At 42.8% G+C, this 57,671-nt stretch carries 50 protein-coding genes and 10 tRNA genes; 20 read left to right on the forward strand and 40 right to left on the reverse strand.

Going from position 1 to position 57,671, the window contains the following annotated elements; genetic code table 11:
• Positions 1 to 614 precede the first annotated feature (614 nt).
• The 9 genes from Q4519_RS08790 to Q4519_RS08830 all read right to left on the reverse strand — a co-directional run bounded on the left by Q4519_RS08790 (position 615) and on the right by Q4519_RS08830 (position 7,901).
• Positions 615 to 1,778 carry an HNH endonuclease gene (locus Q4519_RS08790; RefSeq protein ID WP_303511654.1) on the reverse strand — a complete coding sequence of 388 codons (1,164 nt, stop codon included), beginning with the start codon at positions 1,776 to 1,778 and terminating at the stop codon, positions 615 to 617.
• 302 nt (positions 1,779 to 2,080) lie between these two features.
• Positions 2,081 to 2,317 carry a hypothetical protein gene (locus Q4519_RS08795; protein WP_303511656.1) on the reverse strand — a complete coding sequence of 79 codons (237 nt, stop codon included), beginning with the start codon at positions 2,315 to 2,317 and terminating at the stop codon, positions 2,081 to 2,083.
• 2 nt (positions 2,318 to 2,319) lie between these two features.
• Complete coding sequence (locus Q4519_RS08800; RefSeq protein WP_233051741.1) at positions 2,320 to 3,429, reverse strand: ExeA family protein; 1,110 nt, start codon at positions 3,427 to 3,429, stop codon at positions 2,320 to 2,322.
• Entirely contained in the window at positions 3,401 to 5,161 is a 1,761-nt protein-coding gene (locus Q4519_RS08805; protein WP_303511659.1) for a hypothetical protein, read from the reverse strand. Before Q4519_RS08805 ends, Q4519_RS08800 begins: the two co-directional genes overlap by 29 nt.
• A gap of 2 nt (positions 5,162 to 5,163) precedes the next feature.
• On the reverse strand, positions 5,164 to 6,120 hold the full coding sequence (locus Q4519_RS08810) for a hypothetical protein (RefSeq protein WP_303511661.1): 957 nt from the start codon (positions 6,118 to 6,120) through the stop codon (positions 5,164 to 5,166).
• Positions 6,117 to 6,770: a helix-turn-helix domain-containing protein gene (locus Q4519_RS08815; protein WP_303511663.1), complete on the reverse strand. Its 654-nt coding sequence runs from the start codon at positions 6,768 to 6,770 to the stop codon at positions 6,117 to 6,119. Before Q4519_RS08815 ends, Q4519_RS08810 begins: the two co-directional genes overlap by 4 nt.
• Positions 6,767 to 7,105, reverse strand: coding sequence for a hypothetical protein (locus Q4519_RS08820; RefSeq protein WP_303511665.1), 339 nt, complete (start codon positions 7,103 to 7,105; stop codon positions 6,767 to 6,769). The genes Q4519_RS08815 and Q4519_RS08820 overlap by 4 nt, the downstream gene beginning before the upstream one ends.
• A complete protein-coding gene (locus Q4519_RS08825) occupies positions 7,098 to 7,583 on the reverse strand; it encodes a hypothetical protein (protein ID WP_303511666.1) in 486 nt (161 codons plus the stop codon). The genes Q4519_RS08820 and Q4519_RS08825 overlap by 8 nt, the downstream gene beginning before the upstream one ends.
• An 84-nt stretch (positions 7,584 to 7,667) precedes the next feature.
• Complete coding sequence (locus tag Q4519_RS08830; RefSeq protein ID WP_303511668.1) at positions 7,668 to 7,901, reverse strand: hypothetical protein; 234 nt, start codon at positions 7,899 to 7,901, stop codon at positions 7,668 to 7,670.
• Positions 7,902 to 8,052: 151 nt separating this feature from the next.
• Here Q4519_RS08830 and Q4519_RS08835 point away from each other — a divergent pair, with 151 nt between their 5' ends.
• The 3 genes from Q4519_RS08835 to Q4519_RS08845 all read left to right on the forward strand — a co-directional run bounded on the left by Q4519_RS08835 (position 8,053) and on the right by Q4519_RS08845 (position 9,935).
• Positions 8,053 to 8,673: a helix-turn-helix transcriptional regulator gene (locus Q4519_RS08835; protein WP_303511670.1), complete on the forward strand. Its 621-nt coding sequence runs from the start codon at positions 8,053 to 8,055 to the stop codon at positions 8,671 to 8,673.
• 10 nt (positions 8,674 to 8,683) lie between these two features.
• On the forward strand, positions 8,684 to 9,136 hold the full coding sequence (locus Q4519_RS08840; protein WP_303511672.1) for a hypothetical protein: 453 nt from the start codon (positions 8,684 to 8,686) through the stop codon (positions 9,134 to 9,136).
• A 328-nt stretch (positions 9,137 to 9,464) separates the two neighbouring features.
• On the forward strand, positions 9,465 to 9,935 hold the full coding sequence (locus Q4519_RS08845) for a SulA-like leucine-rich domain-containing protein (RefSeq protein WP_232803786.1): 471 nt from the start codon (positions 9,465 to 9,467) through the stop codon (positions 9,933 to 9,935).
• 88 nt (positions 9,936 to 10,023) lie between these two features.
• Here the strand turns inward: Q4519_RS08845 and adk are convergent, their stop codons facing one another.
• From adk to Q4519_RS08935, 18 genes are all read right to left on the reverse strand, one after another.
• A complete protein-coding gene (gene adk / locus Q4519_RS08850; protein WP_232803787.1) occupies positions 10,024 to 10,668 on the reverse strand; it encodes an adenylate kinase in 645 nt (214 codons plus the stop codon).
• Between the two features lie 116 nt (positions 10,669 to 10,784).
• On the reverse strand, positions 10,785 to 12,851 hold the full coding sequence (locus Q4519_RS08855) for a diguanylate cyclase (RefSeq protein ID WP_232803788.1): 2,067 nt from the start codon (positions 12,849 to 12,851) through the stop codon (positions 10,785 to 10,787).
• 261 nt (positions 12,852 to 13,112) lie between these two features.
• Positions 13,113 to 15,023: a molecular chaperone HtpG gene (gene htpG, locus Q4519_RS08860; RefSeq protein WP_303511675.1), complete on the reverse strand. Its 1,911-nt coding sequence runs from the start codon at positions 15,021 to 15,023 to the stop codon at positions 13,113 to 13,115.
• A gap of 129 nt (positions 15,024 to 15,152) precedes the next feature.
• A complete protein-coding gene (recR, locus tag Q4519_RS08865) occupies positions 15,153 to 15,755 on the reverse strand; it encodes a recombination mediator RecR (RefSeq protein WP_232803790.1) in 603 nt (200 codons plus the stop codon).
• Positions 15,756 to 15,772: 17 nt separating this feature from the next.
• Positions 15,773 to 16,717: an autotransporter domain-containing protein gene (locus tag Q4519_RS08870; protein WP_303511677.1), complete on the reverse strand. Its 945-nt coding sequence runs from the start codon at positions 16,715 to 16,717 to the stop codon at positions 15,773 to 15,775.
• Positions 16,718 to 16,802: 85 nt separating this feature from the next.
• A tRNA-Gly gene (locus Q4519_RS08875) sits at positions 16,803 to 16,878 on the reverse strand.
• 273 nt (positions 16,879 to 17,151) lie between these two features.
• Positions 17,152 to 17,238, reverse strand: a tRNA-Leu gene (locus Q4519_RS08880).
• Between the two features lie 19 nt (positions 17,239 to 17,257).
• Positions 17,258 to 17,331: transfer RNA gene (locus Q4519_RS08885), tRNA-Cys, on the reverse strand.
• 14 nt (positions 17,332 to 17,345) lie between these two features.
• Positions 17,346 to 17,421 (reverse strand) — tRNA-Gly (locus Q4519_RS08890).
• A 121-nt stretch (positions 17,422 to 17,542) separates the two neighbouring features.
• Positions 17,543 to 17,629, reverse strand: a tRNA-Leu gene (locus Q4519_RS08895).
• Positions 17,630 to 17,648: 19 nt separating this feature from the next.
• Positions 17,649 to 17,722, reverse strand: a tRNA-Cys gene (locus Q4519_RS08900).
• Positions 17,723 to 17,736: 14 nt separating this feature from the next.
• Positions 17,737 to 17,812, reverse strand: a tRNA-Gly gene (locus tag Q4519_RS08905).
• 197 nt (positions 17,813 to 18,009) lie between these two features.
• Positions 18,010 to 18,096: transfer RNA gene (locus Q4519_RS08910), tRNA-Leu, on the reverse strand.
• Between the two features lie 21 nt (positions 18,097 to 18,117).
• A tRNA-Gly gene (locus tag Q4519_RS08915) sits at positions 18,118 to 18,193 on the reverse strand.
• A 217-nt stretch (positions 18,194 to 18,410) separates the two neighbouring features.
• Entirely contained in the window at positions 18,411 to 18,956 is a 546-nt protein-coding gene (pgsA, locus tag Q4519_RS08920; protein ID WP_232800578.1) for a CDP-diacylglycerol--glycerol-3-phosphate 3-phosphatidyltransferase, read from the reverse strand.
• 37 nt (positions 18,957 to 18,993) lie between these two features.
• On the reverse strand, positions 18,994 to 20,826 hold the full coding sequence (gene uvrC / locus Q4519_RS08925; protein ID WP_303511679.1) for an excinuclease ABC subunit UvrC: 1,833 nt from the start codon (positions 20,824 to 20,826) through the stop codon (positions 18,994 to 18,996).
• A gap of 81 nt (positions 20,827 to 20,907) precedes the next feature.
• Positions 20,908 to 21,552 (reverse strand): UvrY/SirA/GacA family response regulator transcription factor, encoded by a 645-nt coding sequence (gene uvrY, locus Q4519_RS08930; RefSeq protein ID WP_232800576.1) that lies wholly within the window; start codon positions 21,550 to 21,552, stop codon positions 20,908 to 20,910.
• A 234-nt stretch (positions 21,553 to 21,786) separates the two neighbouring features.
• Positions 21,787 to 21,877, reverse strand: a tRNA-Ser gene (locus Q4519_RS08935).
• 361 nt (positions 21,878 to 22,238) lie between these two features.
• Here Q4519_RS08935 and Q4519_RS08940 point away from each other — a divergent pair.
• The 4 genes from Q4519_RS08940 to Q4519_RS08955 all read left to right on the forward strand — a co-directional run bounded on the left by Q4519_RS08940 (position 22,239) and on the right by Q4519_RS08955 (position 27,210).
• Complete coding sequence (locus tag Q4519_RS08940) at positions 22,239 to 22,895, forward strand: Bax inhibitor-1/YccA family protein (protein ID WP_232800575.1); 657 nt, start codon at positions 22,239 to 22,241, stop codon at positions 22,893 to 22,895.
• 216 nt (positions 22,896 to 23,111) lie between these two features.
• Positions 23,112 to 25,178 carry a YccS family putative transporter gene (gene yccS / locus Q4519_RS08945; protein WP_303511682.1) on the forward strand — a complete coding sequence of 689 codons (2,067 nt, stop codon included), beginning with the start codon at positions 23,112 to 23,114 and terminating at the stop codon, positions 25,176 to 25,178.
• A 34-nt stretch (positions 25,179 to 25,212) separates the two neighbouring features.
• Complete coding sequence (locus tag Q4519_RS08950; RefSeq protein ID WP_303511684.1) at positions 25,213 to 25,542, forward strand: TusE/DsrC/DsvC family sulfur relay protein; 330 nt, start codon at positions 25,213 to 25,215, stop codon at positions 25,540 to 25,542.
• Positions 25,543 to 25,572: 30 nt separating this feature from the next.
• The gene (locus tag Q4519_RS08955; RefSeq protein WP_232800572.1) at positions 25,573 to 27,210 is read left to right on the forward strand and encodes a mechanosensitive ion channel family protein; all 1,638 of its coding nucleotides are present in this window, start codon (positions 25,573 to 25,575) and stop codon (positions 27,208 to 27,210) included.
• Positions 27,211 to 27,288: 78 nt separating this feature from the next.
• Here the strand turns inward: Q4519_RS08955 and serS are convergent, their stop codons facing one another.
• The 6 genes from serS to lrp form a co-directional block, all read right to left on the reverse strand.
• Positions 27,289 to 28,575, reverse strand: coding sequence for a serine--tRNA ligase (serS, locus tag Q4519_RS08960; protein WP_303511687.1), 1,287 nt, complete (start codon positions 28,573 to 28,575; stop codon positions 27,289 to 27,291).
• Positions 28,576 to 28,584: 9 nt separating this feature from the next.
• The gene (gene crcB, locus Q4519_RS08965) at positions 28,585 to 28,968 is read right to left on the reverse strand and encodes a fluoride efflux transporter CrcB (protein WP_232800570.1); all 384 of its coding nucleotides are present in this window, start codon (positions 28,966 to 28,968) and stop codon (positions 28,585 to 28,587) included.
• On the reverse strand, positions 28,961 to 30,289 hold the full coding sequence (locus Q4519_RS08970; RefSeq protein WP_232800569.1) for a replication-associated recombination protein A: 1,329 nt from the start codon (positions 30,287 to 30,289) through the stop codon (positions 28,961 to 28,963). The genes crcB and Q4519_RS08970 overlap by 8 nt, the downstream gene beginning before the upstream one ends.
• Positions 30,289 to 30,909 carry an outer membrane lipoprotein chaperone LolA gene (gene lolA, locus Q4519_RS08975; protein WP_303511690.1) on the reverse strand — a complete coding sequence of 207 codons (621 nt, stop codon included), beginning with the start codon at positions 30,907 to 30,909 and terminating at the stop codon, positions 30,289 to 30,291. Before lolA ends, Q4519_RS08970 begins: the two co-directional genes overlap by 1 nt.
• 1 nt (position 30,910) lies before the next feature.
• Positions 30,911 to 33,484, reverse strand: a complete 2,574-nt coding sequence (locus tag Q4519_RS08980; RefSeq protein ID WP_303511692.1) for a DNA translocase FtsK — start codon at positions 33,482 to 33,484, stop codon at positions 30,911 to 30,913.
• Between the two features lie 78 nt (positions 33,485 to 33,562).
• A complete protein-coding gene (gene lrp / locus Q4519_RS08985; protein WP_232800566.1) occupies positions 33,563 to 34,057 on the reverse strand; it encodes a leucine-responsive transcriptional regulator Lrp in 495 nt (164 codons plus the stop codon).
• A gap of 148 nt (positions 34,058 to 34,205) precedes the next feature.
• On the opposite strand from lrp, the gene ald reads away from it, so the two are divergent.
• The 3 genes from ald (at position 34,206) to Q4519_RS09000 (ending at position 37,749) form a co-directional block, all read left to right on the forward strand.
• A complete protein-coding gene (gene ald / locus Q4519_RS08990; protein ID WP_232800565.1) occupies positions 34,206 to 35,324 on the forward strand; it encodes an alanine dehydrogenase in 1,119 nt (372 codons plus the stop codon).
• A 191-nt stretch (positions 35,325 to 35,515) separates the two neighbouring features.
• Entirely contained in the window at positions 35,516 to 36,472 is a 957-nt protein-coding gene (gene trxB, locus Q4519_RS08995) for a thioredoxin-disulfide reductase (protein WP_232800564.1), read from the forward strand.
• 14 nt (positions 36,473 to 36,486) lie between these two features.
• Complete coding sequence (locus Q4519_RS09000; protein WP_303511695.1) at positions 36,487 to 37,749, forward strand: diguanylate cyclase; 1,263 nt, start codon at positions 36,487 to 36,489, stop codon at positions 37,747 to 37,749.
• Between the two features lie 28 nt (positions 37,750 to 37,777).
• Here the strand turns inward: Q4519_RS09000 and Q4519_RS09005 are convergent, their stop codons facing one another.
• A complete protein-coding gene (locus Q4519_RS09005; protein ID WP_232800562.1) occupies positions 37,778 to 38,281 on the reverse strand; it encodes a glycine zipper 2TM domain-containing protein in 504 nt (167 codons plus the stop codon).
• Between the two features lie 29 nt (positions 38,282 to 38,310).
• Here Q4519_RS09005 and aat point away from each other — a divergent pair, with 29 nt between their 5' ends.
• From aat to infA, 3 genes are all read left to right on the forward strand, one after another.
• Entirely contained in the window at positions 38,311 to 39,024 is a 714-nt protein-coding gene (gene aat, locus Q4519_RS09010) for a leucyl/phenylalanyl-tRNA--protein transferase (protein WP_303511698.1), read from the forward strand.
• Positions 38,985 to 39,710 (forward strand): arginyltransferase, encoded by a 726-nt coding sequence (locus Q4519_RS09015; protein ID WP_232800560.1) that lies wholly within the window; start codon positions 38,985 to 38,987, stop codon positions 39,708 to 39,710. Before aat ends, Q4519_RS09015 begins: the two co-directional genes overlap by 40 nt.
• Before the next feature lie 84 nt (positions 39,711 to 39,794).
• Complete coding sequence (gene infA / locus Q4519_RS09020; RefSeq protein WP_119910160.1) at positions 39,795 to 40,013, forward strand: translation initiation factor IF-1; 219 nt, start codon at positions 39,795 to 39,797, stop codon at positions 40,011 to 40,013.
• Between the two features lie 62 nt (positions 40,014 to 40,075).
• On the opposite strand, the gene clpA is transcribed toward infA, so the two are convergent.
• Positions 40,076 to 42,337, reverse strand: a complete 2,262-nt coding sequence (gene clpA / locus Q4519_RS09025) for an ATP-dependent Clp protease ATP-binding subunit ClpA (RefSeq protein WP_232800559.1) — start codon at positions 42,335 to 42,337, stop codon at positions 40,076 to 40,078.
• Positions 42,338 to 42,380: 43 nt separating this feature from the next.
• Positions 42,381 to 42,698, reverse strand: a complete 318-nt coding sequence (clpS, locus tag Q4519_RS09030) for an ATP-dependent Clp protease adapter ClpS (protein ID WP_232800558.1) — start codon at positions 42,696 to 42,698, stop codon at positions 42,381 to 42,383.
• Positions 42,699 to 42,916: 218 nt separating this feature from the next.
• Between clpS and cspD the strand changes: the two genes are divergently transcribed.
• The 7 genes from cspD to Q4519_RS09065 all read left to right on the forward strand — a co-directional run bounded on the left by cspD (position 42,917) and on the right by Q4519_RS09065 (position 48,986).
• A complete protein-coding gene (gene cspD, locus Q4519_RS09035; RefSeq protein ID WP_232800557.1) occupies positions 42,917 to 43,129 on the forward strand; it encodes a cold shock domain-containing protein CspD in 213 nt (70 codons plus the stop codon).
• A 182-nt stretch (positions 43,130 to 43,311) separates the two neighbouring features.
• Positions 43,312 to 43,986, forward strand: a complete 675-nt coding sequence (locus tag Q4519_RS09040) for a pseudouridine synthase (RefSeq protein ID WP_232800556.1) — start codon at positions 43,312 to 43,314, stop codon at positions 43,984 to 43,986.
• Complete coding sequence (locus Q4519_RS09045; RefSeq protein ID WP_232800555.1) at positions 43,979 to 44,437, forward strand: NUDIX hydrolase; 459 nt, start codon at positions 43,979 to 43,981, stop codon at positions 44,435 to 44,437. Before Q4519_RS09040 ends, Q4519_RS09045 begins: the two co-directional genes overlap by 8 nt.
• A gap of 143 nt (positions 44,438 to 44,580) precedes the next feature.
• Positions 44,581 to 45,702 (forward strand): tRNA 2-thiouridine(34) synthase MnmA, encoded by a 1,122-nt coding sequence (gene mnmA / locus Q4519_RS09050; RefSeq protein WP_303511702.1) that lies wholly within the window; start codon positions 44,581 to 44,583, stop codon positions 45,700 to 45,702.
• Entirely contained in the window at positions 45,695 to 46,318 is a 624-nt protein-coding gene (hflD, locus tag Q4519_RS09055) for a high frequency lysogenization protein HflD (RefSeq protein ID WP_303511704.1), read from the forward strand. The genes mnmA and hflD overlap by 8 nt, the downstream gene beginning before the upstream one ends.
• A gap of 79 nt (positions 46,319 to 46,397) precedes the next feature.
• The gene (purB, locus tag Q4519_RS09060) at positions 46,398 to 47,765 is read left to right on the forward strand and encodes an adenylosuccinate lyase (protein WP_303511706.1); all 1,368 of its coding nucleotides are present in this window, start codon (positions 46,398 to 46,400) and stop codon (positions 47,763 to 47,765) included.
• A gap of 54 nt (positions 47,766 to 47,819) precedes the next feature.
• On the forward strand, positions 47,820 to 48,986 hold the full coding sequence (locus Q4519_RS09065) for a cupin domain-containing protein (RefSeq protein WP_303511708.1): 1,167 nt from the start codon (positions 47,820 to 47,822) through the stop codon (positions 48,984 to 48,986).
• Between the two features lie 180 nt (positions 48,987 to 49,166).
• On the opposite strand, the gene Q4519_RS09070 is transcribed toward Q4519_RS09065, so the two are convergent.
• The 4 genes from Q4519_RS09070 to Q4519_RS09085 all read right to left on the reverse strand — a co-directional run bounded on the left by Q4519_RS09070 (position 49,167) and on the right by Q4519_RS09085 (position 57,369).
• Positions 49,167 to 50,483, reverse strand: coding sequence for a DUF6271 family protein (locus tag Q4519_RS09070; protein WP_303511710.1), 1,317 nt, complete (start codon positions 50,481 to 50,483; stop codon positions 49,167 to 49,169).
• Positions 50,480 to 51,550 (reverse strand): phytanoyl-CoA dioxygenase family protein, encoded by a 1,071-nt coding sequence (locus tag Q4519_RS09075; protein ID WP_303511712.1) that lies wholly within the window; start codon positions 51,548 to 51,550, stop codon positions 50,480 to 50,482. The genes Q4519_RS09070 and Q4519_RS09075 overlap by 4 nt, the downstream gene beginning before the upstream one ends.
• Before the next feature lie 181 nt (positions 51,551 to 51,731).
• On the reverse strand, positions 51,732 to 53,129 hold the full coding sequence (locus tag Q4519_RS09080; protein ID WP_303511714.1) for an MATE family efflux transporter: 1,398 nt from the start codon (positions 53,127 to 53,129) through the stop codon (positions 51,732 to 51,734).
• The gene (locus tag Q4519_RS09085; RefSeq protein ID WP_303511716.1) at positions 53,122 to 57,369 is read right to left on the reverse strand and encodes an amino acid adenylation domain-containing protein; all 4,248 of its coding nucleotides are present in this window, start codon (positions 57,367 to 57,369) and stop codon (positions 53,122 to 53,124) included. Before Q4519_RS09085 ends, Q4519_RS09080 begins: the two co-directional genes overlap by 8 nt.
• Between the last annotated feature and the right edge of the window lie 302 nt (positions 57,370 to 57,671).

Consider the following 57,671-nt stretch of genomic DNA (forward strand, 5'->3'; position numbering starts at 1 on the left):
GGCTCATATCATTTCCTTAATCTATTGACGTTATTGTCTCAAAATTAAGTGTCCGATGGGATTAGACCAGAACACCCTTGCATCACAAAGAATTAACGAGGTGAGCAGGAAATCTTGCTTTAGCGCAGGCGTAGGCCTGTGACATTAGGATTCATTGTTTCTCGATATCTACCTTAAGACTTTTTTTGAACAGTGGATTCAGATAGTAATGCTTTTTTGTTGCCGGTTGGGTGAATTTAACGACTAGAAGTATAGACTTAGAATGAAAAATGGTACTAAGTGTGACAAAGAAGACCTTTCCTTGCGCTTATGCACTTCGCATCAAAATCAAACCATGTTTAATACCTGTTTAAATCGCGTCAGATTTGTTCAACTATTTTCAAATGCGCCATAGATGAAACCGCTTACAATGGCGCTCAGGCGTTTTTCTATATTGCCGTGTGTGCCGTCATTTGGTCGGGGCCAACATGTAACATCATTTAGCACCAACCCGTAACACTGTTGATAATTGGAAGGCATTAAATACAGGCTTCACGAAAATTGGAGGTCGCAGTTGCGACCGAGGGAGAATGGTCGTATCGAGCCTTTGTAAAAAGTAGTAATTAAAAAGAGAACTATTTCCCTAACCGCTTGAGTTGTTCCAGAGTTAACACTTCAGTAGAAGGCTGTTTAATCACTTGGTTTTGGATGTCTGTGAGTACTGCTTTTGCGAAATTATCTAAAGTTTCATTTGAAAGTTCTTGGCGAGCAAGTTGAGCTTCGGCAGCTCTATCAATTGTGCTATTCAATGCTACCTTTTGATTTAATTCTAAAATATCTTCTTTTAGGGCTAACTTTGCCTTTTCAAGGCTAGCTTCGTTGTAACCTATATTCTCAATAATGCTACGGATTGATTTACTATTAAAGTCGATATCAATATCTATTCCTTCACCACAAATTGGATCTATTTGATAACATTTTTTTATTTCACCACCATTCCACATGCTGCTTAATTTTGCACTAAATTGCATATGGCCGAACAGCCTTAAACCACAAAACACTAATTTTGACTCAGGGTCGGCCCAAATAAAAATAAGATGTGAAACTTTACAAGTCAGTTGATTTGAAGGAAATTCCGAGTTGTAGTCATAAGACAAAATAATTGAATCTCTAGCGCTAGTATCACCCTTTATATAGTTTATTATCTCATCAGTAGCCCCATCCCTTAGTCTTGCAGGGGCACAAACAGTTGCGAGATAAGTTAGCATCATCTTAGCTATGGAGCGAAAGAATAGTTCTCCTCCCATTTCAAAATTTATAGTAGTTGGTTCGCGAAGGTAATCAGTTACAACTTCAATTTTTATATCTGACATACTATCTAGTGGTCGACCATATTTTTTCTCTAAATTTTTCACTAGGTAGTTAGCTTCATTTAAATCCCTTGCTCTGATATCAACTTGAACGGTATTGTCGTCCTTTTCTTGACATAAAAAAATAGGTTTAGAAAAAGAAGGTAGGCCCCCAGGTTTTAAATAAAATTGATGCCCATTCATCACCCCTGCATTTTTTATCGTGCTTGCAGATTTATTCCGGCCTGTTTTTATGCCAACTATGTTGGAAATATATTCAAACGATTTTGAAAAATATTTGTCTATTTCGTCACCGAAATGATTATTACATTTTTGGCAACAAATATTTTTGGATATTTTTTTACCTCCTAAAGAAGATAATATGGCGTGTTCTTCCGAACCTTTGCCTAAGTCAAACTCCTCATCGGAGCAATAAACACATTTTATCATATCGTACCTATAAATTTATCTAAGTTGTTCAAACGCTGCATGGAGACACTTAAATCATGTTTTGAGTTTGATTATAATGCTCACCTCATTTTTTTGCATACGGTAAAGCGTCTCAACTAGTTCATTGATCTGGTTTACGTTAGTTTGTGACAAAACAGAACGAATTACGCTTCAGGTAGGGCATCAAAATCAAACCATGTTTAATACCTGTTTAAATCGCGTCAGATTTGTTCAACTATTTTTAAATGCGCCATCGTAAGCAGAAGATATAAAACCGCTTACAATGGCGCTCAGGTGTTTTTCTATATTGCCGAGTGTGCCGTCATTTGGTCGAGACCAACATGCAACATCATTTGCACATTTGTCAGCATATGCGCTAACGCAACGGGTGATATCACATGTAAGTCATCTGAGGATTCGATGAACTGGGTTATCAGCTCTAGTGACTCTAATCCAGCTTCTATGTTACTCAGGCCGTTCCCACCATGAAAGACCATACCACAATGCTTGCTCAGCGCTTGTTGTAATACACTATCCATGATTAGCATTCCTTTACGATATCAGCGGTGACAAGTGGCTCATCAAGCTCTTGTGCTAAATTCATTGCGTTTGATACAAGATTATTAACAATTTGCGGGTACATCATGCTTAGGTTCCCTTGTTTACGCGTTAGTCGTTGTTTAATGGCTTCAAAGCTGTCGGTGGTCATTATTTTTTCCCACTGACCACCCGAGCGTTTAAATTTATGAGCTAGATAAGGTTGTATATCAATGCTTAGGTCGTCCATGTGCTCAACCATGCAACGGCGGATAAATTCACGAAGCGAATAAAACTTACCTTCATTAAGCTTGATTCCAAGCTCTGTTTGCCCAATCAAAATGATACCTAACAGCTTTGAGAAGCCATCTTCTAGTTCCCAAAAACGTTTTAAATACTTCAATACGGGAACCGACAAGTCATGCGCTTCTTCAATGATCATCACATGACGCTGGCCCCCTTGAGAGGCCGTGCGCAGCAAGCTTTCAACTTGTCTCGCTTTGGCTTCCATCGACCGCTTAGGAGAATCACTACTGATGTCCGCAATGATGGCATCACATAGCCCGCCAGCAGTCGCACTAGTTTTATCAATAATCCGAGGCTGAATGATGGATACATCACCATCATGGTTTAGATCTTCAATTAGTTGTTTTCGGAGTACGCTTTTTCCCGCGCCCGATTCACCAATCAAGGCTAAGATTCCTTGGTTTCTTGCAGCATCACGCATTGCTGCAAGTACATAGCTATTGCCGTCGCTTAAATACACGTCCTTAGCTTCTCTAATATCGTTAATAAAAGGGTTTCTAAACAGCTTAAAGTGCTTAAGGCTGGCTTGTGTTAACATAGTGGTCTCCGAATCAAAATCATACATAGGTTGTTGTTTTTGGAGGCTCGTCTGGTCAGGGTTGGCGGACTCTGACCAGACACTTCCTGTTTCTAATTTATGCCGAGATAAAAAGGCATCCACTTCTTCAATAAATTGCATTCGTTTTTTAACTGGCAAAATACCGTGATGCAGTGCTTTATGAACAATGGGGTAATGAAAGCTCATCTCCGCAGCAAGATCACTAATTGTTAACCCTGCATCAAAGAGCTGTTGCTTGAGCGGTAACATTTTTCACCTCCATTTCTTCGACAAATTGATCCAATTGAGCGCTAGTTACGCCATTGGGATATTGTTGTTTAAGTATCTTCTTATACGCTGTTAACGCAGCGCCTTTCACGCTTAACTCTGAAGCTAAGTGCTTCCATGCCTGAATATCACTGAGAACAACCTCATTAACGTGTACTGCTTCTAGCCGATGTGGTGTGCCTGGACGTTGCATAAAATGTGGTGAGCACTGCTGTTCTACATCTGCCATAGGGTTAATGTCGCCACTAAATGCAATAGCTCCTCGCTTGCCTTTGCGGGCTTTTTTTATCTCAAGGGGATCGCTTGTTCCCCAAGCAGCTGTATCCATCTGCTTTCTATTTTTTTGAGGTCGTGTTTCTGCGATAGCTTTGCGCATTTCCCCGTAGACAGGAGCGTTAACTGGGAAGCCTGCTTCATCTTTTTCGGTAGGCTCAACCACATAACTATGTAATTCACCATGTTCGTCCGCGACTTCAACATCGATTGCAGGGCAGCGATACAAGTTCACACTAACAAAGACTTTTCCGCCAGCATGAACATTGCTTAAATGATGTAAAGAATAGGTCATTGACCCTAGGCCTTTTTTTGGTACAAACGTAATGCTCAGGTCATTAGCCTTCACAGTTCGTTCAACTCTTCGGGTTTGAGCAAAACTTTGGATGACCGACATGTCTGGGGCTATCCTTAACTGCTCAGGGCTAATTGTCTGCCATAAGCCGTAGCGCGTTTTTTTATGGCGAGTATGGATGGCATTACTTTGGAAGCCTACTGACCATTGAGTCGCCATTTTGTTCAGCTCATCCACATTGTTAACAGCCATGAACGCCAACCGAGACTCAAATTTTTTCTCAATGACATTGTGCATGCTTTCGACTTGACCTTTAGCCCAAGGCTTGCCCGGCGTGTGCGCTTCATGCTGAATATCCAGCTTATCCAATATACTTTTCGTTACCGTTGCTTGGTTAGCTGATCCTGCATCCCAAATCAACATATACGGGATACCATGTAACAATTCTGCGTCTGAGCGTTTGGTGAACGCTTCGATTAAAAATTGGGTGATGGCTTCTACCGTTTCACCTGGCGACATGATGTAGCTCAAGTGAAAGGCCCCACTATAGTGGTCTGTTACCAAATACCTTAGCACCCGATCATTCTTAATATTTTCAATATTTTGAGGTTTATTTTTATAAAATTCGCTTTCCTCCATTACCTGTAAACCGTCATTTTTTTTCAAGTAATAGAGCACGCACAGCGACACATCAAATTGCCAAACATGGTTTGGGTGACGACTGCTCATGGTACGGGTAACTGGGCGAGCCTTAATTTGCTTAGGATGAACGCCAAAATCTTCCATCTTTCTCAGCATGGTTTTAGCCGAACATTTTTCACTAAGCTTGCCGTTTGCAAAAGCAATATCAATAGCGTCTTCAACAGACATTAACGACTTATTATTTTGACGCTCTGACTGTAGGATAAGGTTTGAGACCCAAGCAGCTGATGCTTCATCAATTTTCGAGACCCCCTTATCCGAGCGAGGCTTACGGCTAGATTGCCATCCTATTTGACCAAGCTTTTCGTAAATAGAGCTTGTCGCTAAGTTAAGATGTTTACTAGCCCGTTCAATAATACTGCCTTGCTTGCCATGTGTTGCCGCATCTAACTCTTTGGCTATATGCCCAAGATACCGCACTTGATACAGTTGTGACTCGGTCATCATTACTCATTTACCCCTTGATATAACGCAAGCTCGCTATTCAGTGCATCAATAACAGTTTGATCAAGGCCTAGGCTGGCGCTCCCTTCCATTAAACGAGAGACTATTTGTTGCATTGTTGATTCATACTCTGTGTCTAAATCGCAAGGGTGAGATGAGTCTTGTACCGCTCTTACAGCATCTTCAAACGCAGCAAGTCCTGAGAAAACGGCAAATTTAGCATCAAGTAAAGCTTGGCTAAGGGATTGATTCTTTTGTTCTTCAAGCTGTTTTAACCTTGCTGGAGTGCCTTTTCCTTTTGCTTCTTCAAGTTCCAACTCAAGCTTAAGAAATTTTTTATTTTTGCTCTCAAGCAGTTGATCTGCTGCTTTTGACTTTTGCTCCAGAGATTTTATTTTGTCGTTGAGCGCATTAGCTTCAGCGCGGTGCTTCACGGCCATTTCTTCAATGATATCCAACGCCTCTTCTTTGTCAGAAACCTTCAGACTGTCGCCATCTACTAAGGCCTTGAGCTCTTCTTCCGGTAGTTTGCGCAGTTTTCTAAAGTCTCTCACTCCCATACCGATAGCTGTCAGAGACTCGAAAACTTGTTCTCCAAAATAGTCAGCATTTTTTAACCTTTCATCTAAAGATGACTTTGATGCACCAATCAAAGAGCAAAACTCCTCCCAAGTGCCTGTTAAAATTCCTCCGTCGGGACTTTTTAAACCTTTTAATGATTTGTAACCCTTTGATTCTTTTACTTTACGCAATGTGACAATATTGACGACGGAGGAAAAACCAGCGATAGCCTGTGCCATTTGAGCTCGACCAGCGAGCATACCTATTGATGCGATAGCGCTGTCTCGACTGCCTGATGCTAGATTTTGGACAATGGCATCTAAGTGCTCTTGCTCACCTTCTTGATTCTGCTCAAGCTGCTTTTGCTGAACAGCTTGTATTAATTCATTGCTATTCATATCAATACCTCTCCGGTCATTTGTTGATAATCCGTTTCAATTTTTTTTACTTGAGCGAGGGTTTCTCGCCTATGCTGATGTGCTAGCTCCAGTAACTTGCTTGAGATAAACCATTTTTCTGTTCTGCCATCGACAGCGATACTTTTAAGCCAACCCAATCGCTCCCAAGTACACAGCAATCGATAAGTTGTTGAGCGTGAATAGCCTGAAAGGTATTGCAGCTCATCCAGCGTTTTACCTGCTAGATCCTTAGTTGCAACAAGGTGAAAAAGATTAACCGCTTTAACTGCCACATCTGAGCGCTGCTTTTTTTGAAAATTAAATTCCATATGTTCATCCTCCGTCATCGGAAAATAATGGCTTTGGGTGGTTTGGCTAAGAGCATTGCGTCTATGCTGATGTGCAAATTTCAATAATTTATCCGACACCCGCCAGCACTCAGAACGTCCGTTAATAGTGCTTGTCTCAAGCCACTCCAAGTACTGCCATGCTGATAGCACTCGATAAACAGTTGAACGCGGCAACCCTGAGTGCTTCTGCAACTCTGCCAGCGCAATCCCACGTTGACCGCATTCAGCAACCAGCTGGAATAAAGCTTCTGCTTTGACTAACGTTTCAGCATTTTTAGCTTTAGGGATTTGTAAGCTCATTTAGCCCCCCTTAAACCTTTCAGATAGCGATTGAGCCCTGATTTGCTGGGAGCCCTATAAACGCCAAATTTTGCCTTTAATAGCTTCAACATCTCGGTTTGGGTCATGTAATGTTGATTTAAGATGAAAGCCTCGACATCAGCATCCTGCTGGATCTTGCTCGGCTTGGGTTTTCGATAAGCATTTTCGCAATAAGGCTTTGTTTGCTTTACCTGTGAGCGATTAAGCCCTATCTCATAATCTTGCTGTGCTTGATTAAGTAAATGCTTGGCTTCGTTTAACGTCAGCCCTTCAAGAAGCTTCTGAATTGCTAAGCTTAAATATTCGTTATTCATTGTCGTCTCCACATAAATCAAGTTGTGGTTGGCTATGTTGCTCTACGTTCTTGTGATGCCAAGCAACGCCCTCCATTAATTGATTTAACGCTGCGATTGTCTCCGCTTGGTTTGCTACTCCCTCATAGAATGACAGCAGTAGTGTGATGCCCTGTGAAAATGAAGCGTGCAATACATTAATATCAACAGGTTTAACACTTCGGCCCGTAGGTATATCAATGAGTAGTTTGTGAGCTGCATGGCCGAGATAGCGGGTGACAAAATCAGCACCGCAAGTCTGCTCTAAAGGGCGAATCATTAAAGCTGGCAAGCGACCTGACTCCATCCATTTGTAAATGATCCATTTATTAGCAAGGCCCATCCCATCGGCCACGCGATCAACGCTGAAGTTTTTCTTTTTTCTAGCCACTTCTAAACACAGCTCAATAGCATGAGGAATAGAAACCGCTTGGTGTTTTTGTAGACTAGTTCTAGTCATTGGAAATCCCTCTGAAATTGTGATTAAGCACATTCCAAATACAGTTATTAATTGCGCTTTTCTGTTTCAATTAAATCACTATGATTAAACTGCTTGCTTCAATTCAGGGAGTTCAGATATGCCAGATGCCATGATTAGTTTTTCGCGTAGTGCTTTGCCTTTAGGTCCATTCCAAGTACCAACTAAACATGACATAGCATTTTGCTGCTTGATGTCATTACTGCCGCACCATGATGACAGCGATGACCCTTTGAGAATGAAAGCCGCTCGAACTTGGTTATATAGCTCACGACTTGGTTGCAATGTATTGACGTTCATTGTGATACACCTCATTATGTGTTTGATATATGAATTATTAAGATGATAAGCACCTAATAATGTGCAATATAAAAACCTTATAAGGTTCTGTCAATACCTTTTTATGCGCGAATGGCGCAATATTTTTCACACAAACACCCAAAGAGGTCTTATGAGCTTAGTAAGTGAGCGTTTAAGAGACGTTATTGATGACCAAAAATTATCCCTCAAGGAGGCATCAATACACACAAAAATTCCATACCGTTCATTGCAGAACTATGTTTCTGGAAAGCAGTTACCTGGTGCAGAGGCTCTAATTAGACTTCACGATACATTTGGGGTTGATCTCAACTGGCTTCTCACTGGTAAATCTCAGCGCACGATGTCGCAGGGTTCTGATTTAACTACTGAAGAGATCAATCCCCAGCTCGTTAGTGATATCACTATGCAGTTGAAAAAAAGTCATAAAATGTACCAACAACCAATCGTAAAAGTGGCAATTGATACTTTTTCAAAGGTTTACAATCATGTATGCCATATTTCAGATTCTAGTGAACGGTGGACGAGCATTGATAAGGCAATAGGGCTGCTAAAGCTTACTGCTAATAATTCTATGCAGGAAAACGCAACAGGAGACCTTAGAGAAAGTCTAGAAAGAGGTAAAAGTAAGATCATTGAACAACATGGTTTGCAGCACGAAAACCATGAACAATCAGAGCAGAACTCTGTAAATCAAAATTTCAATTCTTCAGTTGGGCAAGTATCTGGTAGAGATATTATCAACAAGAAATAAGGAATAATCTGTGGAACAGGTATTTAATCGTGAAGTAAATCAAGTAGCAGGACGGGACATTGTAAACTATTACAACGATGGCCATACTATTCAAGATATGACTGAGTCAACACTGAAACGCTTACTTGAACAAGAATCCCGACTAAAACGATTTACCTGGTTAAAGCTGACGTTTGATAAGTTCAGATTACTATCACTTGCGTCCTTAGCTATATCTGTCGTTTGCATTTTCACTGCTATTTCGGAGCCTATCGAACTCAACTCTTCATTGATCATAGCCGGAGTACTTTCACTTTGTTGCATGTCGCTATTTCATGTTTGCTATATGAAAACTGCCGTAAAAAGTTATCAGTGTCTTTACCTTGAAGCCATAAACAATGTGCTAAAGATTCGGCGGGAATTAGTAGCAAGAGCAACTAGACAAAAAATTGCCCAAAGGATCGCCAAAGAGAAAGCTAATTAATTGGTGAAAACTTGGGATTACCGTCCCAAGTTGGTTTTAGATAATTTTCGATTTTCCGACCAAATTCCACATTTATCGTGTCTTTTCCTAATATTTATCGTGTCTTAGATCAACAAATAACTGGCCAATAAGGCACACAGATGAATGCAGTTCCGATGATGACGAGCAATAAAACATAGCTATTTACCCTCTCACAAAAGTGCAAAGATCCGAACCATTCAATTAGATCACATTTTTTGTGTTTTTTTTGCACAGCTGACTTGACCAACAATTTATCTCGATATACTGTATACACATACAGCATGTATATTTAAACAAGAGGCGAACTATGCAGCTCATATCTCATTCATTATCTCAGCCAAATCTTAAGTCAATGACAATCGATTTTTCCAGTATGATCAATAAATTGGATGAGAAAAGAGCCTTTTCCGAGCAGCCTATCTATCAGCGTGCACGCCATGACTCTCTGCTCAATAAATTAATACACTATGGTCAGCAGCCGGGTTGGCTTGTCTTTATTGATCCCCCAGCTAAATTAAATTTACCGCTGTTGGCTAGCTTAGGTTTGGACTGCCAAAAAATATTATGCATCAAATCACATCAGCAACTTAGTAAGGTACGGTGCTTAGAGTTAGCATTGCAATCTACACACACGCGTTTAGTAGTTTGCAGTATTGACGGCTTAGAAAGTGCAAGCTTGTCAAAGTTAAAAGCGGCTGCTCGCATAGGCATGGGCTCGGCTATTTTTCTGGATGGAAACGATATTGCTCAAGCGCAGCAAACAACTAGATTACATTAGAGACCTAAGTAGTCTAATTCCCCCATACATTTCTATAGGCATAAAAAAACCTCCACTAGGGAGGTTTTTTATTAGGTATTATAAATAATTAACCAAGGATATTTGCCAGCTCTTGGCTAACGGCATCAACACTTTGTGTACCGTCTAATTTGTAATACTTGCTTAAACCCGCTGCTGCATCTTTAGTGTAAAAGTCTACCAGTGGCTTAGTTTGTTCGTGGTAAATAGCTAAGCGCTTACGTACTGTTTCTTCCACATCATCAGGACGGATCGCAAGGTCTTCACCTGTTACGTCATCTTTACCTTCCACTTTTGGTGGGTTATAAACAAGATGGTAAACACGACCTGAGCCAGGGTGAACACGACGGCCACTCATGCGTTTAACAATCTCTTCATCAGGCACGTCAAATTCAAGAGTGTAATCAACGTCAATGCCATTTTCTTTCATTGCATTGGCTTGTGGGATCGTACGTGGGAAACCATCAAGTAAGAAACCCGCTTTGCAATCTTCTTGTGCAACACGCTCTTTAACCAGGCCGATGATTAAGTCATCTGATACGAGTTGGCCAGCATCCATTACTTCTTTTGCTTTTAAGCCTAATTCGGTACCGGCCTTAATGGCTGCGCGTAACATGTCACCAGTAGAGATTTGTGGCACATTGTACTTTTCCATTATGAATTGAGCTTGTGTACCCTTGCCTGCCCCTGGCGCGCCTAAAAGAATAATGCGCATAAAAACTCCCCTAATATTATTTTGTGCTTATAGTTTAAAAATTTAGAAGCAGCAATTTACACTGCTGCTTAGAATTACTCAAGTCTATGGCCAAGTTAAGCCTGTTAAACCTTAGTCTAACGTTGTCGTACATGGCGGTAATGATCTTGCTTAACACTATACATATTTTGATCCGCTACATTGTATAGCATTGAAAATGCGGTATTTTCTGTCGATGCGTAACCGATACTGCAACTAAACTGATCAAAACCACCAAGCACATCAAAAGCAAAATCAACACGAGGTTGCTCTTCTAACAACCGTTTATACAGTAACTGGTTTTTCTCTAATTGTTCATTCGTCAGAATAATCGCGTATTCGTCTCCACCCAAACGGTAGCACTTGTCTGTTATCCCAGCTGCACAATATCGCAGTAATTCGGCCACTTTAATCAGTAACTGATCTCCGACTTGGTGACCTTTATTATCATTTACCTGTTTTAAGCCATTCACATCGATGATAAATAAGCCAACTTCAGCATCTAACTGGGTCGCATAAGCTTCTAAATCATCATCAAAAGCTTTGCGGTTGGAGAGACCCGTTAGGCTATCGGTATTCGCTAAATAATCGAGTTCTTGGGTTAATGCGCGGATCTCTAGAAAGCTACTAAGCTCTTTGCCAAACAGCAATAACCATTGTGAATACTCTATTGCAGGCATTTTATTAACAGCTAACCAGCCAACTGGCTGTTGACTACTGCCAAGTCGTAATACTGGCACCCCACTGTCTAGTGAACAAATTCCTTGTTGCCAAGCTTCATCGCCCAGCTGGTTAACTTCGTCTTGCATTGCGACGAGATCAAAATGGGCAGAAGTTGATTGCAACATAACTTCCCCATTGCCTCTACCATCTGCAAGATACAAAGCAAATTCCATTTTATCAATCGTCAACTGCAAGTTATCTAATGTCAGGATCGCAACATTCTCATTGCTCATGGCATTTTGTAATGCACGGCGATATAAAATCACCCGTTCAAGTACGGTATTACCTTCTTCCACTAATCGTAACGTGTGTTCTAGCTCTGCTGTGCGCTGCGAAACCTTATGCTCGAGCTCTTTATTTAACTCTTCGACCCGGTTTAAGTATTTTTCTCTTAGCCCATCGGCATTAATCAACTCTTTATTCTTTTGCTTTAAATGAATAACTTGATGCCCTATCGTACGCTTCATTTCCATGATCAACTGATAGACTTGGTTGAACTCAAGAATAAAAAATCGATGCCGTTGTGGCGCATTAGAATCGGACTGGAAATCACGGATTAGCGTGTAAAGTCGGCCAAGGGTTTTTGAAATCAATCGAGAAAAAAGGATGGTAATGAAAAGTGCGATGCTAAGAGCAGCTATTTGTACACTGAGTAACGGCGCTAATACTGCTTCGACCTCTTGAACAAGGCGCGCTGAAGGCTCAGCTAACACTACTTTAAGTTCAAAAGGGTTAAAGTAACCTTCTGGTTGTTCCGATACCACAAAGTCATAAAAGTTTTGCTCATCGGGGCTATTCCAATAGTCGCCACCTATCCACTTTTCACCCAAGTAAAATGCAACACTAAATTCAGGGACGACAAGTCGTAGCACTTGGCTAAAACTGTCAATTGAAACTAAAGCCAACAAATAACCTGTATGCCGTTCATTAACATCATTTAATGGCGTGATAAGGGCTACACCGTATGGATTAGCCGCGTTTGGAACTAGTTTTGGATTGCTGTAATGAATAAATCCACTGTGCTCCAATAAACCGCCCAACCCTTTAAACTGCTTCAAAAAATTAGCTTCTTGTACATCATCGACACTAGCACCAATACCGGTTATAACTTGGCCTTGCGCATCCATAAAATAAAGTGAATGAACCCCGCGGTAGGTATTCGTAAACTGCCTAAACGCATTATTTATGATCCTTGGTTGAGTATGCTGTATATCACTTTGTCCTTTCTCTTTTGCGAGATAACTCAGACTTGTCCCTAACATCGATATGTGATTAATCAACTTTTCACCAGCTAAACGCGCATGTAAAGCTAAGTTGTTTTGCGCGGCCTTTTCAACTGCGGCATAGGTTTGTTTGTATTGCATAACGGCAACGAAGCTAGCAGGTGCAATCGCGACAGCAAAAATCATTAATACAGCAAATACAGGTAGCCTTATTTGCATAAGCAATAGTTCCACAGCTGATTTTGAATAACATACATCAAAGCGCATCCTTGCGTTATGTTGCGTGATTTGAATTTAACACCGCTCACTAAGTTACTAGGCTTAGTTCATTGCACACTTAAATGAGAGCGATTCTTGAGTAATTTAATCACTTCTAAGTATAAGAGATTCGGTAAAAATTGGCGTGACCCACTGCACTTATCTTTGTTTCGCAATAAAAAAGGGAGCATTTAGCTCCCTTGGGTAAGTATAGAAATGAATTTACTTCATCAGTAGTGTATTTATGCGGCTTACAAACTCTGATGGATCATCTAAACTGCCTTTTTCTGACAATACCGCTTGCTCAAGTAATAGATTTAACCATTGCGCAAATGATTCTTCATCTTGAAGATCAGCTACATGCTTGACCATCGCATGATCTGGATTTAACTCAAACACCGGCTTTTGCTCAGGTATTGTTTGACCAACAGATTGCATTAACTTAATCATCTGAGTACTCATGTCTTGAGCGCCAGCAACAATACAAGATGGCGTATCCGTTAAACGGTGAGTCAGACGAACTTCGGCTACTTTATCGCCTAACGCCGTTTTAGCTCGCTCTAAAAAGCTTGCAAACTCAGTTTCTTGCTTCTCTTTTTGCTCTTTCGCTTCAGCATCTTCTAAATCGCCAAGATCTAAATCCCCTTTGGTCACAGATACTAGCTGCTTACCTGCAAACTCATTTAGGTGGCTCAGTAACCATTCATCAATGCGATCGTACATCAAGAAGACTTCAATGCCCTTCTTGCGGAAGATTTCTAAATGCGCAGAGTTTTTCGCGGCATTAAAACTATCAGCAGTAATGTAATAGATCTTTTCTTGGCCTTCTTTCATACGCTCAATATACGCATCAAAAGAAACATTTTGCACTGCCTCATCAGTATGAGTTGAAGCAAAACGCAATAATTTTGCAACTTTCTCTTTATTGGCGAAATCTTCAGCAGGCCCTTCTTTTAACACTTGACCAAATTCTTTCCAGAACGGCTGGTATTTTTCTTCATCTTTAGCAAGTTTGTCCAACATCGACAACACTCGTTTACTGCAAGCATTACGCAACTTAGTTGTCACTTTAGTATCTTGCAGAATTTCACGTGACACGTTTAGCGGCAGATCGTTCGAGTCCAGCACACCTTTAACAAAACGCAGGTATGTTGGCATAAACTGATCAGCGTCATCCATGATGAATACGCGCTGTACATAAAGTTTCAAGCCGTGTTGTTTCTCGCGATTCCACATGTCAAATGGCGCACGCGCAGGAATATACAATAAGCTTGTGTACTCTTGTTCACCTTCAACTCGGTTATGAGACCACTTCAGTGGATCCTCAAAATCATGGGAGATGTGCTTATAAAATTCTTTGTATTCTTCGTCAGATATTTCGCCTTTACTGCGAGTCCACAGTGCGGTTGCTTTGTTTACCGACTCCCAATAACCTGGCTTAGCTGGAATTTTCTCACCATCAGGGCCCTCTGTTTCAGGCTCTTCTGCTTTCCACATCTCTACAGGAATACTAATATGATCAGAATATTTACTCACTATTTGACGTAATTGCCATTCGTTAAGTAAGTCTTCCTCGCCCTCACGTAAGTGTAGGATGATTTCAGTACCACGATCTGCCTTAGTAATATCGGCAACCGTGTAGTCGCCTTCACCAGCAGACTGCCATTGCACGCCCTGATCGTGGCTGACACCAGCAGCACGCGTATTTACGGTTACTTTATCTGCTACGATAAAAGCAGAGTAAAAACCAACACCAAATTGACCAATCAGCTGCGAGTCACGAGCTTGGTCACCAGATAGCTGGTTAAAAAATTCTTTTGTACCTGATTTTGCAATCGTTCCTAAGTGCTCAATCACTTGATCACGAGTCATACCAATACCATTATCGGCAATGGTGATGGTCTTAGCGTCTTTGTCGAAACTTAAACGAACTTTAAGGTCACCATCATTTTCGTACAAGGTGTCATCTGATAATGCTTTGAAACGCAGTTTGTCTGAAGCATCTGCGGCATTAGACACTAACTCACGAAGGAAGATCTCTTTGTTACTGTACAAAGAATGGATCATTAGCTGTAATAATTGTTTTACTTCGGCTTGAAAGCCATGAGTTTCTGTATGTACGGCGTCTGTCATCTTACGTCTCTTATTTTACAGGGTTTAACACTAGGACTAAGGTGGGGTTACAGTGCAAAGGTTTCAAGGGAAAATTGATAAATTTTCCCTTTTTTATTGGTTTGCTATCTCACATATCCGAGATTTAGTTTATTTAATAGAAATACGACCAGCAAAAGAATGAGACAACGTTGTACCATCAACAAGCTCTAATTCACCACCAACGGGCACACCATGAGCTATTCGGCTAACATTGATTTGCTGCTCTCGTGCTAACTCCGCAATATAGTAAGCCGTAGCCTCTCCTTCAACAGTAGGATTAGTAGCCAAAATCAACTCACTTATATTGCCTTTTGCTAATCGAGCCGCCAAGGTATCAAGACCAATATCGTTAGGACCAATGCCATCTAACGGAGAAAGATGCCCCATTAAGACAAAATAGGTACCTGAAAACTGCGCGGTTTGTTCAATGGCGAGCAAGTCTGCAGGGCTTTCAACCACACAAAGTTGGCCGTTTTGCTGCCTTTTTGGATTCTGGCATAAACGACAAATGTCATCTTCGGTAAAAGTTCGGCAGCTCTGACAGTGCCCGATATTATCGATAGCAGAAGCAAGCACATGGCTTAATTTACTCGCACCGCTGCGATTTTTATCCAGTAAGTAAAAAGCCATCCGCTGGGCTGATTTAGGGCCAACACCCGGTAAACACTGTAAGCTTTTTATTAATTCATCTAATAACGGGCTAAAACTCATAAAAGTACTGCTCCAATTTAAAAGCTCATGGCCAAGCCCAAGGCATAACCATCACTATTTTGACCGAACATATAGCGTAAAACCAATCTGGTACGGGTGATAAAAATATCGTAATCACTCGAATCTAGCTCTAGCCCCACCCCGGCAGAGCTCATATAATCAAAGCCTAATGCACCGCGTTGCTCACCTAAGAACTGTGTATGTGCTCCTTCAAGTACATAACGCAAGGGCTTATTAAGTAATTCATAACCTGTTGGCGCTCGGCGACGAAGATATAACGAGAGATTTTCAGCATTAGCTTGGCCCCTAGCGCCAGAAGCCGTAGATCCAAAGCTATTAAGCCTGATATAGCTATAACGCAACTCCGCATCAATATCTTGCCGCTCTGAAAATAATTCGTAATCCAACATTATCGACCCACCATAGCCATATGCGTTAAGTGAGCCTCCATCAATAAATGAAAGATCCAAGTCAGACTGATTATTGACATACCACCGAGCAATTTTAATATCGCTTACCACTCTTCCCAGAGATACATTAACTATCGGCCGCAATACCAAATTCTCATCAAGTTTGAAATCCCAGCCAACCCCGCCGCTAGCAGAAAGGCTATTCCACTTCAAAGGCAGTGTGCCGGTAACATTACCACTAGTTATCACAAACGTAGGATCGAAGCGGCTAAATGCCAAAGTCCCCTCTAAGTAAATCGGCACATCTTCACTTATGGTTGCACCACCACCCAATTGCGTCATCATAAGATCCGACGATTCAGGATTGTTTTGATCAATACTTAAGGTACTGGTAGTAACGTCAGGAACGACACTAAAGGACATCAAAGACAGCGCAGCATTAGCGCGTGCGATGATTTTATCATTCGAAATCTGGCTAACGGCATGGTCTGAAAAGATACATAGGTACAATAGCAGGTAAACTCTATTTGCTTTTTTTATCATGCCAACCATGGTTAACTCATCTGTACAGTTTGTTCGTACTGTATCGTTTCTCAAGACAAAAAAAAACCTGACTCAAGGTCAGGCTTTATCGATTTGGAGCGGTACACGAGGCTCGAACTCGTGACCTCAACCTTGGCAAGGTTGCGCTCTACCAGCTGAGCTAGTACCGCATCACATTTAGCTCATAATTTAGATAAGTCACAATATAGGTTGTGTCTCTCTACAATGCAGCTGAACTAATACCACATCACATTTAGCTCATAATTTAGATAAGTCACAACAAAGGTTACGTCTCTCTACAATGCGACTGAGCTAGTACCGCATCACATTTAGCTCATAGTTTAGATAAGTCACAACAAAGGTTGCGTCTCTCTACAATGCAGCTGAGCTAGTACCGCATCATAATCAACTCAATTAGAAGTTGAGTTAGACTTTAGAACTAATGGTGCCCGGGGCCGGACTTGAACCGGCACGCTCTTACAAGCGAGGGATTTTAAATCCCTTGTGTCTACCAATTTCACCACCCGGGCGACACTAAAACTGTAAATATGGAGGCGGAACCCGGAGTCGAACCGAGGTCGTCTGATTTGCAATCAGGTGCATGGCCACTCTGCCATTCCGCCATTTTGTATCAATTTGGAGCGGTACACGAGGCTCGAACTCGTGACCTCAACCTTGGCAAGGTTGCGCTCTACCAGCTGAGCTAGTACCGCATCACATTTAGCTCATAGTTTAGATAAGTCACAACAAAGGTTGCATCTCTCTACAATGCAGCTGAGCTAGTACCGCATCATAATCAACTCAATTAGAAGCTGAGTTAGCCTTTAGAACTAATGGTGCCCGGGGCCGGACTTGAACCGGCACGCTCTTACAAGCGAGGGATTTTAAATCCCTTGTGTCTACCAATTTCACCACCCGGGCGACACTAAAACTGTAAATATGGAGGCGGAACCCGGAGTCGAACCGAGGTCGTCTGATTTGCAATCAGGTGCATGGCCACTCTGCCATTCCGCCATATTGTATCAATTTGGAGCGGTACACGAGGCTCGAACTCGTGACCTCAACCTTGGCAAGGTTGCGCTCTACCAGCTGAGCTAGTACCGCATCACATTTAGCTCATAATTTAGATAAGTCACAACAAAGGTTGCGTCTCTCTACAATGCGGCTGAACTAATACCGCATCACATTTAGCTCATAGTTTAGATAAGTCACAACAAAAGTTGCGTCTCTCTACAATGCAGCTGAGCTAGTACCGCATCATAATTAACTCAATTAGAAGCTGAGTTAGACTTTAGAACTAATGGTGCCCGGGGCCGGACTTGAACCGGCACGCTCTTACAAGCGAGGGATTTTAAATCCCTTGTGTCTACCAATTTCACCACCCGGGCGACACTAAAACTTTAAATTTTTGGAGCGGTACACGAGGCTCGAACTCGTGACCTCAACCTTGGCAAGGTTGCGCTCTACCAGCTGAGCTAGTACCGCATCACATCTGTGTTCATTTCTTGGCAGCTGAACTTACTGTTTGTTTTATGTAACGGCCAAGTTACATGGGCCAACTCAGCTTGTTAATACTGCTTCGTTGCCGGATGTGCTGCGCATTCTAATGATTAAAACGAACCAGTCAACACACTTTTTTAAACTTTTTGATTGCTCGCCTATAATTTACGCAAAGCGAATATTTATTAGTCAAACAAGGACCTTATTGGGCACTCAGATCTTTCCAAGCAGCCGAAAGGTAGCTAAACATCGACCAAAAAGTCAACGCTGTCGCGATATACAATAGCCCAAGACCAAAATATTCCATCCACCCTGCTTGTTGCCATATAAGCGCAATAAGCGCCATCATCTGCGCCGCCGTTTTCCATTTACCAATTGATGAGACAGCAACATTAGCCCGCTTGCCTAACTCGGCCATCCATTCACGTAATGCCGAAATAATAATTTCACGGCTGATCATGGTCAGTGCAGGGATAGTCACCCAAAGTGAATTGTAATGCTCTACAATCACTACCAGTGCAGCAGCAACCATTACTTTATCTGCGACAGGATCTAAAAATGCACCAAACGCTGTTTGTTGTTTAAGTTTGCGCGCTAAGTAACCATCAAAATAATCGGTTACAGCTGCGAGCCAAAAAAAGAATGCAGCCCAAAATGCGGCATGCTCTATTGGAAGGTAATAGCATAAGACGAATACGGGAATCAGAAAAACACGAAAAGCAGTTAAAATATTGGGAATATTAATCATTATGGTTACAACGTTAAATTAGCGCATGGTCAGTCGGTTAATGGTGCAATGTATCATAGATCTTTTGCGCAAGCTCATGACTTATACCTGGGACACGAGCAAGATCATCCACCGATGCTTTTTTAACCTCATGCAATCCCCCTAAATAAGTTAAAATAGCTTGTCGTCGCTTAGGCCCAACACCAGCGATAGATTCAAGTGTACTCTGCTTTCTGGCCTTGTCGCGACGCTGGCGATGCCCTGTTATTGCAAAACGGTGAGACTCATCGCGAATATGTTGAATAAGGTGAAGTGCGGGTGAATCCCCGGCCATTTCAAGCTCTTCATGGGTTTGTCCCATAATCAAGCTCTCAAGGCCAGCCTTACGAGTCACGCCTTTTGCAATACCAATCAGTAAAGGCATTTTCTCAGTAAAATTTTCGCTAAAATCAGCCAATACAGCTTCCGCTTGAGCAAGCTGACCTAGGCCACCGTCAATAAATACGATATCGGGAATATTCTCTAAAGCCTGTACATCGCGAAAACGTCGTGTCAGCACTTGTTTCATAGCCGCGTAATCATCACCTGGCGTAATGCCAGTAATATTGAATAAGCGATAATCAGACTTCAACGGCCCTTCCCGATTAAACACCACTGATGAGGCAACGGTTTTTTCCCCCATCGTATGAGAGATATCGTAACACTCTATCCGCTTAATAGGCTGCTCTAAATCTAAAGCTTCTTGTAGTAAATAGAATCGCTGCAACATGGTGCTTTTATGGCTAAGTTGACTGGTCAGGGCCGACAGTGCATTGGTACATGCAAGACGTAAAAAGCCAGCCCTATCCGCTCGCACCTTCTCTGTTAGGACTACTTTGTATTTAGCAAACTCAGACAACGCAGCAGAGATCGCATTTTGCTCTTCTAATGCTTGGCTAATCAAGATCTGTTTAGGGATCACTCTTCCATTAGCACCAGACAAATAAAATTGACTGATAAAAGCAGTAAACACTTCGTCGGCTGAGCTAGCATTAGGCACTTTAGGAAAATAACTACGGCTGCCCAAAACTTGACCCTGTCTTATGAACAGTACATGAATACAGGCCATGCCATTTTGATAGGCAAAGCCAATCGCATCAAGCTGCTCCCCTGCTCCAGTAACACTTTGTTGTTCAGATACTTTACGCAAAGCTTGAATTTGGTCTCGAAAGCGCGCAGCTTGTTCAAACTCTAATCGATCACTCGCTTGCTGCATTTTCTCAATCATTTTCCCGATCACATCTTGGCTTTTACCTTGTAAAAACAAGGTCGCCAATTCTACTTGCTGCTGATATTCATCGTCCGAGACCATATTGGTACAAGGCCCTAAACAGCGCTTAAGTTGGTATTGCAAGCAAGGCCTTGAACGATTTCGGTAATAGCTATCCTCGCACTGACGCACGGGGAAAATTTTTTGCATTAAATGCAGGCTTTCACGCACTGCGCCACCACTGGGATAGGGGCCAAAAAATTGCCCTTTCGACTTTTTACTACCGCGATAGACCCCGAGACGAGGATGCTTATGATCGGTAATTACAATATAAGGATAGGATTTATCATCACGCAACAATACGTTATAGCGCGGCATGTATTTTTTAATGTAGTTATGCTCAAGGATCAGCGCCTCTGTTTCAGTATGAGTAACAGTGACATCAATCGAAGCAATGTTTTTAACTAAAACACGCGTCTTCTCATTATCCAGAGTAGAGCGAAAGTAGCTGCTAAGGCGATTTTTTAAATTTTTGGCTTTACCAACATAAATGACAGTTCGCGAGCTATCATACATACGATAAACCCCCGGCTGTTGCGTCACGGTTTTTAAGAAAGCAGCAGAATCAAATAGTTCGGTCATAACTTCACATATAAGGCTTAAAACAAAAAAGGTGCCCTCAGGCACCTAGTTCACAATCAAACATTACGCTTAAAATTGTATTTATAGGGTATCCGCATCTAACATACCATGGCGAATCGCTAAGTGGGTTAGCTCTACATCACCACTGATATCTAACTTATTGAATAAGCGATAACGATAGCTATTGACCGTTTTCGGACTTAGGCTCAATTGCTCCGAGATTTCTGTCACTTTCTGTCCCTTCGTAATCATCAACATAATTTGAAGCTCACGTTCAGATAAGTTTTTAAATGGGTTTTCATCATCCGGAGAAAAATGGGCTAGCGCCATTTGTTGTGCTATTTCTGGCGATAAATAACGCTGACCCGCATTTACCACGCGAATAGCATTAAGTACCTCATCTGGCGCGGCGCCTTTAGTTAGGTAGCCAGAAGCTCCCGCTTGCATCACTTTGGTCGGAAAAGGGTTTTCGGTATGAATAGTTAATACTACGATTTTGATATCGGGATTGTATCTTAAGATTTTACGGGTGGCTTCTAAACCACCAATACCCGGCATGTTCATATCCATTAGGATGACATCAGGATTATTATCCCTGCACCACTGCACTGCGGCTTCGCCACTTTGAGCTTCGCCCACAACCTTGATGCCACGAATGTCTTCAAGAATACGTCGGATCCCTGTTCTTACCAACTCATGGTCATCAACAAGAAATACGTTAATCAAGAGAATTACTCCGCAAAATACTGATAGACCGATTCGGAATTAAAGCGGTCTTTGCTCGATGATAACCAAACTAATCAAATTAAAAAACACAAAAGCAGCATATCGTGTACATATTTGCAAATTTGCAACACAACGCAAAGAAATGAATTTAAAATTGTAATAAGCAGCTGTTTTTATTGTTTTTTCGTAAGGTGTTGAAAGTGGTGATTGCAATGATATAGAAGAGGAAAGGAATGGCGGAGGAGGAGAGATTTGAACTCTCGGTGAGCTATTAACCCACGCCGGTTTTCAAGACCGGTGCATTCGGCCACTCTGCCACCCCTCCGCAGCGGGGCGCATAATACTGGATATAAACCTGTGATTGCAAATAAAAATTTATTTTTTTAATGCATTTTTTAAAAACGCTTAATTTAACATCGATAGTTCAGTTTTTTATGACAAAACCACTTTACCTAGGATAAACTAAAGCAACTGATATCTTATCATCGATAGTTCAACGAGTTAATTTGATCTAAAGTGTGATAATCTCAGTACTTGAAATAGTAGGGGTTAAACCCCATTTAATAATTATGTAGCATCGTACTCTTATTTGATGGTAAGACTAATGACTCATTAGCACCACAGGTACAGAGCACGACGTTCGATGCAAAGCAGATTCGTACAACATTTTTCATGAGGATTCAGCAATGAACCAATTTAGTCAAACTCAAACGGTTGAACGCGTCAGCGAAACCAACAAAGTGTTACGTAACACCTACTTCTTACTCGGTCTTACTTTAGCCTTTTCATCCATTGTGACTGCGGTTTCTGTAGCAATGATGGCTCCAGCTTTACCATGGTGGGGTATGTTAATCGGTGCTTACGGATTAATGTTCCTAACTGAAAAGAACCGCAACTCAAGCCTTGGTTTAGTGTTTGTTTTCTTATTTACCGGCTTTATGGGTTACACCTTAGGTCCATTGATTGGCATGTTCTTAGCTGCTGGCGCGGGTGAAACAGTAATGACAGCCCTTGGCGGTACTGCGTTAGCCTTTTTTGCAACTTCGGCCTACGCACTAACAACTAAACGTGACCTATCATTCTTAAACGGCATGATAGTGACAGGTTTTGTGGTATTGATTGTAGCCATGATCGCTAATTTTTTCCTAGCTATGCCTGCGCTTTCACTGGCAATCAGCAGCATGTTTATTTTGTTCTCTTCGGCGGTGATCATGCTAACCACGCAAAATATTATTCGCGGTGGTGAGACAAACTACATTTCAGCGACGGTTACTTTATATGTCTCTATCTACAATATCTTTGTTAGCTTACTGAGCATCTTAGGTATTGGTGGGGATGATTAATCTCTTTTAGATTAACGTTGGCTTAATCTAAATCATAAAAGCCCTAAAAAGCCCCTGCCATCAGGGGCTTTTTGTTTATGGATGTTTTACACTGACAGCAGTTTGATTTCATCGATACTTGGATAACTTTCCGCCCCTATGCAACCCTTAATCAACCTGCTCCAAGACCAGCTTCGGACACTCATTACGCACACCTACTTTCATGCAGGCGCGCGAGTGTTATGTGCCATCAGCTTTACACTGTTGCCTGCATTATTGTGGCAACAAACGGAATTATCACTCACTCTCGCACTGGGCGTGGTGGCCTGCGGTATCGCTGAAACTGACGATGCCAGCGTTAACCATTTAAAAAGCTTAGGGATCACTTTAGTCTGCTTCTTGATTGCGTCATTTTCAGTTGAGTTGCTTTATGCCACGCCAGCACTCTTTGTTATTGGCTTAGCCGGCTCTACTTTTATTTTTATCATGCTTGGCATTTTTGGCCAGAGATACGGTCAGATTGCCTTTGGCGCCCTAATTATTGCTATTTACACCATGATAGGTTACCAAAGTAACCACCCTTTCTATATTCAACCCTTAATGCTCACTGCCGGTGCCTTATGGTATGGGTTATTTTCACTTATGTGGGCATTTGCCTCGCCTTACCGCTCATTACATGAACAATTAGCCCAGCTGTACTTCAACCTAAGCCGTTATCAGCTGGAGAAATCACGCTTTTTTGGTAGTAATCAAACCGATTGGCTGGCGGTAAGGCAAAACCTCGTTGTGCAAAATATCAGCGTGGTGAACAGTCTCAATATTTGCAAAGATACACTCAATAACCGTTTGCACGACTCAGGCAAAAAAGAGCGTCTTGATTTGTTATTGCAGTATTACCTGATCGCACAGCAAATACATGAGCGGGTCACGGCCACGCATTATCAGTACAGTCAGTTAGAGAGTGCTTTTTCCGAAACCCAAATGACGCAAGGGTTCCACCAGTTAATTTCGCAATTATCTGAAGCCAGTCACCAGCTTGGGAAATGTATTTTAATGCGTAAGAGTTATACCGTGCCAGCATCATTAAGCTGGACGGTAAAAGCCCTGCAGGATCAACTTGAACACCTCAATAATAAGCACCATTTTGATACTTCGTTGTTTACCCCTTTATCTTTTGTACTCAAAAACTTAACGGGTATTCATCAGCTTTTATTAGAAGCCAGTGAAATCAGCCATACAGGCAGCCGCCTATTGGACGACGCTAAATTATCAACAGAGCCCAAAATAGCAACATGGGATCGTATTACGCACCACATTAAAAGTCGTTCAGCCATATTTAGACACGCGATTCGCATGAGCCTGTGTTTTGTTACTGGCTATTTGCTCTTACAATATTTAGATCTAGAGAAAGGCTATTGGGTGTTACTCACTTGTTTGTTTGTTTGTCAGCCCAGTTTTAGCGAAACGCGTAAACGCCTGATCCAACGTGTTATTGGCACCTTTATCGGGGTCGCGATTGGTTTTCCACTGCTTTACCTATTACCCAGCGTGTATGGCCAATTTTTTGTTTTAGCCCTATCGGCTTTTTTCTTCTTTACCTATTTGAAAACGAATTACAGCATTGCGGTTATTTTCATCACTATATTTGTAATGATGGTGTTTAACTTATTATCAGGTACTGGTTTAGAGGTGGTTTGGCCGCGAATTCAGGAAACCGTATTAGGCAGTGTACTTGCCGTATTAACCGTGAGTTTTATTTTGCCACAATGGCAGTACAAGCGCATTCCAAGCCTGCTGTCATTGTCATTACACGCTAATTTGAATTACTTTGAACACGTAGTTGAGCAATATCATAATGGTAAACATGAGTCCCTGCCCTATCGTATCGCGCGCCGCGATGCGCATATTGCCGACATTAATTTGGCCAGCGCTTGGCAAAATATGCTGATAGACCCAGGTTCAAAGCGCAAACTGGTTAAAGAAAGCTATGCCCTTACTAATCGCAATAATGCTTTATTAGCTTATATCTCAGCGTTAGCAGCACACCGTGCGCCTTTTAGTGAACTAGAAACGCGGCCCGATCTCGCGCCAATTTTGACCTTAACTAGGCAAGCACTGAATAAAGCCATTCAAAGTATTGAAACACCCGATTGTGGTCACACTGAAATAGAGGCACAATTACCGCCATTAAAAATCACCGAACTGACTCCTGAACAACTGTCGATCGTGCAGCAGCTGCAATTAATTGCCAACACGGCAACGGATATTCAAGCACTTGCTTGCAATATCACTCAGGTAAAATAAGTCAGAACGGTTTATTGCAAGTAAAGAGAAAATTATGTACATCATTAATGGCGAAACCATAGCAACTGACAAACAAGGCTACTTACTTGATCTTAACTTGTGGTCAAAACCATTAGCCGAACAAATTGCCGAACAAGAAAGTATCAACATGACCGAAGCGCATTGGGAAGTGGTATTGTTTGTCCGTGAGTTTTACCTTGAGTTTAATACCTCACCCGCTGTTCGAGCATTGGTCAAAGCCATGGCAAACAAATTTGGCCCTGAAAAAGGCAACAGTCGCTATTTATTCAAGCTGTTTCCACAAGGTCCAGCCAAGCAAGCGACTAAAATTGCAGGCTTACCCAAACCAGCTAAATGTCTATAGCCCCTCGTTAAGTTCACTTTGGAGTCACCAATGAGACCTTATTTATCCATTGCTTTCTTGTTACTACTACTTGGCTTCTCAAATATTGGCTTTGCATCGAGTTTGAGCGAACAACTCGAGCATATCGCGCAAGCACAAGAAGCGCTTAAATCTGAACAATCTAAGCTGGCTCAGTCGCATCAAGAAGAACGCTTATACTTTGAAGATGTAGTACAACGTCAGAATCAGAAACTAAGAAAGGATCTTGCAAGCATCATCAATCAATATGGCAAAAGCCATCAAGATGAAGTTGCCCCCTATATTTTTGCGCAATTGGCTTTTTTAAACCAAGCGCTTGAGTTAACAAAAGCTGAGCTCACCGACTCACTAAAGCTAGGGGAACAAAGTCAAGGGGAAGACAAGGCTGAACTGACCCATGTATCACAAGAGTTGTTTAATGTGATCGATGGACATTATCTAGCACTATCGGATACTTTCGCTTGGGCCATTCAGCTTGACCTAGATGTGGCGAAAGAGCTACACACATTTAAAATAGAATTAGACGGACGAGCAAAATTATTAAGTAACATGCTCCGTTTTTTTACTAAACGACAAGCTGATTTGAAAGCACGATTAGACTCTGCCGTCGAAAGTGATAAAGCCCCCATCCAGCAATCATTACAAACCCTTACCGACAACAACTATTGGTTAGTCAATAACCTTGAAAATACTGTCAATATCATGGACCGATACCAGCTAGATACTTCTGAATACAAGCAGCTCATATTCAGTATTACTGGCGCAATAACGGTTGATGTACTGGACCTAAATGTAGTTTCAGGACTGGCTCAGCAATGGCTTGGTAGTTTGAAGTCTTGGGCATTAGAGCATACCCCTACCCTAGTCATGCGACTGTTGCTCTTTGGGCTTATTCTGGTTGTGACCAGAAGCATTGCCCGTTTAGTAAAGAAAGCAGTCAAACGCAGCGTGTCACATTCAACCATGAAATTTAGCGTACTCATGCAAGAATTTTTCATAAACTTATCCGCTAAAATTGTTTATGTGTTCGGCATCATGGTTGGTATTTCTCAGCTTGGTGTTGAGTTAGGCCCACTTTTAGCTGGCTTTGGCGTTGCAGGTATTGTAATTGGCCTTGCCTTGCAAGACACGCTGTCTAACTTTGCTTCCGGTATGATGATCTTAATTTACCGCCCATTTGACGTGGGCGACTACGTTGAAGTGGCGGGCGGTGTACGCGGCAACGTTAGTCATATGAGCTTAGTATCAACGACCATAAAAACTATCGATCACCAGCGTCTTATCATACCGAATAATAAGATTTGGGGAGATACCATCAATAATATTTCGGCTGAACACTTTCGTCGCGTGGATATGCTCTTTGGTATTGGCTACGGCGATGATATTCGTAAAGCAGAAGCGGTGTTAACCGAGATCTTAGAAGCCCATCCTGCTGTACTAAAAGATGATGCTCACCCATATATGGTTAAAGTGCACGCATTAGGTGAATCTTCCGTCGATTTTGCAGTTCGTCCTTGGGTTAAAAATGAAGACTACTGGAATGTTTACTGGGACGTTACTCGCTCCGTTAAGCTGCGTTTCGATGAAGAAAAAATAAGTATCCCCTTCCCGCAACGAGACGTTCATATCTATCAGCATAATGAAGCGTAAGCTTGCAAAGTTAATATAAAAATGCCGCTCAATTGAGCGGCATTTTTATTGCTTATTTATGTTTGTTAGCCAAACAATTTAACCGAGATGAGTCAGTCCACCCATGTAAGGCACTAGCACAGCTGGCACTTCGATACGGCCATCGGCCATCTGGTAATTTTCTAACACCGCAACCAAAGTGCGCCCAACCGCTAAACCAGAGCCATTTAAGGTATGGATAAGTTCAGGCTTTTTCGCGCCTTCTGGACGAAAACGTGCTTGTAAACGACGCGCTTGGAAATCACCCACGTTAGAGCAAGATGAAATTTCACGATAGGTGTTTTGCGCCGGTAACCATACTTCTAAATCAAACGTTTTAGTTGCGCCAAAGCCCATGTCACCAGTACATAGCGCCATTACGCGATACGGCAAGCCTAGCTTTTGCAATACGGCTTCCGCATGACCGGTTAACTCATCTAACGCTGCAAAGCTCTGCTCAGGATGCACTAATTGCACCATTTCAACTTTGTCGAACTGATGCTGACGAATTAAACCACGGGTATCGCGGCCGTAAGAGCCCGCTTCACTACGAAAACACGGTGTGTGCGCCGTCATCTTAATGGGTAAATCAGATTCAGCGTAAATCGTATCGCGCGACATGTTTGTGAGCGGCACTTCAGCTGTTGGGATCAAAGATAAACCTTGGCCTTCTTCTGTCGCTGGCTGGGTATGGAAAAGATCGCCACCAAACTTAGGCAACTGACCGGTGCCATATAAGCTGTCAGCATTGACTAAGTAAGGCACGTACATTTCAGTGTAACCGTGTTCGGTGGTATGCAGATCCAACATAAACTGGGCCAGTGCACGGTGCATACGGGCAATTTGTCCCTGCATCACAATGAAACGAGAGCCGGTGATTTTAACGGCTGCAGGAAAATCTAACCCACCCAAGGCTTCGCCTAAATCAACGTGATCTTTAACTTCAAAATCATAAGCCTTTGGCTCACCCCAACGGCGAACTTCAAGGTTTTTAGTCTCATCTTTACCGACAGGCACCGACTCATGAGGTAAATTAGGAATACTTAATGACAGCTCATTAAGTTCAGTCATCAATGCAGTTAGTTGCTCTTTAGCCGCATCAAGCTCTGCACCGAACTTATTCATTTCAGCGCGTAGAGGTGCAATGTCTTCACCCCGTTTGGCGGCAGCACCGATAGATTTGGATCGACTGTTACGCTCAGCTTGTAGATTCTCAGTGCGAACTTGTAGCTCTTTACGTTGATTTTCTAATGCATTGAGCTTTTCAACATCAAGTTCATAACCGCGTGAGGCCAATTTAGCCGCAACTTCGTTTAAATCACCACGCAAAAATTTAGGATCTAACATGCTTAACCTTTAACTTTTTATTATTAATTGGGTGCCGATCCACGCAGCGATAATACAAATCACCACATTGATAACGACATTTAATACGGCTTTGATTAGCTCACCTTGTTGGATGAGCAATAAACTGTCCATGGAAAACGTGGAAAACGTGGTTAACGCACCGAGTAGGCCAACGCCAATTAACTGTTTCCAAGGATTGGTATTGAGAATATTTTGCTCTAATAAAGCAAAGATAATCCCCATTAACAATGAGCCAATCACATTGACTATCAGTGTACCAAAAGGGAAGCCCTTTCCAAAAGTAGCAAGGGCCCAATTACTGATAAGAAAGCGCAAACACGCCCCTGTCGCGCCACCACACGCAACAAATGCCAGTGCTGTGTAATTAGTCATAGCGTTTGTTCTCACTTAATTGGTCTTGCTCGCGCAGCCAATTAAGCTTATCTGAAATTTGTTTTTCCAAGCCGCGCTCGGTTGGAAAGTAATATTGTTGATGAGCGAGTGAGTCCGGGAAGTAGTTTTCACCTGCGGCATAAGCATTAGGTTCATTATGAGCATAGCGATACTCTGCGCCATGCCCTAACTCAGCGAGTAGCTGGGTTGGCGCATTACGTAAATGTACTGGTACAGGCGCATCGCCATGTTCTTTGGCATCACGAAGGGCCGCTTTAAACGCGTTATAAACAGCATTACTTTTTGGTGCACAAGCCAGATAAACAATGGCCTGTGCAATCGCGCGCTCACCTTCAGCAGGGCCAACGCGACTAAAACAATCCCAGGCTGACACCGCGACTTGCATGGCACGTGGATCGGCATTTCCCACATCTTCTGATGCAATAGCTAAACAGCGCCGCGCAATATACAAAGGATCGCACCCTGCTGTTAACATCCGTGCATACCAATAAAGTGCAGCATCAGGCGCAGAGCCGCGAATGGACTTGTGCAAGGCAGAGATTAAATCAAAATAGATATCGCCTTGCTTATCAATGCTGGCCAATGGCCTACCCGCCACCGCTTTGAGTAAATCCTCAGTCAATCGTTTCTCGCCATTGACTAAGTCGGCCATATCAACCATCAATTCAATAAAATTAAGGACTTTACGGCCATCGCCACCCGCTAATTGAACCGTCTTTTCCGCCAAACCATCAGCTAGCGTGACCGACACATCGGTAAAACCTTGCTTAACAGCACGCTCTATCATGGCTAATAAGTCAGTTGTTTCGAGCTTTTTTAACACATAAACACGGGCTCGCGAGAGCAGTGCGTTATTGAGTTCAAACGAGGGATTTTCTGTGGTGGCACCAATAAAAGTAATGGTGCCATCTTCAATGTAAGGTAAAAAACCATCTTGCTGACTTTTATTAAAGCGATGCACCTCATCGACAAATAACAAGGTACGTTGGCCCTGTTGACCATTTTGCTGCGCGCGCTCAATAGCAGCGCGAATATCTTTTACCCCTGACGTAACCGCCGACAAACGCTCAACCTTTGCGTCACAATATTGAGCAGCTAACTCGGCCAAGGTCGTTTTCCCTGTACCCGGCGGTCCCCACAAGATCATAGAATGACAAAAGCCCGCTTCAAGGGCTTTTCTTAAGGGTTGCTCGGGGCCGATGATATGTTGCTGGCCAACATAATGCTCAAGGCTCGTTGGCCGCATCCGCGCCGCCAACGGCCTAAAGTCAGGCGCAAAATTAAGACTTAAGTTATCCATTAACGCTGGTCGTCAACCTCAACCCCTTCCGGGATGACAAATTCGAAGTCGCTGTCTTTAAATGTATTTTTCGAGTTAAATTCGGTTAGCACAAACTGACTGGTTTGGCCTTGGCGCTCTTTAATGCTAAAACCGATCAGTTGATCTTTTTGATTAAACTTCATGGTAAATTCAGCAATACTGGCTTGCTCATCCTTTGGCTTAATAACAAATTCTTGCTGTTTAGCCACAACCTCGTATTGCTGCCAGACAGCTTTATCGGTCGATGCCAATAATAGAAAAGGCGTCCCCGCAACGGCGTCGGCTTGATCGAGCAAAGTGACTTGCTCAACAAATGGGCTGTAAACCCACACCGTATTACCATTTGACAACACTAACTCTTCATCAGGCATCAATACTTGCCAACGAAATTTATCCGGATGGGCAACGTTAAGCTCTCCTGATGCTTCTTGGATCACTTTTCCATCTAAATCTAATACTTGCTGCGAAAAGTTAGCTGAGAACTGCGATACTTTATGTAGCTTCTGCTGTAGATCTTGCGCGGCATCGGCCCACACTGAGCTTGAAAACAACATCAATGAGGTGAAGCCTGATGTTAATAATAACGATAATTTGTTCATCTTAATTCCTTGGCGGAGGGGGAGCTAATACTTCACGATTGCCATTATGGCCCGGCGCACTCACAATGCCTTGTTGCTCCATTTGCTCAACAATACGTGCCGCGCGGTTGTAACCTATTTTAAATTTACGTTGTACGCCTGATACAGAGCCACGGCGTGTTTCTGTTACAAAGGCAACGGCTTCATCATAGAAAGCATCAACTTCTTCGTCAGACTCAGACATTTCACCCGGCAACATATTTTCGGCAGTGGTATCACCCGATAAAATATCATCAATATAATTTGGTTCACCACGTAACTTCCAATCTGCAACCACTTTATGTACTTCATGATCATCAACAAATGCGCCATGAACGCGCGTTGGAATTGAGGTGCCCGGAGGCAAATATATCATATCGCCCATTCCCAATAATGATTCCGCACCTTGTTGATCTAAAATAGTGCGCGAATCAATTTTACTGGACACTTGAAACGCCATTCTGGTTGGGATATTAGCCTTGATTAAGCCAGTAATGACATCTACCGATGGACGCTGGGTAGCGAGAATTAAATGGATCCCCGCGGCACGCGCTTTTTGCGCAATACGCGCGATTAGCTCTTCTACTTTCTTACCGACAATCATCATCATGTCAGCAAATTCATCAACCACTACAACAATACTCGGCAGTTTAGTTAGCTCAGGAGCTAACTCATCCATGCTGTCACCCGGCTTCCAAAGGGGATCAACCATAGGGTTACCCGAATCAATAGCAGCCTTCACCTTAGCGTTATAGCCTTTTAAGTTACGCACACCGACCGCTGACATCAACTTATAGCGGCGCTCCATCTCACCCACACACCAACGCAGTGCATTGGCAGCGTCTTTCATATCAGTTACCACTTCTGACAGCAGATGCGGAATGCCCTCATAAACTGACAATTCAAGCATCTTAGGATCGATCATAATCATCCGCACATCTTCCGGTGATGACTTGTACAATAAGCTGACTATCATACAGTTAACACCAACTGATTTACCTGAGCCGGTGGTACCCGCCACCAGCAAGTGCGGCATTTTCGCTAGGTCAACCACCACGGGTTTACCAGCAATATCACTGCCCAGCACCATGGTTAATGGAGAATTACTTTCAGTGAACAATGGGCAATCGAGCACTTCGCGCAAATAAACCGTTTCACGGTATTTGTTTGGCAGTTCTAAGCCAATATAGGTTTTACCCGGGATCACCTCAACCACGCGCACACTGATAGCCGATAGCGCACGTGCTAAATCTTTTGCCAGTCCGCTAATTTTACTGACTTTAATACCCGGTGCTAGGTCTAATTCAAAACGTGTAATCACAGGACCGGGGAAGACTTCCATCACCTTAGCTTGCACGTTAAAATCTAATAACTTGGCTTCAACCAAACGGGAAACTTGATCCAATTCTTCTTGGCTAATCGGATTTTCTGACTTATTGGGTCTGTCGAGCAGGTCAACCGATGGCAAAGGGGCTAACGGTGGCATCGCCTGTTTTTTCTGCAAGTCAGCGACTGCATCTGCCAAGGTTGGCTGCTTGCTGCTGTGTTTACTGACCATCTGCGCCACTTTAGGCGAATCGGTAGCGTCAGTAGGAGAATGCGAAAAAGAGGGGCCGAAATCATCCTCGTCGTCATCTAAGTCTGGCATCCACGGCATACTCAAATCATCGAGTTCGCTATTGATTGGCTCTGGTGCTGTTGTTGAGGCAACCTCTGTGACAGCAGGAGGCTCTTTCTTAGCCTGTGGTTTAGTCTGCTTAACTTGTTCATTCAATGAAGACTCAAACTCAGGCAAAATTTTATCTAGGCTAGGTAAAGGAGGATCATTACGCTCAGATTTATCATCTTTTTGCTTTGGTAACTCTTTCGCGAACAGCACATCTTCCGCTTCTTGTTTCGATTTATTGGCGCTGCGTTGCGCTTTAAACTCACGCCATGCAGTCGGCGCATTCAATAACAGCCGCCCTAACTTGATACAGTATTCACCCAGTTTATCAATAAACATTAATAGTGAAATCCCCGTAAAGAGGGTAAAACCTGTCGCGATAAAACTGAGTAAAATCAGTGTTGAGCCCAATAAACCAAAATAACTCACCATTGATTGAGACAGAATGTCTCCGATCACACCACCACTTGAGAAGTAATAAATATCATCAAAATTAAGCGCGGCCAGTGCCGTCACCCCAAGGACAATAAAAATAAACCCTATAATTCGTAAACCCAGCGCTAAATAATCTAAAGAAAGCAGCCCCTTAGGCTTCCAGAATAATAGCCACGCTATGGCCACTGTAACAAATGGCATCAAGTAAGCGGCAATACCAAAGGCAAACAACAAAATATCCGCTAACCAAGCCCCCGCTGCCCCACCTGAGTTATGGATAGAGCCTTCCCATGCCGTTTGCGTCCAACTGGGATCAGAAGGGTGGAAAGTGATTAATGACAGCATCATGAAAATAGCAAAGGCATGACAGATAATTAGACTGACTTCTAGAATGCGGGCAACACCAGATAAAGAAGACATGGGTTTTGCTTGGGTCAAGCTTAATTCCTTGTTCATTTTAAACGCCTGAAGAGAAAATAAAAAAGCGGCAATAAGCCGCTCTTTATTGTATCCATTTAACTGCTAAGGTAAAGCTTAGCGAGTCTTTATCACTAAAGAATTGGACTGTTTCACTTCTTCCATCACCACATAAGTGCGAGTATCGTTAACACCAGGTAACCGCAACAAGGTTTCACCTAGCAATTTGCGGTAAGCCGACATGTCACACACGCGGGTTTTTAGTAAGTAATCAAAATCGCCAGAGACAAGATGACATTCTTGAATTTCTTCTAATTCCTGAACTGCACTGTTGAATTGCTCAAATACATCCGGCGCGCCGCGATTAAGGGTGATTTCAACAAACACCAACAAGGATGCATCTAGGTATAATGGGTTTAGAATTGCTGTGTAGCCCTTAATGTAACCTTGGCGTTCAAGGCGGCGTACACGTTCTAAACAAGGTGTTGGGCTTAAGCCAACACGCTTTGAGAGCTCAACATTAGAAATTCGGCCATCTTTTTGTAATTCATTTAAGATATTACGGTCAATGCGATCCAAATCCTTAAGTGGTCTAGTATTTACTTCCATCATTATTATATTCCATTTAATTACATCCCAGTAAAATAATATCACGCTTTAAATTTAATTATAGGTGCATGGGCGGTTATTTTTCCGCCTATACTAGCGTGATAACCTTTTATATTTCTCAACCCAACCCCAACAATGAGTGAGGTGAATAATGATTATTGGCGTACCAAAAGAAATCAAAAATCACGAGTACCGCGTTGGCTTAGTCCCATCTAGTGTGCGAGAGTTAACTCGCTTAGGCCACATAGTCAATATTGAAACTAATGCCGGTGCAGGAATTGACCTCACCGATGCTGAGTTTAAAGCAGCTGGAGCAAACATAGTTGCCAGTGCTAGTGAACTATTCTCAAAATCTGAGATGATAGTCAAGGTAAAAGAGCCTCAAGCGTCAGAACGAGCATTACTTAAACCTGAACACGTTCTTTTTACCTATTTACATTTAGCGCCAGATCTGCTCCAAACTGAGGATCTTATCAAGAGTCGAGCCACATGTATAGCATATGAAACTGTTACTGATAAAAATGGCACACTACCTTTACTGTCACCGATGTCTGAAGTGGCTGGTAGAATGGCCATCCAAGCCGGTGCGATGGCTCTTGAAAAGTCTTGGGGTGGCAGAGGGTTACTGTTAGCAGGGGTGCCTGGTGTCGCACCCGCTAAAGTGCTGGTTATTGGCGGCGGTAAGGTGGGTCAAAATGCCATTAAGATTGCGATCGGCATGGGCGCGGATGTAACTGTTTTAGATAAGAATATTAATACTTTAGAACAACTGGATCGGCAATATGCTAATACCTTGACGACCCTTTACTCAAATGCAGAAAACTTAGAACAAGAAGTGATCCGTGCCGATCTAGTGATTGCTGCCGTACTGCTACCCGGCGCAGCCGCACCGAAACTCATCACAAAAGCATTACTGAAAAAAATGAAACCGGGTGCGGTAATTGTTGATGTTGCAATAGACCAAGGAGGCTGCTGCGAAACTTCTCATCCAACCACCCACGATGATCCTATTTATATCGTTGATAACATAGTGCATTATTGTGTTGCCAACATGCCAGGCGCAGTCGCTCGAACGGCCACTTTTGCTCTCAATCATGCCACCCTTCCCTATGTTATTAAACTGGCAGAGCTCGGCGCTGTGGAGGCCATGCGTCAAGATCCGGGCTTGCTGGCTGGACTAAATGTATTTAACGGCCAGATTACTAATGAGCAAGTCGCAATTAGCCAGCAAAAGCCCTGGATCTCAACCACTCAGGTGCTTAATTTATAAAAAAACTCAAAAGGAGCTTATATTTTCAGCTCCTTTTTTTATAAAATATAACAAATTGTTCTGTCGATACTTTTATCCGTTGACCATTTTTGCTAGTTAGCGGTGATTTATTCTGTAGATATATTTCGCCGCTTTACCCACTGTTATTATTTCCATACAATCACCTCAAGCATTACTAGAAGAGACTTGCAATGAGCGAACCAAAACACTGTAAATTATTAATTTTAGGCTCCGGCCCTGCTGGTTACACTGCCGCTGTTTACGCTGCACGTGCCAACTTAAATCCGGTATTGGTAACAGGCATGCAACAAGGTGGTCAATTAACTACCACCACAGAAGTTGAAAACTGGCCTGGCGATGCACATGGCCTAACGGGTCCAGCATTAATGGATCGAATGAAAGAACATGCAGAGCGTTTTGAAACAGAGATTTTATTTGACCATATTCACACCGTTGATGTGAAAAATAAGCCATTTACGCTAACTGGCGACAGCGGCGTATATACCTGTGATGCGCTGATCATCGCAACTGGCGCATCAGCTCGTTATTTAGGTTTACCGTCTGAAGAAGCATTTAAAGGCCGCGGCGTATCGGCATGTGCCACCTGTGACGGTTTCTTTTACCGCAATCAAAAAGTAGCTGTCATTGGCGGCGGTAATACCGCAGTTGAAGAAGCGTTATACCTATCTAACATTGCTTCTGAAGTACATTTAGTTCACCGCCGTGAAACATTCCGCTCGGAAAAGATTTTGCTTGACCGTCTACAAGATAAAGTAGCAAACGGCAACATCACCCTACACTTAAACCGCACCTTAGATGAAGTGTTGGGCGATGAGATGGGCGTAACGGGTATGCGCATTAAAGATACACAGTCAGATGCAACAGAGAACGTTGATGTAATGGGTGTTTTTGTCGCGATTGGCCACAGCCCGAATACGGAAATATTTAAAGGCCAACTTGAAATGAAAGATGGTTACTTAACTATCCAATCAGGTACTCAAGGTAACGCGACACAAACCAGTGTTGAAGGTGTGTTTGCAGCGGGTGATGTTGCAGATCACATTTATCGACAAGCAATTACTTCTGCTGGCAGTGGTTGTATGGCAGCATTAGACGCTGAGCGCTATCTTGATAATATAGTGAAATAAAAAATGAGATAGGGATGAAAAAAATACTGGTCATCGAAGATAGCAGTACGGTTAGAAATATCTTACTGCAAGTGATCCAAAAAACCTTAAACATCCCTACCGACTCTGCAAAGAGCATGGCTGAATGCAGAGCATTGATAAAAAATAATGGCAGCAAAGCGTACTTTGCTGCCATGGTTGACTTAAATCTCCCCGACGCCGCACCCGGCGAAGCCGTTGCTTACACACTGGCTCATCAACTTCCTTCTATTGTATTAACGGGTGATTATAACGAGACAATGCGTGAAAAATTGCTCAATATGGGTGTGGTTGATTACGTCATTAAAGACAGTACCTATTCTTTTAATTATGCCATTAGCTTATTGCAGCGTTTACACAAGAATCAGTTTATAAAACTGCTGGTAGTAGAAGATTCTAAGGTATCACGTAGCTATTTGGAGGGACTGTTAAAACAGCATTTATTCCAAGTTTACACCGCCAATGATGGTGTGGCAGCACTCTCAATGTTAGAACAAGAGCCCGACATAAAGATTCTTTTGACTGATTATAACATGCCAAATATGGACGGCTTTCAACTCGTTCAAGCCTTGCGTCAACGCTTCGATAAAAATCAATTGGCCATTATCGGGCTTTCATCTGCCAATGAACCTTCACTGTCGGCACGTTTCATTAAACATGGCGCCAATGATTTTCTGAGTAAACCGTTCATTCATGAAGAATTATACTGCCGAGTAAATCAAACCTTGGACCACATTGAACTGGTTGCTGAAATCCAAGCGACAGCCAATCGTGATTTTATGACAAAATTGTATAATCGCCGTTACCTCTTCATTCAAGGGGCTCAACTTCACGCCAGGGCAAAGCAGGGCCAATACAGTTTAGCTGTAACCTGCATGGATATTGACCACTTTAAAGAAGTGAATGATACCTATGGTCATGAGGTAGGTGATATCGCCCTAAAACACGTTGCCAATATGCTCACAATCTGCTTTCCAGAATCTGTTGTGGCTCGTCTCGGCGGCGAGGAGTTTTGTATCCTAATGACAGACACAGACAACGAACTCGCCAGTTCGCGACTCAACAAATTCAGAGAGAAACTGGCACAAAGCCCAATCGTGGCTAATGAGCAAGACGTTTGGATAACCGCTAGTTTTGGCGTGAGTAACTTCATTGGTGATTCATTAGACAGCCAACTTAATCGTGCCGACAAATTACTTTACGAAGCAAAAAACGATGGTCGCAATCGCGTTTACAACGATACCGACGCTGATTTTTAACACTTAAATGAGGGTCTAAGCCCCTATATTAATAGGCCAGGTCAACTCTAACGCCTTCATCGAAATACAAGATACGAACGGCGTCCCCTCGTTTAAACCTCATATTGGGATCTTTATCTTGAATAACATTAATTAATTCGCCCTGCTCGGTTTTTAACAACAGCTCAACCAACTGATACTCCAAGACAATCGGCGTTTGTGAACGGTAATCTGCTATCCCAGCCCCCAACACAGCCCCAGCGGTAGTAGCAACGATTTGCCCCGTTCCATCGCCAAATTGATAACCTAATAAGCCACCTATAAGTGCGCCAGATAATGTATGCCAACCATGACGAGTTGACTGGAGCACTTGTTGCTTCGTTATATTTCTTGCAGAATCAACTGAGGCAAATACCACTTGATTCACAGGCCGGGCAACATTACGCTGATATAAATCGGCACCGTAAGAACTAGCTACGATAAAATTCGAGGCCATCATAGCGACACAAATCAAAACGAGTCGCCTCAACAAACTGTATTTATGATGCGCCATAATTACCTTCTTAATATTACTGAATGGTCATGAGTCATTTTATAACGCAATTAACTCAGCAAGCGAGTTTATTTCCTGATCCAAGCCTAGCATTAACCGAACCTGATGGGCTACTGGCAGTTGGTGGTGATTTAAGCCCTACTCGTTTATTAGCCGCTTATCAAAAAGGAATTTTCCCTTGGTTCAGTGATAACCAACCCATAATGTGGTGGAGCCCCAGTGAACGAGCAACCATTATACCGGGTGAAGTACATATAAGCCGCTCTATGGCACGCCTCATTCGACAACACAAATTTGAAATTACCGTCAACATTGGCTTTACTGAAGTAATAAGGGCTTGCGCCGATGAACACAAAGATGATGGCACTTGGATCACCCCTGAAATGCAGCAGGCTTACATTCAACTACATCAACTGGGCCATGCCCACTCGATTGAAGTTTGGCAACAAACTCAACTTGTGGGCGGTATTTACGGCGTCAATATTGGCCGTTTATTTTGTGGTGAATCTATGTTTCATCGCGCATCTAACGCATCAAAACTGGCTTTTATCGCATTATGTCGGCATTTTGGACAACATGGTGGTCAGTTAATTGATGCACAAATTCCAAATCCGCATCTCTCTTCACTCGGAGTTCAGTCACAAACGCGAAATCGATTTCTCATGCAAGTACAACGGCTGGCAAAAGAGCCAATAGGAACAGAATGTTGGACAAAACAGACAATTCATCTGAAATTATCTTAAAAGTCGGCTTGACTCCTGAGCATACTTGTAGCTATTTGCCAGAAAAAAAAGAGCAGCTACTCGTAATGATGGATCCGGGTATGTTCAACCCTCACGACTATGAACGACTCCTTAGCCTAGGTTTCCGCCGCAGTGGCAAAGACATTTATCGTCCTCACTGCCGCCACTGTCAACAATGCCAATCAATTCGCTTACCTGTTAATAGTATTCAGCTAACAAAAAGCCAAAAACGAGTAGTCAAAAAGAACCAAGCTATCGTCGTGAAAATCAGCCATCAGAATAAGCCTGAATATTTCGAGCTCTATAAAAAGTACATTAATACTCGTCATCAAGACGGCAGCATGTATCCGGCCGATCTTATTCAATACGAGCAGTTTGTCCTAGCACCTTGGCTATCACCGCATTACTTGGAATTTTATGACCATGATACGCTAATTGCAGTAGCGGTAACCGATGTTGGCACGGCGAGTCTCAGTGCGATGTATACTTTTTTTCACCCTGACTTTGGGCATTTGTCTCTTGGCACCTTCGCCATTTTGCAACAATTAAGCTATGCAAAAAGCCTAGCATTACCTTGGCTATACCTAGGTTACCAAGTCGATGACTGTGAAAAAATGAATTATAAGACCCGATTTTCACCCTATGAACGCTTGATCCGCGGTGATTGGCATAAATTCACGAATTAAATTCAGCCATTTCTTTACCCTTTCATGCAAATCTGGCATTATTCGGCGGTCAAAAAATAGCTTAAATTGCAAACCGAGGACTCGATGGCGAAAGAAGACAATATTGAAATGCAGGGAACTGTGTTAGACACACTACCAAATACCATGTTCCGTGTAGAACTAGAAAATGGTCATGTTGTGACAGCACACATATCTGGTAAAATGCGTAAAAACTATATTCGCATTCTAACCGGGGATAAGGTGACTGTTGCTTTGACACCTTACGACCTATCTAAAGGACGTATCGTGTTCCGCGCAAGATAATCTTCGCCATAAAAAAACCAGCTTACGCTGGTTTTTTTTGGTGTCAATTATACCATTCAGGCCTAAGCAACAGGCTCACCCACTTCTGAATAGTTAAATCTAAGTTCATCATCTTTCAGAGACACACGCACATCGCCGCCGCTAACTAAACCACCAAAGAGTATTTCATTCGCTAACGGTTTTTTCAGATGCTCTTGGATCACTCGAGCCATTGGGCGGGCACCCATTGCCTTATCGTAACCCTTAGTAGCAAGCCACTCTCTTGCATCTTGATCCACCACCATAGATACACCTTTCTTATCCAGTTGAGCTTGCAACTCCACGATAAACTTATCAACAACTTGGTAAATCACGTCCATATCAAGGTGATTAAACCAAATAATATTGTCTAGCCGGTTTCTGAACTCAGGTGAGAAAGTACGATTAATCTCGTCTAATGCATCATAACTTTGATCTTGCGCTTTAAAGCCAATGCTATTGCGCACCGTCTCTTGCACACCGGCATTAGTGGTCATCACTAAAATCACATTACGAAAATCAGCCTTACGGCCATTATTATCAGTTAATGTGCCGTGATCCATTACTTGTAGCAATAAGTTAAACACATCTGAATGGGCTTTCTCTATTTCATCAAGCAACACCACACTGTGTGGGTGCTTGATAACAGCATCGGTTAGCATGCCACCTTGATCATAACCAACGTAGCCAGGAGGCGCACCAATTAAGCGAGAGACCGCGTGACGCTCCATATACTCTGACATATCAAAGCGAATAAGCTCAACGCCCATTACTTTCGCAATTTGTTGGGTCACCTCTGTTTTCCCAACCCCTGTTGGGCCTGCAAACAAAAATGAGCCCACCGGCTTCACTTCATTGCCTAAGCCAGAGCGGCTCAAACGGATCGCGTCAGTCAGCGCTTCAATGGCATTATCTTGACCAAACACCACCATTTTCAAATTGCGGGATAGATTTTTCAAAATATCTTTATCAGATGCAGAAACCGATTTTTTCGGAATTCGAGCCATTTTTGACACGATGGCTTCAATATCACCCACATTAATGGTTTTACGACGTTTGCTGATCGGCAATAAGCGTACACTTGCCCCCGCTTCATCAATAACATCGATAGCCTTATCAGGTAGGTGGCGTTCATTGATATACTTAGCACTTAACTCAGCCGCGGCACGTAAAGCTTTAGCGGTGTAACGCACGTCGTGGTGTTGCTCGTAGCGAGGTTTCAGTCCCATCAGTATACGAGTCGTGTCATCGACTGACGGCTCGACAATATCAACTTTTTGAAAACGACGAGCCAAAGCGCGATCTTTCTCAAATATTTGATTGTACTCTTGATAAGTGGTCGAGCCAATGCAGCGCAGCAAGCCATTACTTAGCAATGGTTTGATCAAGTTTGCGGCATCCATTTGCCCACCTGAAGCGGCCCCTGCGCCAATAATGGTATGAATTTCGTCAATAAACAAAATAGCGTTATCTTTTTTCTCAATTTGTTTAAGTAAATTTTTAAAACGCTTCTCAAAATCACCACGGTATTTTGTACCCGCTAACAGAGAGCCCATGTCGAGGGAGTAGATAGTGCTATCAGCAATCACATCGGGTACTTCACCGTGAACAATACGGTAAGCTAAGCCCTCGGCAATCGCTGTTTTGCCCACACCAGCCTCACCCACTAACAGTGGATTGTTTTTACGACGGCGGCACAGCACTTGAATACTGCGATTAAGCTCTTCATCACGTCCTATTAGCGGATCAATACGGCCTTCTAAAACCAGCTGATTTAGATTAGCCGCATAATTCTCAAGTTTGACACTGCCCTCTTCACCAGCTTCATCCATCATCGGTGAATCGGGACCGGAATTATGTTCATTGTCATCATTTTTACGAATACCATGAGACAGATAATTCACCACGTCTAAACGCGACATATCGGATTTTTTCAGGAAGTATACGGCCTGTGATTCTTGCTCACTAAAAATGGCCACTAGCACATTCGCACCTGACACTTCGGTATTTCCCGAAGACTGAACGTGAAACACCGCGCGCTGTAACACCCGCTGAAAGCCTAAGGTTGGCTGGGTTTCACGATCAATATCATCAACTGGAATAAGAGGCGTGGTTTGTTCAATAAATTCAGTGATTTCTTTACGCAATGCGTCAACATCAGCACTGCACGCCTTAAATGCATCACTGGCGGATGGATTGTCTAACAAGGCAAGTAATAAATGCTCAACCGTCATAAATTCATGACGATGTAATCGGGCCCTTTTAAATGCGTCGTTAAGTGTTTGCTCTAGCTCTTTATTTAACATATAACACTCCCAAAAATACTACGACGAAAAGACGAACGCTCAATTAATCCTTTTCCATGGTGCACAACAAAGGATGTTCATTGTCTCGTGCATAGGTGTTAACTTGAACAACTTTAGTTTCTGCAATCTCTGCAGTATATATGCCACATATACCTTTTCCATGGTGATGAACGCTCAACATAATCTGTGTGGCCTTATCTATGTCCGCGTTAAAAAAACGTTGTAACACTTCTATCACAAAATCCATCGGTGTGTAATCGTCATTATTTAATATTACCTTATACAACGACGGCGGTTGGATTTTGGTTTTAACTTCATCAAGTAACTGACTGTCGTGGTTAGGTTCGTGAATTTTGCTCATAGTAAAATACTAGTATCTCTGGTGGCCGAATGCTAAATAGTTTTTGTCACGATGGACATCACAAACAAATCGATTCATTTGCAATAACACCTTGACTATGTCTGAATTTTTACTAAATTGATATATTGATGATATTTATCATTGTACGTTGATATCTTAAAGCGTAACAGACATGATTTTTTAGGGTTAATTTCAATCAACAATAAGGATGCAGATGTATGGCAACCGGTACGGTTAAATGGTTTAACAATGCAAAAGGTTTTGGCTTTATTTGTGCTGAAGAAGGCGGTGAAGACATATTTGCACATTATTCAACCATACAAATGGAGGGCTATCGCACACTAAAAGCCGGCCAACAAGTGCAGTTTGAAACGCACGCAGGTCCAAAAGGCTCACACGCCACCGAAATTTGCCCCTTAGAGCAAAAATAAGGCTTCTTGACAAAAAAAGCAGGTTCTCCTGCTTTTTTTATTTTACGCACTTTGGTTCAAAAAAACACCTGCTTCATTGCAAACAGCTTGTTGCAGTAAAAAATCGCATTTTTTATCTCTTCTATCTCGCTCTTTCTTTGCTATCATTGCGCCATCCACTTCATGACACTGATTGATCCGCTATGGGAACATCGTCAATACGACAGAGCCAAAAACGCCCAACAAACAAATCGGCAACCAGTTTTAGCAAACGAAAAGCGGCAATACGCAAAAAACCTAAAGCATTTCACAAGGCGACATCAACGCCTACTAAAACGCGAATTATTTTATTCAACAAGCCATTTGACGTCCTCAGTCAATTCACTGATGACGCCAACCGAGCGACATTGAAAAACTTTATTGATATTCCAGAAGTGTATGCTGCCGGACGTTTAGATCGCGACAGCGAAGGGCTACTCGTACTGACCAATAATGGTAAGCTGCAGGCTAAAATAACATCACCAAAAGCCAACACCAGCAAAACATACTGGGTTCAAGTCGAAGGTGAGCCAAATGCTGAAAAACTTGAACAATTGCGCAGTGGCGTAGCGCTCAAAGACGGCATGACCTTGCCGGCAAAGGTTGAAGTGATGGCTTCGCCTAAGCTTTGGCCACGAAACCCGCCAATCAGAGAGCGTAAAAACATCCCGACTACTTGGCTATCAATTAGTATTAGTGAAGGTCGTAACCGTCAGGTTAGGCGCATGACGGCACATATCGGCCACCCAACATTACGTTTAGTCCGCTACCGTATAGGCAATTGGACCCTAGACGGTATTAATTCTGGACAATATAAAGAGGTTTCAGACCATGTTTAGCCCCCATGTTACCGTTGCTTGCATCATCAAATACAAGCAAAAATATCTAGTTGTTGAAGAGCAAGATAATGGCCGAACAGTATTAAATCAGCCCGCCGGACACTTAGAGTCTGATGAGTCATTGATTGCCGCGGTTACGCGTGAAGTTTGGGAAGAAACAGGGTTAACAATTACCCCACAAGGGTTAGTCGGTAGCTATTTATTTACTAGTCCAATCAACAATATCACTTACTTACGCTTTTGCTTTTATTATGAATTTGACCAAGCGCCGCCAGCCTGTAAACCTCAAGATCCTGACATCATAAACTGTCATTGGCTCACCCTAGCAGAGTTAGAAACGGAACAAACTAAACTGCGTAGTGCCTTAGTGTTAGAAGTGATTGAAGATTTTGTCGCGGGCCAAAAAGCCGACTTGTCGCTCGTGAAACATTATCCTTTAGCCACGGTTTAAGGCCAGCAACAAGTGACAAAATGGCGATGGTAACAACAAGAAATGCCGATTAAAGAAATAACTGTGGTCTAACTCACAAAGCTGTTTTAGGCCATTAAATTCTGCTAGAATCACGCCCGTTTTTCCCCAGAGAATAAATTAATATGACAGACAATAGTCAAACTAAAGTAATCGTTGGTATGTCCGGCGGTGTCGATTCTTCCGTATCTGCGTATTTATTGCTTCAACAAGGCTATCAAGTTGAAGGCTTGTTTATGAAAAACTGGGAAGAAGACGACAACGAAGAATACTGCGCGGCAGCCGAAGATTTAAAAGATGCTCAAGCCGTTTGTGACAAACTTGGCATTCCATTGCACACTATCAACTTTGCGGCCGAGTATTGGGATAATGTATTTGAGCATTTTCTTGAAGAATACAAAGCAGGTCGAACCCCTAATCCAGATATTCTTTGCAATAAAGAAATCAAATTCAAAGCGTTCCTTGAGTTTACCAGTGAAGAACTTGGCGCCGACTACATCGCCATGGGCCACTATGTACAAAACCGTTGTGTTGATGGCCAATGGCAAATGCTGCGAGGCCTAGACGACAACAAAGATCAAAGCTATTTTCTCTACACCTTAAGTGCAGAGCAAGTCGGCAAAACTTTATTCCCTGTTGGTAATATTGAAAAACCGCAAGTACGTAAAATTGCCGAAGAACGAGGTTTAGTCACTCATAACAAAAAAGACAGCACCGGCATTTGCTTTATTGGTGAGCGTAAATTTACCGATTTTTTACAACAATATTTACCCGCACAGCCCGGTAACATCGAAACCACTGAAGGCGACGTAATCGGCCAGCATCAAGGGCTGATGTATCACACCTTAGGTCAACGTAAAGGCTTGCATATTGGCGGGTTACAAGAGGGTAACGGTGAACCTTGGTATGTAGTTGAAAAAGATTTGGTACGTAATGTACTCGTCGTCGGCCAAGGTGCAAACCACCCGGCCCTGTTCTCTTATGGTTTTGACGCCACTCAAGTACATTGGGTTAATCGAACTCCCCTTGCTGCGCCTTTACGCTGCACCGTAAAAACACGTTATCGTCAACATGACGTGCCTTGCATCGTCACGCAAACAGGTCCTGATAGCTTGTCTGTTACTTTTGATGAGCCAGAGAAAGCTGTGACACCAGGACAATCAGCCGTATTTTATTTGGACGAAGTCTGCCTTGGCGGCGCCGTCATCGATCACCAATACCGTGAGAAACCGACTTCAAATGAGTAAAGAATTATACGATCGCACCATCGCCTTTGCTGGTATTTGGCAAGCAGCTTCTTTGGTAGAAGAAATCGCCCGTACTGGTAACTGCAACCAAGAGCAATTAAGCCACACCTTAAATGCGTTACTAGTGACTAACCCAGATTCAACATTAGGGGTATACGATGAACTGGCTAACCTAAAGCGGGGCTTTAACGTATTAGTTGAGCAGCTTGAAAACCAAACAGATCCTAAAAATATTGCCATCACCCGCTACGTGATCGGTTTGCTTGCACTAGAAAAAAAACTAGCTAAACGCAACGATGCCATGAATGTGCTGGCCGAACGGATCACTCAGGTGAAGCGCCAAACTGCCCACTTTGAGCTGGTTGACGAACAAATATTAGGTAACCTCGCCGATATCTACAGCGATGTGATCAGCCCGCTAGGGCCACGCATTCAAGTGCAAGGCAATCCTGACCAGTTAAAGCAAACTCGGGTGCAACAAACCATCCGCGCCTTATTGCTATCGGGAATTCGAGCCAGTGTACTGTGGCGACAAGTCGGTGGTAAACGTCGGCACATTATTTTTTCACGTAAAAAAATGATCGAGCAAGCCAAAATCAATTTGGCGCGAATTTAACAACCAATACAACTCAGTCAGCTGAGCTGGCTGTCATAATCAAGTCAGCTCAGCTGACATATGCAAACAGGAGTAAGCAATGGAACTTTCAGCACTAACGGCTGTGTCTCCGGTCGATGGCCGTTACGGCAGTAAAACTGCACTTTTACGTTCAATTTTTAGTGAATTTGGACTCATTAAATACCGAGTGCAGGTAGAAGTTCGCTGGTTACAAAAATTAGCCGCTACCACAGGGATTGCAGAGGTACCAGCATTTAGCGCTGATGCCAATGCTATTTTAGACGCCATTGTTGCTAACTTCTCAGAACAAGACGCTCAACGCGTTAAAACCATTGAAGCGACCACCAATCACGACGTCAAAGCGGTTGAGTACTTCTTAAAAGAAAAAGTAGCGCAAAATGCTGAACTTGATGCGGTTTCTGAGTTCATCCACTTTGCTTGTACTTCTGAAGACATTAACAACACTTCGCACGGCTTAATGCTGACAGAAGCGCGTAATGAAGTGGTATTGCCCTACTGTGATAAAATCGTTGCCGCTATCCGCGGCCTAGCGAAAACATACCGCGATACGCCCATGCTATCTCGTACTCACGGTCAGCCTGCTTCTCCCACTACGTTAGGTAAAGAGATGGCTAACGTAGTGGCTCGTTTAGAGCGCCAAGTAAAACAAATTAAAGCGGTTGAATTTTTAGGTAAAACTAACGGCGCGGTAGGTAACTATAACGCCCACCTAAGCGCTTACCCTGAAGTCAACTGGGAACAGTTTGCCGAAGAGTTTGTTACTGGCCTAGGGCTAACTTTCAACCCTTATACCACGCAGATTGAACCACACGATTACATCGCAGAATTCTTCGATGCCATTGCGCGCTTTAACACTATCCTACTTGATTTTGACCGCGACATTTGGGGTTACATCTGCCTAGGCCACTTCAAGCAAAAAACTATCGCGGGTGAAATTGGCTCATCAACCATGCCACACAAAGTTAACCCTATCGACTTTGAAAACTCGGAAGGTAACTTAGGCCTAGCCAATGCCATCTTTGATCACCTTGCGGCGAAACTTCCGGTTTCTCGCTGGCAACGTGACCTGACCGACTCAACGGTATTGCGTAACTTAGGTGTAGCGATTGGTTACTCTGTGATTGCGTACGAAGCAAGCTTGAAAGGCATCAGCAAGTTAGAAGCCAACGAGCAGAATATGGCTGACGACCTAAACGGCAACTGGGAAGTATTGGCTGAGCCAATTCAAACCGTTATGCGTCGTTACGGTATTGAAAAGCCATACGAGAAGCTAAAAGAGCTCACGCGTGGTAAACGTGTCAACGCACAAGGCATCGCTGAGTTTATTGATACACTAGAATTACCTGAGTCAGTAAAAGCTGAACTTAAGCTATTAACGCCTGCGAATTACATCGGTATCGCGGTGAAATTAACAGACGATCTTTAAGCGACTTAATCGCACTATTAATAAGCCGCAACTAGTCTTCTAGGCGCGGCTTTTTTGTCTCTACAATCTAAAGAGCTTACTCGTATGACCATGCAATTACAGCTGGATATTAATCACTTCTTATCTACCTATTGGCAACGCAAGCCGTTGTTTATCAAACAAGGCATTGCCAATTTTAGTGATCTGATCAGCCCCGAAGAAATGGCAGGACTGGCCATGGAAGAAGAAGTGCAATCTCGCATGGTAATGCGCAAAGATGGTAAGTGGCAGGCCCAGTGTGGTCCTTTTACCGATTTTAGTCCGCTGGAAAATAATGGCGCAACGTTACTCAATCAAGCCGTTAACCATTGGCATCCACCTTGTGGCGACTTGGTTGAACTGTTCCAATTTATTCCCAATTGGCGTTTTGATGATTTGATGATCAGCTACTCAACGCCAGAAGGTGGCGTAGGCCCCCATATCGACCAATACTGCGTTTTCATTATTCAAGGCCAAGGTAAGCGCCATTGGCGTGTTGGTGAAAAACAAGATCTAGAAGAGTTTACGTCCGACCAAGCCCTTAAGCATTGCGGCCCATTTCAAGCCTGTATCGACGTGGTGATGGAGCCTGGTGATATTCTCTATATTCCACCCGGCTGTCCTCATGAAGGCTACGCAATTGAAAGCTCACTTAATTACTCCGTGGGTTTTCGCGCCCCGGACCAAAAAGAGCTACTCAACGATTTTACCGACCACTTATTGCAGCAAGATCGCAGTTACACCCGTTACAGTGATCCAGAGCTAAGGGCAGAGCAAAATTACGGGGAAATAAACGCCCATGAAACTAATAAGCTCACGGCGCTATTAAGTGATTTAGTTAATCAACCCGATGTCATCTTGCCTTTTTTTGGCCAGCACTTTTCCAGCTCCAATCATGAATTGGACATATTACCGCTCGCGGAACAAGAGCAGTGGGATCAGGTTAGCTTAATTGAAGCTTTAGCAGCAGGTGAAAATGCAGAAAAAGTGGCGGGACTAAAGTTTATCTACCTGACACAGCTGCCGAACAGCGTATTTGTCAACGGGTTACAATATCAGGTCGATAGTAACGTTTGGTCTGATTATCAAAGCTTATGCCAAGCTGGTTGTAACCAAATAGCCATGTTAAAGATCTTACAAAGCAAATACTACCAACCTTTGCTCAGCTGGTTTAACTTAGGTTATTTTTTCATTGACGGTTAACCTCGCTAAAATTTACCGCCGAATACAAAAAGCACCAGAGTAAGATTAATCACTCTGGTGCGTAGCTACGTTAACTCCTTTTAAATCATTAACCTCCACTCTAGTTCAACCTTTATCGCTGAATCGAGATTATGTTGTCCCAAAAATTCCGTTAGCTAAATAATTTGGGTTACTTATCAACTAAGCGGCAATCTCAAGGTTACCCTGTATATTACTTATGATAGTTGGCCAAATTTCAACGAGATCAGCAAAAGCATTAATATCCGACAACACCTTATTGATCATACTTTGCTGACTTTGCTTAATAAACAAAGCGGTTTGAGTAAATTCATCACCCAACGGCTCGTAAGCTGCGATAATCAGATCTAATTTTTGTTTTAGCTCATAACTCAACGTGGGCTGCACGGCTTTAATGGCTTGTAACAGCACCTCATTTGCGGGAGCTGCTCCCCCATTAACATTTAATACCAACTGCCCTGATTGCTTTAGATACGCAAACAAAGCATGATTAAAGCTCATATAAAGTAAATAATTAACGAGCCTTAGTTGGTAAATAACCCGACCAGAGACAGTACGCCGCTCAGGTGTATAAAAATTGTCTATATGTCGATTATGTTGCACAAACGTCAGTTTTTCATACTTCATCAATTGCAAGTAAAAATAATCCGCACCGATGGTTTCACTGCAATTAGGCAAAGGTATCAAGCGGTAAATATCTGTAAAACAAATATTACACATGTCTATGTTAACGGCCTGCCCTTGCACCAATTCAACCTTATCTTTCTCAAAAGCGGTGGCCTTACTGCTAAAAGCATTCTGCACCAATAACTGTTTTTGTTGTTGGCTAAATTGCAGCGGACACATTAAACCTAAAACATCGTAAAAAGCTGATTCACTCCGTTCCAATAGTGGCTCAACATCAACCGAACGTTCGCCCACAAATGAGGCACCACTTATATATATTGGCTGCTCAGGCAGATGTTGTGCCGATAAAGATTGCTCTACTCGCCAGCTACTTTCTAATACATCCAGCTTAGCGAAGGCGATTTCATGCTCAATCGGAAAGACTTCTTCGCCCTCTTTTGTCTGATAACCACTGTCAGAGTCTCGTCGATGGACACTATCGCAACCGTAGCTTTCAGCAAAGATAAATAGCCGATTAGTTGCCGCACCATAAGACGCATCCCGCGGTAAAAGCTGCTGTACAATCTTTTCACCATTGCTCAAATGCCGGGTCACATTGTGGAGAATGGTAAATTGTTGCTCACGGTCTAAATGTATTAATTTCACCCCCGGCACAGTCAGCGTCTGTTGACGCAAAACCGCTTGCTTATTGATGACCAAAGCATCATCCGCCGCCGTATCTGCAATTAATAATATCACTTCAACACCACACCGATGCACAGCAAAATTGGCTTCCCTCACGATAGCCTCAATTGCTTCGGCACATGCCCTGTTTGTCGGCATAGCTAAACAAATCCGTCTTTTGTTGATCATGCTGACTCCGTTTCCTTTTTAACCATAAGCGTTTCAGGAGTGCGCCCATCTTTTGATTTTTCTTCAAGTAACGCGTTAACATCAACCAGTGATTCTCCTGTTTGCCAAGATGTTTTACCCAGTAGTTTTTCACCCAGAGGTGTAAGGCTAGCTTGCCCGTAACGTTCTTTCTCATGCTTGACGGGATCGCCCACTAAGGACTCATTCCAGGTGGGCGTATTGTTCGTTGCCCATGAATAAACGCGCTCATTAATCAAATCTTGGTGCTCCTCAATGGCTGGCATCATCGCCATATACTGAATCGCTCGCATTTCATTTTCAGTAAAGTTTGCTGCAATGCCATGCGCTAATAACCCATTAAAAATTAACAAATCTCCAGCCTCAAGTTGCGGCACAATAATTTTATGATGGGCACTTAACTCAGGAATAATAGGACTACGATCTTCCGGTTGCGTCTTTACCCATTCATCGTATTCCTTGAATAAACTCGGAATGCACTGAAAACCGCCTTGTTTAGGGCTTGAATCATTAATGGCCAGCACGCCTTGGATCCGTAATGGCATAGGATTTTCAGTGGTATTGATATCCCAATGTATGAACGGGTTAATTTTGCGATTGCGAATATTAGGTGGATTCATATTCACTCGGTCTAAACTCACCCACAACTCATCCGTATCCCACACATCAACAAATGCATCATACACGCGTTGATTCTGACGGTTATCCCAAAGTAATTGATGATGATATGCCTCCATTAATCCAATCGCATGAGTTTCACTTTGGCGTACGGTTTTAAAATCCGGTAATTGATACCATGTATCAGGATCCGTTTTACTGTACCCCAGAAAATCAAAACTAAAATCTAAGGTGGCTAAAGCAGCATCACGACTGATCGCTTGCTTAATGACCACGTAACCGTTTTCTTGCCAAAAGGCCCAATCCTCTTCCGACAACACCCGAAGCGGTAATTTTTTCTCCATGGTATGGAATTTTACTGGGCCATAATATGACTCGGCATCGGCACTGGTGTAAGGAATATGGCCTAAGGTACGGTATTGTTTACTCATTATTTGGTCCTTTTTGTACAGGTTTTATCTTAGTTAGAGAATGTTTGGACGTAGCCAACCACTGAAGGCAATATTGCTCAGTTATCGTTGTGCTACGTTGGGTTATACCGCTCTTAACGGCTGTATTACTTGACGACGGGACTAAGTTGGGGGCTTAGCTCTATATAGGAACCCTGTCATATCATGCAGCCTCAACAGTGGTGGTGGAAATATTTGTACCGCTTTCATCGCTAATAAGGTTGCGCATCCATAATCGGCTGCTAATACGGTAGACAGAGCCCATTATCTTGACGATTTCTTCGACAAAAATAGCGGCAAACACCCATAGCAAAGAGGCTTCAAAATAAAATGCCAGCATCAAAACAGTGGGAATACCAATGACCCATTGCGCAATCACATCTTGATAAAGACAAAATGTGTTATCACCACCCGAGCGCAGTACCCCTATAATCATAGTGATAGGCAAGCTACGGATAATGATACCTATGGCTAAGATAGGATACAGTTGATGAGCAACACTGATGGTTGCAGCACTAAGCCCTTCAAAACTACCTATAACTAAGTCTGCACTCGCGAGCATGATAGCAGCAGTTACCACCGCACAAGCCGCACTAAAAGTCACTGCTAACCAAGAGTGGCGATATGTGTTTTCGGTTTTTCCTGAGCCAAGCTCATTACCTAGCAACACAGCAGTCGCAGACGCATTACTGATTAATAATGAAATAGCAATAGACTCGATTGGACTCATCAGCGTAAAGATAGCCAGCGCTTCGGTACTCATTCGACCAAAAATAATACTATAAGTGAACAGACCTCCTGCGTACGCCATCATATTTAAGGCAATAGGCACAGATAATCTCATCAGTCTAGATACTTCGCCTTGAGGCAAATTTTTCAGCGCTGTCAATGAGAATGCTACCGCGTAGCGACGCCAATAGGTGTATGCAATCAAGCATAACAACTCGAAAAATGCACTTAGCAATGTTGCCCAAGCAGCGCCTTCAATCCCCATCGCTTCAACACCGAAATGACCAAATATTAAAACGTAGTTCAGACCTATATTCAGCAATAAGCCTAAGACACTAAAAGTAGTACTAATATTAGCCTTATGTATCGATCTCAAGCCTGCTGCAAAACTAGATACCACACCAATCACAATTAACTGGGCGGCCGTTATTTTTAAATATATGGCGCCCTGCTCAATGACTTCCGGTGCGGAGCTGGCTAAGCTGACCACCCATTCAGGAAAATAGTAAAACACGCCAAATAAGGGCATTGCCACTAGTAAAGAAGCCCATGTGGTGAGCGCCATGGTACGCGTAAAGCCGGAGTGATCTTGCTTCCCCCAGTATTGCGCCAATAGCACCCCACCACCAGAAGCGACGGCATATAGCACAAACGTAGCAATAAAAAATGCACGCGTTGCAACCCCGATGCCTGCTAGGCTGGCCTCACTGAGCTGCCCTAACATTAAAACATCGGCTAACCCTTTCGATGAAAACATGATGGACTGTAAGGTTAGCGGCAATGAGATCACCAATAATGCCTTAATAAAATGTCGATCTCCCGCCTTAAACATCACAGGTCTCCTTGAGTATTGATTGGTTAAAATTAAGTAGTGAAATTAGGTCATCCGCAAAAAAATCCAGTAGCCGTTGCATATCAAATGTACTGTAGTTTTTGCTAAAGGAGAGTGTGAGCACTAATTGTTGGTCACGATGCCAAACCCTAACAAATGCAGGAATATTTGCCGCTATAGGACCATCTGGTTGCCCTGTCGACTCTGGCGCGCGCACAAATTGGTCTTGCCGTTGCGAAGATTGACGAGGAATATAGTTAAGCTCTAATTGATGCTGCGTCTTTTGCTTGAAAGACGCACGCTCAGCATGTTGAGCAAGCAGTAAGCTAGGTAAACTTTCTTTGCCTTGAATAAGTTTAAAGGCGCGCTTCACTGTAGCGATCTGCTGTTCAATATGCTCAGCTTGACTAAAATCAAGCAACACGTTGACATACTGACTAACCCAACCAACGGTACGGGCTAAATCCACGCCCATTTCTTGATTAAATTGACGACCATGATGCGTTAAATTCAAGCTCAAGGCTTGGTGCTGACTCCATCGACAGTAAGCAGACGTTAAAGCACAACTTAACATTTCTATATTTGTCGCCGAGTTACGACTAGTCTGATTCGCTAAAGATTCAAACATCTTGCAGCTCTTATCTGGCAACGCGACTTCAATACTTTTAATGTCAGTTGTAGCTTGTTCCGGTACCGTTTTACGGTACGGATCAGGCTGCGATAAGTGCCAGTTTTGCTCAAGGTACTGCTGCATAAATAATAACGTGTCAGGACTGTGTAACATTTGCTGTTGTAACTTAGCTAAGGTATTAACCGATGTTGTTTGCGTACCTAAATGAGGGGGCAGCTGTGCTTTTATCTGCTCCAATACTGTCTTAAGGTCTTGCGCTAATACTTGCCAACCAAAATAATCAATGAGCAAATGATGTGCGAGCATAAATAAGCGGTTTTCAAACCCCGCAGGTGTTCGAATAAAACTCACTCTAAACAAACATTGTCCTAGCTCGAGACTGGGCTGCATTTGATTGCAATGTGACGTAATTGCTTCTGCTAACTCATCTTTTGACCATTGCTTTTGTTGCCAATCATGCTGCTGCCAATATTCAGCCATTTGTGCAACGTTGACATATCGCTTGCTCCAACCGTTTTCATGACGATACCAATTTGCACGTAATTCAGGATGATGACAGACCAGAAAATCAACCGCAGCGTGTATCTCTTCCGCACTGTAATGGTTTGGCATTACAAACAAATATGGCGCATTCCAGTAATTTAAATCCGCACGTTGAAAGAACCACCAATTATTGGACAGCAGTACCGCTTCTTCCTGCTCTAATGATTGCTTAGCGCTAAAGGGCTGCGCTGCCTTAGTTCCCCTCTCCTGCCCTATAGAAGGAATATGTTTAATGAAATCCAGTAAGTTAGGATGCTCCTGAAGAAAATCAAGTGAAACTGTAAGCTGATGCTTTTTCAGCTCGTGCAGTAAAATAATGGCCGACAAGGAGTCGCCTCCGACGCTGTAAAAATCGTCGGTTAGCGCTAACCCAGGATGCTCAAGCACCTGCTCCCAGCATTTTTTTATTAGTTGTCCTTGGCGGGTTAGCGGCACCTGTTCATCCACAACTTTATAAGGAGCTGGTAATTCGTTTTTATCAACTTTACCATTGGTATTGAGCGGCAAATGAGCGAGTTGAGTAAAGGTGGTTGGCAACATATAGTCAGGTAATTGTTGCGCTAACTGCATTTTTATTTCTGCGTCTGAGATAATTTTGTCATTACTAGGAACCCAATAAGCGTCCAACCTATTATCACCACGCTGCAAAGGCGTCGCCACAACAGCAACATGCGCAACCCCTTCAATCTGAGCCATCTGAGCTTCGATTTCGCCTAGCTCAATGCGATAACCACGGATCTTAACTTGGTAGTCGTTGCGCCCTTTAAATTTTATCCACCCCTGCTCAGTTGCAACGACTAGATCACCGGTGCGATAAAAACGTGCTGGACCACTTTGAGTTTGAAAATAAGCAAATTTTTCTTCGGTCAGTACCGGTTGATTCAAATAACCTTGTGCTAAGCAATCCCCCATGATCACCAATTCACCCTTGGCTCCCAGCGGTACTGGTCGGTTATGCTTATCAACCACCAACATGCTACATCCTGTTAATGAACCGCCAATTGGCGCAACTTTATCAACATCTAATAAACGTTTATTAAGCTGTAGCGCACTGACCCAAACTGTCGCTTCTGTTGGCCCATACATATTCCATAACTGGGCACCTCGATTTAGTAACCAGCAACCTAATTGGCTGTCCAAGGCTTCGCCACCAGACAACATGATTAAGTCAGACTTTCCTTGCCAATCATGTAGCTGCATCATTTTCCAGGTGGAGGGAGTCGCTTGCATTAAGCTGACATTTTGCTGAGAGATCAGCGCAACAAGTTGTTCCGGGTGACTGGCGCAAGCGGTATTGGCTAACACAACACTCCCGCCAGAAATAAGGGGCAAAAACAACTCTAATACCGCAATATCGAAACTAATGGTTGTCAGTGCCAACACTCGATTGAGAGCCGAGCCTGAAAATATTTGCCGACATGCCAACAGAAAATTAGACATGGCTCGATGACTAATACTGACCCCTTTTGGCTGGCCAGTCGTCCCCGATGTAAAAATGGTGTAAGCCAATTCATGATAACTAGGTTCAAAACTCGTAACAAATTCAGGCGCCACTGCTAATTTTAACGTTTTATTGGCACCTGATAGTCCGCTTGTATCGAAGGCATCATCGATGATTAAAAGTGATGCTTGTGAGACTTTGAGAATATTATTGACTCGGTCTTGGGGTAAATTATCTGCTAGCGGTATGTATTGCACCCCAGCCTTCCAACAAGCCAGTAAGGATGCAACTAACAGCGGCGTTCTTGCTAACATTACTGCGACGCTCAGCTCTCCGACATCCAGACGTGCTTGTATTTTTATTGCTAAAGCATTAGACCACTGATCAAGCTCTTGATAACTGAGCTGCTGTTGGTCGAAGCACAATGCCACCTGCTCAGGTGCTAAAGCAACTTGTTCACTAAATAAGTCTAGTGCTTTAGGTAACAACGCAAATGAAGAGCGTGCTTTTATCGCGCCCTCTATTGCATCGTCCGCAACCAGAGACAACTGAGAGAGCGGTCTTTGCTCTATCAGCATTTGGTGTAATACATTTTGATACTCGCGCATCAATTTGTTAACAAACCGCTCGGATAAACCACCACGACTAGCAATAGTTAAATGAATATCGCCTTGCGCGCTATAAATAAAATCAAAAGTAAAATCAGTCGGATAAATGGATTGACTCGGTATACTAGCATCAGAGAAGTGAAAACAAACATCAAACATCTCCCCCTGAATTTGGTCACACAAGTATTGATAGCCAGGAAAAGCAACGTCACTATGCTGCTGCAGAGCGACCTCTAATCTGGCTATTTCAGAGGCCCTGTCATTCTCTTGCAACTCAAAGCTAAAAGGCAACAACTGCTTATTTTGATCCATTTCAGAGGGGCTGGTTAGATATAAGGTAGTAGGATGAGTGCAGCCTTGATAAGTAGCGACCACCTTTAAATGTGCTAGTAAGCAAAGGGTTCGAATTTGCTCAGCTGGCCAGTCCGGAGCTTTTAATAATAAGCGAGACTTATGTAATGCTCCTTGACCGCTTTGTCTATCAAATGAAGTGGAAAAAGTTTGCTGTTTTAGCCAACGTTGCCAGTAATCTTTAACTGCTACTTTACATTGCGCTAATGCTTCTTGCTTGATCCTTGCTTTCAATGTTCGAGCAGTAAGAATGGCATTAGAAGAAATATAGGATTGGGCGATATCAGCCAAGATCTGTTGTGCATCAAGGGCTGTCATCAATACCGGTGAATAGCTCAATACGAGTTGCCAATGCCGAGTTGAAATTGGATAAGCGTATACTTCCCATAACTGAGAATGATGATGATCAAAGTGGTTAGCAGGGTAAACCTGCCACTTCGGTGTTTCCGACACACAAACTAACTTAGTCCGCAATATCTCTTGGCTATAAACAACGTGCTTCACTGCATTATTTAGCCTGTCTTGGCTAAACACACCATCAAACTGACGCACAGCTTCGGCCATTTTCACATCGGGATCAGCTTTATAGAGCAAGCGTTGTAGATCACTAAAAGGGTAAACCGACTCTACCCAAGGGTCATTAGATAACATAATAAAGATACTCATATTGAACACATGAGCTTTATAACCAAGCTTCAATCAATGTGTAAATATCTTTTATTAACAAATACATATAATGAGCACAAACTCAAAAAAAACATATTACAGTCAAATATAGCAAGGGCATTCCACCCTTTGATAGGTACAACCTTGACTCCTGCATAAGCAAAAAAGAGAATACCACTATAAAAATTTACTTTAGCAAAACCATCTTCCTGTTAATATCATTATTGCAGCAATATTAACTATTTATTTCTTATCCAATAACTGTATTGACATTAACAAGATGACTCATTGTTAACGTTTAA

This window comes from Motilimonas sp. 1_MG-2023 (genome assembly GCF_030547455.1).
Classification (GTDB): Bacteria; Pseudomonadota; Gammaproteobacteria; order Enterobacterales; family CBDFNC01; genus Motilimonas.

Bases quoted from the DNA above. Each gene is read 5' to 3' on its own strand.
- Q4519_RS08790 (WP_303511654.1), bottom strand. From the start codon at position 1,778: ATGATAAAATGTGTTTATTGCTCCGATGAGGAGTTTGACTTAGGCAAA.
- Q4519_RS08795 (WP_303511656.1), bottom strand. From the start codon at position 2,317: ATGGATAGTGTATTACAACAAGCGCTGAGCAAGCATTGTGGTATGGTC.
- Q4519_RS08800 (WP_233051741.1), bottom strand. From the start codon at position 3,429: ATGTTACCGCTCAAGCAACAGCTCTTTGATGCAGGGTTAACAATTAGT.
- Q4519_RS08805 (WP_303511659.1), bottom strand. From the start codon at position 5,161: ATGACCGAGTCACAACTGTATCAAGTGCGGTATCTTGGGCATATAGCC.
- Q4519_RS08810 (WP_303511661.1), bottom strand. From the start codon at position 6,120: ATGAATAGCAATGAATTAATACAAGCTGTTCAGCAAAAGCAGCTTGAG.
- Q4519_RS08815 (WP_303511663.1), bottom strand. From the start codon at position 6,770: ATGAGCTTACAAATCCCTAAAGCTAAAAATGCTGAAACGTTAGTCAAA.
- Q4519_RS08820 (WP_303511665.1), bottom strand. From the start codon at position 7,105: ATGAATAACGAATATTTAAGCTTAGCAATTCAGAAGCTTCTTGAAGGG.
- Q4519_RS08825 (WP_303511666.1), bottom strand. From the start codon at position 7,583: ATGACTAGAACTAGTCTACAAAAACACCAAGCGGTTTCTATTCCTCAT.
- Q4519_RS08830 (WP_303511668.1), bottom strand. From the start codon at position 7,901: ATGAACGTCAATACATTGCAACCAAGTCGTGAGCTATATAACCAAGTT.
- Q4519_RS08835 (WP_303511670.1), top strand. From the start codon at position 8,053: ATGAGCTTAGTAAGTGAGCGTTTAAGAGACGTTATTGATGACCAAAAA.
- Q4519_RS08845 (WP_232803786.1), top strand. From the start codon at position 9,465: ATGCAGCTCATATCTCATTCATTATCTCAGCCAAATCTTAAGTCAATG.
- adk (WP_232803787.1), bottom strand. From the start codon at position 10,668: ATGCGCATTATTCTTTTAGGCGCGCCAGGGGCAGGCAAGGGTACACAA.
- Q4519_RS08855 (WP_232803788.1), bottom strand. From the start codon at position 12,851: ATGCAAATAAGGCTACCTGTATTTGCTGTATTAATGATTTTTGCTGTC.
- htpG (WP_303511675.1), bottom strand. From the start codon at position 15,023: ATGACAGACGCCGTACATACAGAAACTCATGGCTTTCAAGCCGAAGTA.
- recR (WP_232803790.1), bottom strand. From the start codon at position 15,755: ATGAGTTTTAGCCCGTTATTAGATGAATTAATAAAAAGCTTACAGTGT.
- Q4519_RS08870 (WP_303511677.1), bottom strand. From the start codon at position 16,717: ATGGTTGGCATGATAAAAAAAGCAAATAGAGTTTACCTGCTATTGTAC.
- pgsA (WP_232800578.1), bottom strand. From the start codon at position 18,956: ATGATTAATATTCCCAATATTTTAACTGCTTTTCGTGTTTTTCTGATT.
- uvrC (WP_303511679.1), bottom strand. From the start codon at position 20,826: ATGACCGAACTATTTGATTCTGCTGCTTTCTTAAAAACCGTGACGCAA.
- Q4519_RS08940 (WP_232800575.1), top strand. From the start codon at position 22,239: ATGAACCAATTTAGTCAAACTCAAACGGTTGAACGCGTCAGCGAAACC.
- Q4519_RS08950 (WP_303511684.1), top strand. From the start codon at position 25,213: ATGTACATCATTAATGGCGAAACCATAGCAACTGACAAACAAGGCTAC.
- Q4519_RS08955 (WP_232800572.1), top strand. From the start codon at position 25,573: ATGAGACCTTATTTATCCATTGCTTTCTTGTTACTACTACTTGGCTTC.
- serS (WP_303511687.1), bottom strand. From the start codon at position 28,575: ATGTTAGATCCTAAATTTTTGCGTGGTGATTTAAACGAAGTTGCGGCT.
- crcB (WP_232800570.1), bottom strand. From the start codon at position 28,968: ATGACTAATTACACAGCACTGGCATTTGTTGCGTGTGGTGGCGCGACA.
- Q4519_RS08970 (WP_232800569.1), bottom strand. From the start codon at position 30,289: ATGGATAACTTAAGTCTTAATTTTGCGCCTGACTTTAGGCCGTTGGCG.
- lolA (WP_303511690.1), bottom strand. From the start codon at position 30,909: ATGAACAAATTATCGTTATTATTAACATCAGGCTTCACCTCATTGATG.
- Q4519_RS08980 (WP_303511692.1), bottom strand. From the start codon at position 33,484: ATGAACAAGGAATTAAGCTTGACCCAAGCAAAACCCATGTCTTCTTTA.
- lrp (WP_232800566.1), bottom strand. From the start codon at position 34,057: ATGATGGAAGTAAATACTAGACCACTTAAGGATTTGGATCGCATTGAC.
- ald (WP_232800565.1), top strand. From the start codon at position 34,206: ATGATTATTGGCGTACCAAAAGAAATCAAAAATCACGAGTACCGCGTT.
- trxB (WP_232800564.1), top strand. From the start codon at position 35,516: ATGAGCGAACCAAAACACTGTAAATTATTAATTTTAGGCTCCGGCCCT.
- Q4519_RS09000 (WP_303511695.1), top strand. From the start codon at position 36,487: ATGAAAAAAATACTGGTCATCGAAGATAGCAGTACGGTTAGAAATATC.
- Q4519_RS09005 (WP_232800562.1), bottom strand. From the start codon at position 38,281: ATGGCGCATCATAAATACAGTTTGTTGAGGCGACTCGTTTTGATTTGT.
- aat (WP_303511698.1), top strand. From the start codon at position 38,311: ATGAGTCATTTTATAACGCAATTAACTCAGCAAGCGAGTTTATTTCCT.
- Q4519_RS09015 (WP_232800560.1), top strand. From the start codon at position 38,985: ATGTTGGACAAAACAGACAATTCATCTGAAATTATCTTAAAAGTCGGC.
- infA (WP_119910160.1), top strand. From the start codon at position 39,795: ATGGCGAAAGAAGACAATATTGAAATGCAGGGAACTGTGTTAGACACA.
- clpA (WP_232800559.1), bottom strand. From the start codon at position 42,337: ATGTTAAATAAAGAGCTAGAGCAAACACTTAACGACGCATTTAAAAGG.
- clpS (WP_232800558.1), bottom strand. From the start codon at position 42,698: ATGAGCAAAATTCACGAACCTAACCACGACAGTCAGTTACTTGATGAA.
- cspD (WP_232800557.1), top strand. From the start codon at position 42,917: ATGGCAACCGGTACGGTTAAATGGTTTAACAATGCAAAAGGTTTTGGC.
- Q4519_RS09040 (WP_232800556.1), top strand. From the start codon at position 43,312: ATGGGAACATCGTCAATACGACAGAGCCAAAAACGCCCAACAAACAAA.
- Q4519_RS09045 (WP_232800555.1), top strand. From the start codon at position 43,979: ATGTTTAGCCCCCATGTTACCGTTGCTTGCATCATCAAATACAAGCAA.
- mnmA (WP_303511702.1), top strand. From the start codon at position 44,581: ATGACAGACAATAGTCAAACTAAAGTAATCGTTGGTATGTCCGGCGGT.
- hflD (WP_303511704.1), top strand. From the start codon at position 45,695: ATGAGTAAAGAATTATACGATCGCACCATCGCCTTTGCTGGTATTTGG.
- purB (WP_303511706.1), top strand. From the start codon at position 46,398: ATGGAACTTTCAGCACTAACGGCTGTGTCTCCGGTCGATGGCCGTTAC.
- Q4519_RS09070 (WP_303511710.1), bottom strand. From the start codon at position 50,483: ATGATCAACAAAAGACGGATTTGTTTAGCTATGCCGACAAACAGGGCA.
- Q4519_RS09075 (WP_303511712.1), bottom strand. From the start codon at position 51,550: ATGAGTAAACAATACCGTACCTTAGGCCATATTCCTTACACCAGTGCC.
- Q4519_RS09080 (WP_303511714.1), bottom strand. From the start codon at position 53,129: ATGTTTAAGGCGGGAGATCGACATTTTATTAAGGCATTATTGGTGATC.
- Q4519_RS09085 (WP_303511716.1), bottom strand. From the start codon at position 57,369: ATGAGTATCTTTATTATGTTATCTAATGACCCTTGGGTAGAGTCGGTT.